56 protein-coding genes are annotated in these 49,857 nt (G+C 36.6%); 46 read left to right on the forward strand and 10 right to left on the reverse strand.

Annotated elements, in window-relative coordinates; translation table 11 throughout:
• Positions 1 to 249: hypothetical protein (locus tag U9M49_RS13050; RefSeq protein ID WP_322909944.1), on the reverse strand; the 249-nt coding region annotated here is incomplete at its 3' end.
• A gap of 170 nt (positions 250 to 419) precedes the next feature.
• On the opposite strand from U9M49_RS13050, the gene U9M49_RS13055 reads away from it, so the two are divergent.
• Positions 420 to 740, forward strand: coding sequence for a hypothetical protein (locus U9M49_RS13055; RefSeq protein ID WP_095370371.1), 321 nt, complete (start codon positions 420 to 422; stop codon positions 738 to 740).
• Positions 727 to 1,365: an O-methyltransferase gene (locus U9M49_RS13060; RefSeq protein ID WP_322909945.1), complete on the forward strand. Its 639-nt coding sequence runs from the start codon at positions 727 to 729 to the stop codon at positions 1,363 to 1,365. The genes U9M49_RS13055 and U9M49_RS13060 overlap by 14 nt, the downstream gene beginning before the upstream one ends.
• Positions 1,366 to 1,426: 61 nt before the next feature.
• Here the strand turns inward: U9M49_RS13060 and U9M49_RS13065 are convergent, their stop codons facing one another.
• Positions 1,427 to 1,807 (reverse strand): hypothetical protein, encoded by a 381-nt coding sequence (locus tag U9M49_RS13065; protein ID WP_095370369.1) that lies wholly within the window; start codon positions 1,805 to 1,807, stop codon positions 1,427 to 1,429.
• A gap of 251 nt (positions 1,808 to 2,058) precedes the next feature.
• Between U9M49_RS13065 and U9M49_RS13070 the strand changes: the two genes are divergently transcribed.
• The 11 genes from U9M49_RS13070 to U9M49_RS13120 all read left to right on the forward strand — a co-directional run bounded on the left by U9M49_RS13070 (position 2,059) and on the right by U9M49_RS13120 (position 9,728).
• Positions 2,059 to 2,622 carry a DNA-3-methyladenine glycosylase I gene (locus U9M49_RS13070; RefSeq protein WP_322909946.1) on the forward strand — a complete coding sequence of 188 codons (564 nt, stop codon included), beginning with the start codon at positions 2,059 to 2,061 and terminating at the stop codon, positions 2,620 to 2,622.
• Between the two features lie 689 nt (positions 2,623 to 3,311).
• Positions 3,312 to 4,196, forward strand: coding sequence for an AraC family transcriptional regulator (locus U9M49_RS13075; protein WP_095370367.1), 885 nt, complete (start codon positions 3,312 to 3,314; stop codon positions 4,194 to 4,196).
• Between the two features lie 425 nt (positions 4,197 to 4,621).
• The gene (locus U9M49_RS13080) at positions 4,622 to 5,245 is read left to right on the forward strand and encodes a M15 family metallopeptidase (RefSeq protein WP_322909947.1); all 624 of its coding nucleotides are present in this window, start codon (positions 4,622 to 4,624) and stop codon (positions 5,243 to 5,245) included.
• 74 nt (positions 5,246 to 5,319) lie between these two features.
• A complete protein-coding gene (locus U9M49_RS13085) occupies positions 5,320 to 5,577 on the forward strand; it encodes a metal-sensitive transcriptional regulator (protein WP_095370364.1) in 258 nt (85 codons plus the stop codon).
• Between the two features lie 78 nt (positions 5,578 to 5,655).
• Positions 5,656 to 5,883 carry a sulfurtransferase TusA family protein gene (locus U9M49_RS13090; protein WP_095370363.1) on the forward strand — a complete coding sequence of 76 codons (228 nt, stop codon included), beginning with the start codon at positions 5,656 to 5,658 and terminating at the stop codon, positions 5,881 to 5,883.
• Between the two features lie 13 nt (positions 5,884 to 5,896).
• Positions 5,897 to 6,376, forward strand: a complete 480-nt coding sequence (locus U9M49_RS13095) for a DsrE/DsrF/DrsH-like family protein (RefSeq protein ID WP_095370362.1) — start codon at positions 5,897 to 5,899, stop codon at positions 6,374 to 6,376.
• Between the two features lie 18 nt (positions 6,377 to 6,394).
• Positions 6,395 to 6,751, forward strand: a complete 357-nt coding sequence (locus U9M49_RS13100; RefSeq protein WP_095370361.1) for a rhodanese-like domain-containing protein — start codon at positions 6,395 to 6,397, stop codon at positions 6,749 to 6,751.
• 15 nt (positions 6,752 to 6,766) lie between these two features.
• Positions 6,767 to 7,063: a rhodanese-like domain-containing protein gene (locus tag U9M49_RS13105; RefSeq protein ID WP_095370360.1), complete on the forward strand. Its 297-nt coding sequence runs from the start codon at positions 6,767 to 6,769 to the stop codon at positions 7,061 to 7,063.
• A gap of 52 nt (positions 7,064 to 7,115) precedes the next feature.
• Positions 7,116 to 7,685 (forward strand): sulfurtransferase TusA family protein, encoded by a 570-nt coding sequence (locus U9M49_RS13110; protein WP_095370359.1) that lies wholly within the window; start codon positions 7,116 to 7,118, stop codon positions 7,683 to 7,685.
• A gap of 70 nt (positions 7,686 to 7,755) precedes the next feature.
• On the forward strand, positions 7,756 to 8,883 hold the full coding sequence (locus U9M49_RS13115) for an MBL fold metallo-hydrolase (RefSeq protein ID WP_095370358.1): 1,128 nt from the start codon (positions 7,756 to 7,758) through the stop codon (positions 8,881 to 8,883).
• A 68-nt stretch (positions 8,884 to 8,951) separates the two neighbouring features.
• Positions 8,952 to 9,728, forward strand: a complete 777-nt coding sequence (locus U9M49_RS13120) for a sulfite exporter TauE/SafE family protein (protein WP_095370357.1) — start codon at positions 8,952 to 8,954, stop codon at positions 9,726 to 9,728.
• 429 nt (positions 9,729 to 10,157) lie between these two features.
• On the opposite strand, the gene U9M49_RS13125 is transcribed toward U9M49_RS13120, so the two are convergent.
• Complete coding sequence (locus tag U9M49_RS13125; protein ID WP_157733776.1) at positions 10,158 to 11,045, reverse strand: carbohydrate kinase family protein; 888 nt, start codon at positions 11,043 to 11,045, stop codon at positions 10,158 to 10,160.
• Positions 11,046 to 11,354: 309 nt separating this feature from the next.
• On the opposite strand from U9M49_RS13125, the gene U9M49_RS13130 reads away from it, so the two are divergent.
• The 5 genes from U9M49_RS13130 to U9M49_RS13150 all read left to right on the forward strand — a co-directional run bounded on the left by U9M49_RS13130 (position 11,355) and on the right by U9M49_RS13150 (position 16,387).
• Positions 11,355 to 12,449, forward strand: coding sequence for an iron-containing alcohol dehydrogenase family protein (locus U9M49_RS13130; protein ID WP_095370355.1), 1,095 nt, complete (start codon positions 11,355 to 11,357; stop codon positions 12,447 to 12,449).
• Positions 12,450 to 12,478: 29 nt separating this feature from the next.
• A complete protein-coding gene (locus tag U9M49_RS13135; RefSeq protein WP_095370354.1) occupies positions 12,479 to 13,468 on the forward strand; it encodes an ABC transporter substrate-binding protein in 990 nt (329 codons plus the stop codon).
• 111 nt (positions 13,469 to 13,579) lie between these two features.
• Positions 13,580 to 14,377, forward strand: a complete 798-nt coding sequence (locus U9M49_RS13140) for an ABC transporter permease (RefSeq protein WP_095370353.1) — start codon at positions 13,580 to 13,582, stop codon at positions 14,375 to 14,377.
• 1 nt (position 14,378) lies between these two features.
• On the forward strand, positions 14,379 to 15,155 hold the full coding sequence (locus U9M49_RS13145; RefSeq protein ID WP_095370352.1) for an ABC transporter ATP-binding protein: 777 nt from the start codon (positions 14,379 to 14,381) through the stop codon (positions 15,153 to 15,155).
• 35 nt (positions 15,156 to 15,190) lie between these two features.
• Positions 15,191 to 16,387, forward strand: a complete 1,197-nt coding sequence (locus tag U9M49_RS13150) for a PLP-dependent aminotransferase family protein (RefSeq protein ID WP_095370351.1) — start codon at positions 15,191 to 15,193, stop codon at positions 16,385 to 16,387.
• A gap of 62 nt (positions 16,388 to 16,449) precedes the next feature.
• Here the strand turns inward: U9M49_RS13150 and U9M49_RS13155 are convergent, their stop codons facing one another.
• Complete coding sequence (locus U9M49_RS13155; RefSeq protein WP_322909948.1) at positions 16,450 to 17,469, reverse strand: beta-carotene 15,15'-monooxygenase; 1,020 nt, start codon at positions 17,467 to 17,469, stop codon at positions 16,450 to 16,452.
• 403 nt (positions 17,470 to 17,872) lie between these two features.
• Between U9M49_RS13155 and U9M49_RS13160 the strand changes: the two genes are divergently transcribed.
• From U9M49_RS13160 to U9M49_RS13225, 15 genes are all read left to right on the forward strand, one after another.
• Complete coding sequence (locus tag U9M49_RS13160) at positions 17,873 to 18,751, forward strand: helix-turn-helix domain-containing protein (RefSeq protein ID WP_307317190.1); 879 nt, start codon at positions 17,873 to 17,875, stop codon at positions 18,749 to 18,751.
• 103 nt (positions 18,752 to 18,854) lie between these two features.
• Positions 18,855 to 19,040, forward strand: coding sequence for a cysteine-rich CWC family protein (locus U9M49_RS22695; protein WP_218971972.1), 186 nt, complete (start codon positions 18,855 to 18,857; stop codon positions 19,038 to 19,040).
• An 81-nt stretch (positions 19,041 to 19,121) separates the two neighbouring features.
• A complete protein-coding gene (gene lepB / locus U9M49_RS13165) occupies positions 19,122 to 19,664 on the forward strand; it encodes a signal peptidase I (RefSeq protein WP_095370347.1) in 543 nt (180 codons plus the stop codon).
• Between the two features lie 145 nt (positions 19,665 to 19,809).
• Positions 19,810 to 20,793 carry a LacI family DNA-binding transcriptional regulator gene (locus U9M49_RS13170; RefSeq protein WP_095370346.1) on the forward strand — a complete coding sequence of 328 codons (984 nt, stop codon included), beginning with the start codon at positions 19,810 to 19,812 and terminating at the stop codon, positions 20,791 to 20,793.
• A gap of 209 nt (positions 20,794 to 21,002) precedes the next feature.
• Positions 21,003 to 22,286 (forward strand): histidinol dehydrogenase, encoded by a 1,284-nt coding sequence (gene hisD / locus U9M49_RS13175; protein ID WP_322910071.1) that lies wholly within the window; start codon positions 21,003 to 21,005, stop codon positions 22,284 to 22,286.
• Positions 22,287 to 22,323: 37 nt separating this feature from the next.
• Positions 22,324 to 23,643 carry a GntP family permease gene (locus U9M49_RS13180; RefSeq protein WP_307317187.1) on the forward strand — a complete coding sequence of 440 codons (1,320 nt, stop codon included), beginning with the start codon at positions 22,324 to 22,326 and terminating at the stop codon, positions 23,641 to 23,643.
• Between the two features lie 39 nt (positions 23,644 to 23,682).
• Positions 23,683 to 23,943: a YciI family protein gene (locus U9M49_RS13185; RefSeq protein ID WP_095370344.1), complete on the forward strand. Its 261-nt coding sequence runs from the start codon at positions 23,683 to 23,685 to the stop codon at positions 23,941 to 23,943.
• Positions 23,944 to 24,283: 340 nt separating this feature from the next.
• Entirely contained in the window at positions 24,284 to 25,369 is a 1,086-nt protein-coding gene (locus tag U9M49_RS13190; RefSeq protein ID WP_095370343.1) for an ABC transporter ATP-binding protein, read from the forward strand.
• Between the two features lie 19 nt (positions 25,370 to 25,388).
• Positions 25,389 to 26,300, forward strand: coding sequence for a sugar ABC transporter permease (locus U9M49_RS13195; RefSeq protein ID WP_328199651.1), 912 nt, complete (start codon positions 25,389 to 25,391; stop codon positions 26,298 to 26,300).
• The gene (locus U9M49_RS13200; protein WP_095370341.1) at positions 26,297 to 27,109 is read left to right on the forward strand and encodes a carbohydrate ABC transporter permease; all 813 of its coding nucleotides are present in this window, start codon (positions 26,297 to 26,299) and stop codon (positions 27,107 to 27,109) included. Before U9M49_RS13195 ends, U9M49_RS13200 begins: the two co-directional genes overlap by 4 nt.
• A gap of 22 nt (positions 27,110 to 27,131) precedes the next feature.
• Positions 27,132 to 28,457 carry an ABC transporter substrate-binding protein gene (locus U9M49_RS13205; protein ID WP_095373522.1) on the forward strand — a complete coding sequence of 442 codons (1,326 nt, stop codon included), beginning with the start codon at positions 27,132 to 27,134 and terminating at the stop codon, positions 28,455 to 28,457.
• A 4-nt stretch (positions 28,458 to 28,461) separates the two neighbouring features.
• Entirely contained in the window at positions 28,462 to 29,181 is a 720-nt protein-coding gene (locus tag U9M49_RS13210; RefSeq protein WP_233435305.1) for a glycerophosphodiester phosphodiesterase, read from the forward strand.
• Between the two features lie 219 nt (positions 29,182 to 29,400).
• On the forward strand, positions 29,401 to 30,318 hold the full coding sequence (locus tag U9M49_RS13215) for a phosphotransferase (protein ID WP_322909949.1): 918 nt from the start codon (positions 29,401 to 29,403) through the stop codon (positions 30,316 to 30,318).
• 142 nt (positions 30,319 to 30,460) lie between these two features.
• Positions 30,461 to 31,726, forward strand: a complete 1,266-nt coding sequence (locus tag U9M49_RS13220) for a dicarboxylate/amino acid:cation symporter (protein ID WP_095370338.1) — start codon at positions 30,461 to 30,463, stop codon at positions 31,724 to 31,726.
• Positions 31,727 to 31,842: 116 nt separating this feature from the next.
• Positions 31,843 to 32,670: an STAS domain-containing protein gene (locus U9M49_RS13225; RefSeq protein WP_095370337.1), complete on the forward strand. Its 828-nt coding sequence runs from the start codon at positions 31,843 to 31,845 to the stop codon at positions 32,668 to 32,670.
• A 185-nt stretch (positions 32,671 to 32,855) separates the two neighbouring features.
• Here U9M49_RS13225 and U9M49_RS22700 read toward each other — a convergent pair whose 3' ends face one another.
• Entirely contained in the window at positions 32,856 to 33,023 is a 168-nt protein-coding gene (locus U9M49_RS22700; RefSeq protein WP_095370336.1) for a ZinT/AdcA family metal-binding protein, read from the reverse strand.
• A 240-nt stretch (positions 33,024 to 33,263) separates the two neighbouring features.
• On the opposite strand from U9M49_RS22700, the gene U9M49_RS13230 reads away from it, so the two are divergent.
• The 5 genes from U9M49_RS13230 to U9M49_RS13250 all read left to right on the forward strand — a co-directional run bounded on the left by U9M49_RS13230 (position 33,264) and on the right by U9M49_RS13250 (position 38,501).
• Positions 33,264 to 33,800 carry a class D sortase gene (locus U9M49_RS13230; protein ID WP_370873367.1) on the forward strand — a complete coding sequence of 179 codons (537 nt, stop codon included), beginning with the start codon at positions 33,264 to 33,266 and terminating at the stop codon, positions 33,798 to 33,800.
• A gap of 140 nt (positions 33,801 to 33,940) precedes the next feature.
• Positions 33,941 to 34,864: a ketopantoate reductase family protein gene (locus U9M49_RS13235; RefSeq protein ID WP_095370334.1), complete on the forward strand. Its 924-nt coding sequence runs from the start codon at positions 33,941 to 33,943 to the stop codon at positions 34,862 to 34,864.
• Between the two features lie 61 nt (positions 34,865 to 34,925).
• A complete protein-coding gene (locus U9M49_RS13240; protein ID WP_095370333.1) occupies positions 34,926 to 36,368 on the forward strand; it encodes a PAS domain S-box protein in 1,443 nt (480 codons plus the stop codon).
• A 298-nt stretch (positions 36,369 to 36,666) separates the two neighbouring features.
• Entirely contained in the window at positions 36,667 to 37,323 is a 657-nt protein-coding gene (locus tag U9M49_RS13245) for a 5-bromo-4-chloroindolyl phosphate hydrolysis family protein (protein WP_095370332.1), read from the forward strand.
• Complete coding sequence (locus U9M49_RS13250) at positions 37,320 to 38,501, forward strand: toxic anion resistance protein (RefSeq protein WP_095370331.1); 1,182 nt, start codon at positions 37,320 to 37,322, stop codon at positions 38,499 to 38,501. Before U9M49_RS13245 ends, U9M49_RS13250 begins: the two co-directional genes overlap by 4 nt.
• A gap of 174 nt (positions 38,502 to 38,675) precedes the next feature.
• Here the strand turns inward: U9M49_RS13250 and U9M49_RS13255 are convergent, their stop codons facing one another.
• On the reverse strand, positions 38,676 to 40,328 hold the full coding sequence (locus tag U9M49_RS13255) for a PAS domain S-box protein (RefSeq protein WP_322909950.1): 1,653 nt from the start codon (positions 40,326 to 40,328) through the stop codon (positions 38,676 to 38,678).
• A gap of 174 nt (positions 40,329 to 40,502) precedes the next feature.
• Between U9M49_RS13255 and U9M49_RS13260 the strand changes: the two genes are divergently transcribed.
• From U9M49_RS13260 to U9M49_RS13280, 5 genes are all read left to right on the forward strand, one after another.
• Positions 40,503 to 40,736, forward strand: a complete 234-nt coding sequence (locus U9M49_RS13260) for an excisionase family DNA-binding protein (RefSeq protein ID WP_095370329.1) — start codon at positions 40,503 to 40,505, stop codon at positions 40,734 to 40,736.
• Positions 40,737 to 40,755: 19 nt separating this feature from the next.
• Positions 40,756 to 41,202 carry a GNAT family N-acetyltransferase gene (locus U9M49_RS13265; protein ID WP_322909951.1) on the forward strand — a complete coding sequence of 149 codons (447 nt, stop codon included), beginning with the start codon at positions 40,756 to 40,758 and terminating at the stop codon, positions 41,200 to 41,202.
• 85 nt (positions 41,203 to 41,287) lie between these two features.
• A complete protein-coding gene (locus U9M49_RS13270) occupies positions 41,288 to 41,848 on the forward strand; it encodes an NAD(P)/FAD-dependent oxidoreductase (RefSeq protein ID WP_095370327.1) in 561 nt (186 codons plus the stop codon).
• A gap of 404 nt (positions 41,849 to 42,252) precedes the next feature.
• On the forward strand, positions 42,253 to 43,650 hold the full coding sequence (locus U9M49_RS13275) for a M20/M25/M40 family metallo-hydrolase (RefSeq protein ID WP_322909952.1): 1,398 nt from the start codon (positions 42,253 to 42,255) through the stop codon (positions 43,648 to 43,650).
• A gap of 134 nt (positions 43,651 to 43,784) precedes the next feature.
• Complete coding sequence (locus U9M49_RS13280) at positions 43,785 to 44,729, forward strand: DMT family transporter (protein WP_322909953.1); 945 nt, start codon at positions 43,785 to 43,787, stop codon at positions 44,727 to 44,729.
• Between the two features lie 94 nt (positions 44,730 to 44,823).
• On the opposite strand, the gene U9M49_RS13285 is transcribed toward U9M49_RS13280, so the two are convergent.
• Positions 44,824 to 45,783: a D-2-hydroxyacid dehydrogenase gene (locus U9M49_RS13285; protein ID WP_322909954.1), complete on the reverse strand. Its 960-nt coding sequence runs from the start codon at positions 45,781 to 45,783 to the stop codon at positions 44,824 to 44,826.
• A 93-nt stretch (positions 45,784 to 45,876) separates the two neighbouring features.
• A complete protein-coding gene (locus U9M49_RS13290; RefSeq protein WP_322909955.1) occupies positions 45,877 to 46,719 on the reverse strand; it encodes an MBL fold metallo-hydrolase in 843 nt (280 codons plus the stop codon).
• 157 nt (positions 46,720 to 46,876) lie between these two features.
• Between U9M49_RS13290 and U9M49_RS13295 the strand changes: the two genes are divergently transcribed.
• The gene (locus U9M49_RS13295; protein ID WP_095370323.1) at positions 46,877 to 47,596 is read left to right on the forward strand and encodes a glycerophosphodiester phosphodiesterase; all 720 of its coding nucleotides are present in this window, start codon (positions 46,877 to 46,879) and stop codon (positions 47,594 to 47,596) included.
• 42 nt (positions 47,597 to 47,638) lie between these two features.
• On the opposite strand, the gene U9M49_RS13300 is transcribed toward U9M49_RS13295, so the two are convergent.
• On the reverse strand, positions 47,639 to 47,884 hold the full coding sequence (locus tag U9M49_RS13300) for a DUF2164 family protein (RefSeq protein WP_095370322.1): 246 nt from the start codon (positions 47,882 to 47,884) through the stop codon (positions 47,639 to 47,641).
• A 56-nt stretch (positions 47,885 to 47,940) separates the two neighbouring features.
• The gene (locus U9M49_RS13305) at positions 47,941 to 48,594 is read right to left on the reverse strand and encodes an SIMPL domain-containing protein (RefSeq protein WP_322910072.1); all 654 of its coding nucleotides are present in this window, start codon (positions 48,592 to 48,594) and stop codon (positions 47,941 to 47,943) included.
• Positions 48,595 to 48,757: 163 nt separating this feature from the next.
• On the opposite strand from U9M49_RS13305, the gene U9M49_RS13310 reads away from it, so the two are divergent.
• Together U9M49_RS13310 and U9M49_RS13315 are read left to right on the forward strand one after the other, a co-directional pair.
• Positions 48,758 to 49,192 (forward strand): MerR family transcriptional regulator, encoded by a 435-nt coding sequence (locus tag U9M49_RS13310; RefSeq protein WP_307317150.1) that lies wholly within the window; start codon positions 48,758 to 48,760, stop codon positions 49,190 to 49,192.
• Positions 49,185 to 49,535: a DUF4260 domain-containing protein gene (locus U9M49_RS13315; protein ID WP_095370319.1), complete on the forward strand. Its 351-nt coding sequence runs from the start codon at positions 49,185 to 49,187 to the stop codon at positions 49,533 to 49,535. The genes U9M49_RS13310 and U9M49_RS13315 overlap by 8 nt, the downstream gene beginning before the upstream one ends.
• Positions 49,536 to 49,857: the final 322 nt, after the last annotated feature.

Genomic DNA, 49,857 nt, shown 5'->3' on the forward strand with positions numbered 1-49,857 from the left:
AACAAAATCACAAAAAAAAAAACAAAAAAAACAAAAATATATTAACGTTAAAAACGTGTGCTCTTCGGATGTTGAGATAGATTGAGCATAAATATTTATTAACTTTTCTCGCCAAAGTTTGATATCCACTTGTGTTTTCTTTGTATAGGATTGATTAGCTGCTATATGTCGCTTTTCTGCTAATAAAGGTTTTTGAGTAATGATTCTTTCAGTTATTTGCTGTAAATGTTCTTCTATTTGTATTGTCAATAGTCACAGCCTCCAATTTATGTCACTTTTAATGGTAGCATGTGTGAGAGGGATGACTCAAGAAAAAGGCAAGTGAACATTCACTAGCTACTAACAGTCACCCATATAATCTAGATTGACTTAATTGTATACGTTTGTATACAATTGTAATGTACGAAGGAGGTGAGATAATGAAAGATAAACAAAGTGAATTCGAGGATCATCCTAGAGGTGAGCGAAGGGGCAAAAGAAACCGCCCGCATAAAGAGGGGGCTAAAACATTTCGTAGAGGACGAGCGCTCACTTTTTTAGAGAGCTTAAGGCTCAAGGAATCGATTTTGAAGAAACAATTAACATCACCAGAATTGCAGACCATTAACCCTATATTAGTGGGAGAGTTGAGAGCAATAGATATGATTATTGAAGAATACATCCATCATTTTCATTTGAACGAATTAGCGAGAGAGTCAGAACTGAATACGGATAAGGGGGATGAGCATGAAACAAATTAATCGATATATTGATAAGGTGTTTTATCAATACGATGAGCTCCTAGAGGAGGTACTTCAATCAATTAATGAAAATGGAATGAGAGCCATTTCTGTCTCTCCTTCTACCGGGAAGCTTTTAACATTGCTCGTATCAACATCAGGAGCAAAGAATGTTCTAGAAATTGGTGCGCTCGGTGGATACAGTGGCATTTGTTTAGCACGAGGATTTGGGAAGTCGGGAGAACTAACATCTTTAGAAATAAAAGAAAGCTATGCCGAACTAGCTTCAGGCAATTTAGCTAAAGCGGGGTTTAATGAGCAAGTATCTTATATCGTAGGTCCAGCTCTTACAAGTTTAGCAGTACTTGAAGAGGAACGGAGACAATTTGATTTCTTCTTTATTGATGCCGATAAAGAAAACTATGAAAATTATTTAATTGCTTGTATTAAGCTTGCAAAGGATGGTGCATTAATCGTCTGTGATAATGTACTTGCAAATGGAAGTGTAGCGGATGAAAGTAGTGAACCTAAACGTTATACAGAAAATATGAAGAGATTTAATCAAATAGTCGCTAGTCATCCTCAACTAGAGTCTACTTTAATTCCAATAGGAGATGGTTTAACCATTTCAAGGGTGAAAAGATAACCCATAGATAAAAGTGCTCACCAGCTTCTTACCTCGTAAGCCGGCGCGCACTTTTTGCTTATTAATCGTAAAAAATTAAATGAATATTACTACTGGTACGAGATTTAGCGAAAAATTCTGCTTCATTTCCTCCGTCAACAAATTTACCGATACTACGGAAAATCCCGCATTCTCCCCTTGCAATATTGCGATAGCCGACATAATCATTATAGCTTTCGGGATCGTACTCCCATAACTCTACTTTCACTTTTCCTTTTGGACCAACATAGTTATCACGGCAAATCATATAGTCGCCACCAGTAGAAGCATAAATTTCACTTTCTGCTCCGTTACTTGATAAACTCTGTTCACCTAAATAATCCCATCCACTACTAGCCGTAGCAGTAATAGGGATAAGACAAATAACTAATAATGCACATAGAGAAGCTTTTACTTTACTCATCGCCATTCCTCTTTTCTGTTCGAATTGTAAAATAATTTCCTGTTTATCCTATCAGTATTTTATGGTAAATATGCCGAATCGTATGTTATCATGCTTGCTTTATCGATTAGGATGAGCTCCCTAACCTTACGCCTCTTTTGATTGAGGGTATAAAGTAGGAATTATATTTTAGTAAAATAATCTTGTCTTTCTTATACATGCAATGACCATTAAACAATGTTATAGTCAAAGAAAAAAAGTGAGGCATATATATGTATAGATGTTCTTGGTCAAATAGCAATCAATTAATGCAGACTTATCATGATAAGGAATGGGGTATTCCTAGTAAAGATGATCGCTATTTGTTTGAAATGCTTTCATTGGAAGGTGCTCAGGCAGGTCTATCTTGGCAGATTGTTCTATCTAAAAGAGCTAACTACCATGAGGCGTTCCATAATTTTGATATTGAATATTGTGCAAGTTTAACAGACGCCGACCTATTAGCCATTAAAGAGAACCACGGTGTGATTAAGCATTTAGCCAAACTACAATCAGTTAGAAATAATGCTCGCGTTTTATTGGAAGTTCAAAAAACATACGGCAGCTTTGCAGCGTACATTTGGAGCTATGTAGATCATATACCTTATCAGAATGAGTGGAAATCCGAAGATCAAGTCCCTGCTCAAACGGAATTATCTAGCCAGATAAGTAAAGATTTAAAAAAGAAGGGATTTAAATTTGTAGGTCCTGTAACCATATATAGTTTTATGCAGGCTGTGGGAATGGTTAATGATCATGTGACTAATTGTATATGCTACGAATCAGTAGGAAAATAAAGGGATGGCGACTGTCATTCCTTTTCTCATTTATAACAATAAAAGTAAAGCTATTTAAGTGGTAACCTTAACGAAAATTTAAACCAACCAGCTCATTCTATATTTATTATTGCTACTGAATTAATCAGGAATAGGAGTTCAAAATTAGGCATGCAATTAGAAAATCCATCTTCTTGATAGTAGCAAAGAATAATCGTAAACAAGTTTGCTTGAACGAATAACAACAGATATATAAGAATATAAATTCCGTATTCATTCAAGCAACGAGGAAACTAAGATGTAATAAAACGTCTTTCATATGAAAAAAAGGTAGAGAAAGGACAAAACTACTTAAGAGTGAGTGTAAGATATTCTATTTTAATAGCTCTTCCAAGCACGTTCATATTTCTCGATTAAGGTTGGATGGATTAAGGTATTCACTTCCGGCTCAATAGGCATGCCTTTACTATCTATCATTTTCTCATCGATATCTTTTCCGAATGCAGTGAGTCCTTCTAATACCTCATTCGTAAAAACTTTGTCTCAACAGAAATATCGACATCTTCAAGTGAGATGGGCTTCCGCTTAGCTAGGACAAATCCCCAATCCCAAAACTTGGAGGATAACTTCTTCCCGATAATATTAGTGCAAGAATTGTCGGACTCTTACTTAGTATCTGTTGCTATTCTATATTTATGGGAGGTCAGATAATGAATCAAATGAAAGGGTTAAATGATGCTCTAGCTTACATCGAAAAAAATTTAACTGAACAAATGAATGAAAAAGAGATGGCTAGGGTAGCTGGGTGTTCACTTTATCATTTTAAAAGAACTTTTTCTTTCTTAGCGGGTATGCCCTTATCTGAGTATATAAGAAAAAGACGTTTAACATTAGCAGCAATAGATATACAAGATCATGTGAATCTGAAAGTAATAGATATCGCTGTAAAATATGGATATCGTTCCGCTGATGCCTTTTCTAGAGCATTTTATTCATTTCATGGAGTTACTCCAAGAATGGTAAGACATAATCAACATGTTTTAAAAGTTTTTCCTAAGATGACCTTCCAATTAATCATACAGGGAGGAGTAGAAATGGATTATCATATCGTAAAAAAAGAGGCTTTTTGGATTATCGGATTACAAAAAAGAGTACCAATTGTATTTAAGGGTGTAAATCCAGCAATTAAAGAAATGTGGCATCAACTAGATGAGAAAAAGATTCAACAGCTATTAACATTATCAAATGTTGAACCAAATGGCATCATCCAAGCCTCAACCAATTTTTCTGAAGGAAGAATGGAAGAAAAAGGAGAGCTCGATCATTATATTGGTGTTGCTTCTATCTCAAATAAAGTGGAAGGATATTCAGCACTTGAAGTGCCAGCTATGGAATGGGCAATTTTTGAAACAATCGGCCCATTTCCAAAGACATTGCAAGAAGCTTGGGGAAGAATATACGCAGAATGGTTTCCTTCAACTAACTACCAACAACTTGAAGGACCTGAAATTGTCTCTATCCAAACTAAAGACTTATCTGCTGATCAAGTGAAAACAGCTATTTGGATACCAGTGACACAGAACAGTTCTGTGTAATATATTCAAGAAAAACGATCACATAGTATCAGAAAGATGAAGCTGGCACATGTGAAAAATCTCTGGTTAATGTTTCAGTAAATGTTGGAGCCAATGAGGAAAGAAAATGAAATGACTAGAAAGGGTAATGGCGATAAGTAACGAATAAATAAATGATAAAACATCCAGACTGAAAATCAGCAGGATGAGATGGAAAATTTTGAAAAAGGAAACAGGAAAAACAAATACAACTGGGTGGAAAGTCAACCAGATCACACCCCAAAAATAAGTAGGGAATTGTCAAGCAAAGTGTGTATGTCCTAATTTACTTTTGGTAAATTAGGACATGAATCTTTGAGATGCTTAAAGATGACTTTTAAGAATAACAGAGACGAGAAGCTACTAAATTAAATATAGAAAATGACGTGAAAAGAGGTGAACAAAGAATGACCGAACGAATGGTGCCGCTCTCTCGTTTATCGGAAAGAATTAAAATTGAACCGTACTACTACAAAATGGGACTAAACGGTACTCATAACGAATGCTATGTGAGAAGTGAGGTTGCTACTCAACTTTTGAAAGTAGTTACTTTTCTACCGGAAGGAATCGGGGTTCACGTATGGGATGGATGGCGCTCTTTTGAAACACAGCTTGCCATTTATGAAGCAACAAAGAAGGAGTTAATGCTAAAGGGGTTTCAAGGTGTTTCTTTAGAAAGGGAACTAGCAAAATATGTGGCTAAGCCTACAAAAGATGTTGATCACCCTTCTCCGCATTTAAGTGGTGGAGCAGTTGACCTTACCTTATTTGATGGCAATGGGCTGTTACCAATGGGAAGTGAATTTGATGAATTTCATGAAAGGTCGCAGTTAGATTATTTTGAGGAAAAAAAACCATTGACCTCGCTCGAAAATATTTACCTAGCCAATAGAAAACTATTAAAAAGAACGATGTTGAATGCTGGTTTCATCTCGAATATAGATGAGTGGTGGCATTATGAATATGGAACAAAAAGCTGGGCAAATAAGGTTGGAGTAAAACAATATTTTAGAGGGATATTAGAAATTTAATATTTTCTTTTTACTTCCATTTGACATTATACCTATAGGGGTATATGATGGTTGTTGTAAGGAGGGAGGCATTAATGAAATATAATCGACAAATGATCAACCGTGTAAAACGAATGGAAGGACAATTACGCGGTATCGTAAAAATGATGGAAGATAATAAAGATTGTCGGGAAATTGTAACACAACTCTCAGCTGTTCGTTCTGCAGCAGATCGGACGATTGGTTTAATCGTCAGCAATAATTTAGTTGAATGCGTACTAAATGGGACTGAAGGATCAAGTAATGAAGAAATGGTAAAAGAGGCTGTATCGATGTTAGTAAAAAGTAGATAGAGTTCTCTTGACAATATATTTTTTTATCTTTTATTATACCTATAGGGGTATGTGTATATCAAAAAGGAGGAAATAATAATGAATGCAAACAAAGTATTAGATGCCAAAGGGCTCGCGTGTCCAATGCCGATTGTGAAAACGAAAAAGGCAATGAATGACATGCAAAGTGGTGAGGTTTTAGAAATTCACGCAACAGATAAAGGAGCAAAAAGTGATCTAACAGCATGGGCTAAATCTGGTGGCCATGAATTAGTCGATCATACTGAAGAAAATAATGTTTTTAAATTCTGGATTAAAAAAGGGTAAGAAGGAGGCTATTATGGTAGAAAAGAAAAAAACAACTATTATCTTATTTAGTGGGGACTATGATAAAGCTATGGCGGCTTACATTATTGCTAATGGTGCAGCAGCTTACGATCATGAAGTAACAATTTTTCACACTTTTTGGGGACTAAATGCTTTAAGAAAAGAAGAGTTAGTACCAGTAAAAAAAGGTTTTATGGAAAAGATGTTTGCAAAAATGATGCCTAGAGGTGCCGATAACATGGGGCTATCTAATATGCACTTTGCAGGTATGGGCCCAAAATTAATTAAAAATGTGATGAAAAAACATAATGCAGTCCCTCTCCCTAATTTAATTGAAATGGCACAAGAACAAGATATCAAACTGGTTGCTTGTACAATGACAATGGATTTGTTGGGGTTACAACAGGAGGAATTATTAGACGGTATTGAGTATGCAGGTGTAGCTGCTTATTTAGCAGATGCTGAAGATGGGAATGTGAATTTATTTATCTAATCAATAGGGGGATATGAAATGGAAATGATCAATTATGTCCTTTTATTCTTTATTACTGCCTTTTTTCTTACACGTTTTATATCAGTGAAAGGAATAAAGCAGATTTCAACTGCCGATTTACGAATGGTGCTAAAAGATAAGGAAAAACAGTTTGTTGATGTTCGAACTCATTCAGAGTTTAAAGGTAGGTCTATTCCTTCTTTCCAAAACATTCCGTTGCAGCAATTGAAGGATCAAGCAGAGAATTTAAACAAAGACAAAGAAGTAGTAGTCATTTGTCAAAGTGGTTTGAGGAGTATGCAAGCAGCGAAACAATTGAAGAAACTAGGGTATACAAAAATCACAAATATAAAAGGCGGGATGAATGCCTGGTAAGAGAGGAGTTTTATTATGATTCAAGTATCATCAGAAAGTGTCAAAGACCTCTTGCAAAACAACTATGATGTGAGCATTGTGGATGTAAGAGAAGTGGAAGAAGTAGAACAAGGAAAAATTCCATCAGCCATTCATATACCATTACGATTATTAGAGTTCAGAATGCATGAATTAGATAAATCAAAAGATTATATAATGGTTTGTCGTTCAGGGGCAAGAAGTGGGCAAGCAACAGCTTTATTAGAACAACATGGTTATCGTGTGAAGAACATGTCAGGTGGAATGCTCGCATGGGATGGCAAGGTAGTATAATTTTTTTTACATTTAAATATACCCATATAGGTATATAAGGAGGGCCAAAGAGATGAATGAAGTGAAAGCAAATCAAACAGTCGACGCAAAAGGGTTAGCTTGTCCGATGCCAATTGTCCGGACAAAAAAGGCCATGAAGGAATTAGAGGCAGGGCAAGTAATGGAAATTCTAGCAACTGACAAAGGGTCTAAAGCTGACCTCAAAGCTTGGTCTGAAAGTACAGGACATCAATATCTAGGTACTGTAGAGGAAGGGGAAGTACTAAAGCATTATGTTCGTAAGGCTTCTGATTATGAGGAGCAACCAGAACGGCACCATCCACATGTCATTAAGAATGATGAGCTGAAAGAGAAAATCGCTAACGGGGAGTCTATACAGATTCTAGATGTTCGAGAAGAAGCGGAGTATGCTTTTGGTCACATACCTGGTGCGTTATCTGTACCTTTTGGACGTTTGCAGCAAGAACTAAATAAACTTAATCAAGATGAGCCTATTTATGTTATTTGTCGTACCGGTAACCGAAGTGATATGGCAGCACAACTTTTAGAAAGTAAGGAATTTAAAGCAGTCAATGTTGTGCCAGGTATGAATAGTTGGAATGGGAAAGTGGAAGGAATTTAAAAATAATAAATGAAAATATGGTTGTAGCACAAAAAATTTTGAAATAATAAATACCATTGGGGGTATAATGATGTCTTTTAATAAAATGAAAGCAAGTGAATTAACAACGATGGTAGTAAATAAAGAGCCATTATTTATTCTAGATGTTCGTAATGAAGCTGATTTTCAAGATTGGAAGGTAGAAGGTCATGATTTTAACTATTTGAATATACCTTACTTTGACCTATTAGACGGTGTAGAAGGAATCATTGAGCAGCTGCCTAAAGATCAAGCTATCTTAGTTGTATGTGCGAAAGAAGGCTCTTCTATCATGGTGGCGGAGATGCTATCAGATGAAGGGTTGGAGGTCAGTTATTTAGAAGGTGGAATGAAAGCGTGGAGTGAGCATTTAGAGCCTGTTAAAGTAGGGGAATTGAGTACAGGAGGAGAAATGTATCAATTCGTCCGTATGGGTAAAGGCTGTCTATCTTATATGGTCATTTCAGATGGTGAAGCAGCAATTATCGATGCTACGAGAATGATAGATGTATATCTTGATTTTGCCAAAGAAAAAAAGGTGAAAATTACGCATGTTTTTGATACGCATTTACATGCAGACCATATTTCTGGCGGACGTGACATCGCAGCAAAGATGGACGCTGTTTATTGGTTACCACCTAAAGATGCAGGGGAAGTAACATTCAATTATGCCAAACTAGAAGATGGTAGTGAAGTGAAAATTGGGGAAACATCTATCAATATTCATGCTCTTTATTCACCGGGACATACCATTGGCTCGACTTCATTTGTCGTAGATGAACGGTATTTATTAACAGGCGATATATTGTTTATTGATTCTATCGGTAGACCCGATTTAGCTGGGCTTGCAGATGACTGGGTTGGAGATTTACGTGAGAGTTTATATAAGCGATATAAACAACTATCAAGTGAACTCATCGTTTTACCTGCCCATTTTATGATGATTGATGAATTGAATGATGATGGCAGTGTTGCCAAAAAATTAGGTGTTCTTTTTAAACAGAACCATGGGTTAAATATTGAGGACGAAAGTGAATTTAGAAAGATTGTCACTGAAAATCTCCCACCGCAACCCAATGCGTATCAAGAAATACGTCAAACAAATATGGGGAAAATCACTCCAGATAATGATAAACAAAGAGAGATGGAGATTGGACCCAATCGCTGTGCGGTGAGATAAAGAAATATTCATATAGAGGGACCGGAGATTGGTCCCTTTTTTAGGTCAGCTTTAAGGAGATGAGCATAATGGATTTAGCATTTATTGTGACGATATTTTTAATTGGTTTTATTGGCTCTTACTTATCAGGATTACTTGGTATCGGTGGTTCTATCATTAAATATCCGATGCTATTATATATTCCACCATTACTAGGTGTCGCGACTTTTACTGCGCATGAAGTGTCAGGTATTAGTGCTGTCCAGGTTTTCTTCGCTACGATTGGCGGGGTTTGGGCATATCGTAAAGGTGGATATTTGAATAAAACATTAATCATTTATATGGGGGCTAGTATTTTAATAGGTAGTTTTATAGGCGGTTATGGATCGAAGCTCATGTCAGAAGGTGGCATTAATCTCGTATACGGTATACTAGCTTTAATTGCTGCAGTCATGATGTTTATACCTAAAAAGGGATTAGATGATATCCCATTTGATCAAGTGACTTTTAATAAATGGTTAGCGGCAGCTCTTGCGCTTGTCGTCGGTGTGGCAGCAGGGATTGTTGGGGCTGCAGGTGCCTTTTTATTAGTCCCGATTATGTTAACCGTATTAAGAATCCCAACAAAAATGACGATTGCTTCTTCTCTTGCTATTACCTTAATATCATCCATTGGTGCAACTGTTGGAAAAGTCACTACTGGGCAAGTTGACTATTATCCGGCAATCATCATGGTTATTGCTAGTTTAATTGCTTCACCTTTAGGTGCAATGGCAGGTAAAAAAATGAATACGAAAGTGCTGCAAATGATTCTCGCATTATTAATACTAGCTACAGCTGTGAAAATATGGGTAGATATATTTTGAAAGGTAGTAATAAGCCGATGAATCACTGCTTTCAGAATGATACGAAATTGAGTAGGGAATCGCCGCATTTGAAGCAAAAGTAGAAGCTGAGCGCGGCGCAATTTGAGTAGATAACGAACTAATGCTTCATCCATTATTAAACATGTCATTTCATACCATGGAAGTCTCCCATATATAATCATCCCGAAAGTTTCTAAAGGTAAAGGTTCATGAACCGTTTGAAAGGATACTTTTTCCGAGCTAGAACCTTCAACGTGAGCTAAAAGATTTTGGATTTATATAAAGGGAAGGTTGTTGCAATTGTAAATGTTGGGATGAAGTGAAAATAGTCGCTATCCTAAACCATCATCCCAAGTTCAATATAAATGAAGAGGCATTACCCACTCTGCCTCAGCTTATGATTGTCTTTGCTTTAAAAGAGTAGACTATTTAATAAGCACCGAAAATAGAAACAGCATGTGCTCCTTCTGTATTTGCTCGAAGGAGTACATGTTTCCATTCCAGCTCGTTTGATGGAATCCCGTGATAATAAATATCGTGCAAAATACTTGATAAGAAGGCATCTCCTGCTCCAGTTGTGTCAACAACATCTACGGTAGGTGCTTCAACGGTTATACTCTTCTCTTTATGAAGTAATGTTGCACCTAAACGACCCCTAGTAATCAGTATCCACTGATTAGACCATGAAGAAAGCTGTTGTAATGCTGTTCTATAATCTTTGGCTTTACAAAGAAATAGCAGCTCTTCCTCCGTCATTTTAATTAGATCTGCCTCTTTTAAAAAGGAATTGATTGTCTTTCTACAATCTGATTCATTCTTCCATCTCTTTAAACGGATATTTGCATCCATGACGATGAAATGCTGATATTTCTTTGCTAATTCAAGTGCTTTCAAGCTTGTCTTCTTTGCGATGTCATGAAAAAGCGTCCCGGAACCGAAATAGGAGATATGCGTTTTTTGATAGATGCTTTCATTCAACTCGTCTGCTTCTAACCATATATGAGGGGTGTCATTTTCGTAAGATTGAAATTCACGCTCTCCATCCTCTTGCACAATTGATACTATACATAACTTTTTATTAACTGAAGTAATGGTACCAGACATATTGATACCTTCATCTTCTAATTGCTGTTTGGCATATTGACTATGCTCATCAGTACCTATTTTTGTCATATAAAAGGTAGGAACACTTTTCCTAGCTAGACGGATGGCTACATTAGCGGTTGCTCCTCCTACTTTCATGAATGATTGGCTATTAGGTGAAATAATGCGATCCATGATTACTTCACCGAAAGAAATCACACCTTTACTTTTCACAAACAGGTCTCCCATCGTTTTTGATAAGGCTGATTATACTATAACTTTGTATTTATCTCTGCCTTCCAAGCTGCTAAATGTCCTCCACTTTTTCCACAAACCATTCGTTTTTATTTTCAAAAAGTTATCTTTATAAGAACTTAGAAAAATCACTTTATTTATATTAATTAAAAACTGACTGGTACAACAAATTTTATCAGGGTAAAATCACAATTTTTCATTGACAGCTTAGGTGGAAAGTCGTATATTGATTAAATAAAATTAATAAATATTCATATCTATGCAATTGGATAGAAAGGGTTCTTTCTAATGAAAATAACAGTAGGTACACCGGAGTATATAAGAGAGCCAAACGCACTTATGAAAATTGGCAGTAATGTAAAGAAATTTGGAGAAAAAGTCGTCCTTATTGGTGGGATAAAGAGTCGTGAAATAGTGGAAAGTCATATAAGAGACAGTTTCAATAATGAGGGAATGACACTGGATGCTTCCATTTGGTACGGTGGAGAATCTTCTAGAGAAAATGTTGAGAGATTAATAGAAGAACTCAGTACAATCGATTATGATGTCATCCTTGTATGTGGTGGAGGGAAAGCGATTGATACTGTTAAGGCAGTAGCCGCACACGTAAATAAACCTCTTGTTGCAATCCCGACGATTGCAGCAACATGCGCAGCAACGACTCCTATTTGGATTACATATAGTGAACAAGGTGAATTTCTTGCCATCAGTCGAGATGCGAAGGTGCCAGAAATGGTTGTTGTTGACTCAACAGTTATTTTGCACTCGCCTGTTAGATATCTGATTGCTGGAATTGGTGATACGTTAGCTAAGTGGTTCGAAACGAAGACTTCAGTTAAAAAAGCAACACCAAATGCAAGGAATCAAACAGCGATTGCTATTGCTAATCAGTTATACAAAACGATGTTAGCAATCGGTGAGCAATCAGTTACATCTATGAAAAATAAGGAATTGTCAACTGAGCTTGAAGATATGATTGATGCGATTCTGTTAATTAGTGGAAGTGTAAGTGGGTACGGCGGTGATGATTGTCGAACTGCAGGTGCGCATGCCATTTACTCTGGGTTGACGATATTTCCAGAAATACATGAAACGTATCATGGTGAAATTGTTGCTTTTGGTATTTTATCGATGCTAGCAATGGAAAATGAAGAAGAAAGCGAAATCAAAGAGTTAATTGCTTACTATCAAAAAGTGAATCTACCATATACACTACAGCAAATGAATGTGCCTGAATTGTCTGAATCACAGTGGCAGGAACTTGGAGACGTTTCAGTGACTATTGAAGATATGGAGAATATGCCATTTGCGGTGACACCAGATATGGTTATCACAGCTGTCAAGCAAGCAGATGAATACGGAAAAGACATGTTAAAAAAATAAATAGAATGGTTAATGGAGGAAAATAAGTCATGAAAAAATGGTTTTTAGCAATCACAATGATGGTCCTTGCTGTAACATTAGCTGCTTGCGGCGGATCTGGTGAATCTGAAGAGGGTTCTGGCGAAAACAAAGAACCATTAAAAGTTACTTTACCAACATGGACAGGTTATGGACCGCTATTTTTAGCAAAAGAAAAAGGCTATTTTGAAGAGAATGGAATAGATGTTGAACTTTCAATTGTTGAAGGTCTTGGAGAAAGAAAACAAGCCCTAGCAAGCGGACAAATCGATGGAATGGCAACTGCACTTGATGTGCAAGTATCATTAGCTGCATCAGATATTCCTTTAAATGTGGTATGGTTATTGGATGATTCTTACGGTGGAGACGGTATTTTAGTCAAAGATGATATTAAAGAAATCAGTGACTTAAAAGGCAAGCAAGTTGCTTTTGAAGTCGGGTCTACAAGTCATATGTTAGCTTTAACCGCACTAAAAGATGGAGGCTTAACTGAAAAAGATGTTGAAGTTGTACCAATGTCTGCTGGGGATGCAGGAGCAGCATTTGCAGCTGGTAAAGTAGACGCAGCAGTTACATGGGAGCCTTGGTTATCTAACGGTTCTGAAGCGAACGGTAAAGTATTACTAACAACGAAAGATCTTCCTGGTATTATTGTTGATACAGTTAGTTTCACGGAAAAAGTCATTGAAGAGCGTCCTGAAGATGTACAAGCATTTGTAACAGCCATGGGTCAAGCAATGGACTACTGGAAAGAAAACGAAGATGAAGCGAATGAAATCATGGCAAAAGGCTTAAAAATTGATGTAGAAGAATTTGTTGCAACGGCAGAAGGATTAAAGTTCTTGGATAATGAGGCGAATAAGGAATTATTTGGTACAGAAGACGCTAAAGGCGGCATTTACCAATCGACTGAAAACGCGGCAAAGTTCTATAAAGAACAAGAGATTATTACAGCTGAACCAGCAGCAGAAGATATTATTAACCCCACTTTTATCAAGTAATGATATGAATCATTTGGAGCCTAACCGCAAGCAGTCAGCGGTTAGGCTCAGGTTATTTTTATCTCTGGTAATTGGTTGAAGAAGGAAAAATTAGAAAATGGGTGAGAAAAAATGTTAGGAAAATTATTAACCCCGAATAAAGATATTCCAAAGTCCCTTTATTCATCAGTGGGCATTATCACTTTTCTTATTGTATTAGGAATATGGGCAGGGATTACTTATACTGGGCTCGTTAACCCGTTGTTTTTACCAACACCTACGGCGGTATTAACTACAGGCATAGATTTATTTACCAATGGAAATCTTCTTTCAGATATAGGCATTAGTTTTTCAAGAGTATTAGTCGGTTTCTTAGTGGCAGCCTTAATTGGTGTACCACTTGGGATATTAATGGGTTCTCTAAAAATTATGCAAGGCGCATTTGAGCCACTCATTGGTTTTATTCGTTATATGCCAGCTTCAGCGTTTATTCCATTATTAATTTTATGGATTGGTCTTGGAGAAACGCAAAAAATGAGTGTTATCTTTCTCGGAACTTTCTTTCAATTAACGCTAATGATCATGGATGTAACAAAGAATGTGCATAATGATTTAATTGATGTTTCTTATACATTAGGTGCTTCTAAGTTACAAGTATTTACGAGAGTAATACTCCCGGCAACCATGCCTGGGATTGTTGATACATTAAGAATTACATTTGGATGGGCGTGGACTTATTTAGTTGTGGCAGAGATTGTTGGTGCTTCCAGTGGAATCGGCTATATGATTATGCAGGCATCAAGATTCCTACAACCTGATAAAATTATTGTTGGTATTTTGATTATTGGTTTATTAGGATTATTGACTGACCTCATCTTTAAATGGATTTACCGTAAATCTTTTTCATGGATGAGAAAGGAAGGATTGTAATATGACTACACCGAAGCTTGAAATTAAAGATGTGGATAAAATATTTAGAACAAAAAGCGGCGACACAACCGCACTACAAAAAACATCTTTTACCATTGATGATGGTGAATTTGTCACGATTCTTGGTCCCTCCGGTTGTGGTAAATCAACGGTATTAAGAATTGTTGCTGGTTTAGAAGAAGCGACAACTGGTGAGGTATTATTAGATGGCCAACCTATCGATGGGCCTGGCCCAGATAGGGGCATGGTATTCCAATCGTATACTCTATATCCTTGGTTGACGGTGAAAGAAAATATTTCTTTTGGCTTAAAATTAAAGGGAGCAAAACAAAAGGAAAGAGATGATCTCGCTCGCCATTATCTTCAATTAATTGGATTAGAGGGATTTGAGAATCATTATCCTGTTCAACTTTCTGGAGGGATGAAACAGCGTGTGGCCATCGCTCGTGCGTTAGCAAATGACCCGAAGGTATTATTGATGGATGAACCGTTTGGTGCACTTGATGCGCAAACAAGAAATATTATGCAAGAGGTTTTATTAAAGGCATGGGAAAAGTCGAAGAAAACGATTCTCTTTATTACGCATGATGTCGATGAATCAATTTTTCTAGCTGATTCGGTTTATGTAATGACAGCTAGACCAGGAAGGCTGAAGAAAAAGGTGCCGATTGATATTGCTAGACCAAGAGACTTTAGTGTGAAAGCGACAAATCAATTCGCACAATACAAAGAAGAACTGTTATCATTAATACGAGAAGAAAGCTTAAAATCTATTTAATTTTATAAATGAAAACAGAAAGGTGCTTGGTACAATTGAAGAGAGAAGCCTATTTCCCTGAGGTCGTTAAGCAGGCCCTCAGCAATATACCTCCAGGGTCATGGATGTCGGCAGTACCGGAAGGATGTATTCGCCTGAACTCAGGTTATCCGGCTGCTAACCTTGTTCCGTCAACTGAATTAAAGGAAGCTACAGACCGATTATTGACAGAAGAACAAGATTTGCCGCTTCACTATATTGGTAGTCCAAGAATTGATCAATTAAAAACACAATTGATTGAGCGTATGAACGAACGAAAGATGGAAGTGCAAGAGGATGAAGTACTTGTGACTTCAGGTGCTTGTCAGGCCATCGATCTTATTGCTCGTATTTTATTAGATGAAAATGCCTTCATTATCGTCGAGTCACCGACTTATATGGAGGCATTGGAAATCTTCCAAAATTACACGAAAAACATCATCACAATCCCTATTGATGCAGATGGTTTGGACACGAAACAATTGGAAGGTATATTAATCGAACGGACGAAGAAGGAAGAACCTCTTCCAAAGCTTCTCTATACAATTCCAACCTTCCAGAATCCAACAGGCACGACGTTATCTTTCGCTAGGCGGGAGAAATTAATCAAACTAGCAAAAGAGTATGATTTTCTCATTCTTGAAGATGATGCTTACGGGGAGCTTGCGTTTGGAGAGAGTCCAACAACATTAAAATCATTAGATGAAGAGGATCGTGTGTTTTATGTCGGCTCGCTATCGAAAATAGTCGCTCCAGGCATGCGTATTGGCTGGATCGCTGCACATAGTGAGTGGATAGAAGCGCTTTTCTGGTTCAAGAAGGATTTAGAGCATCCCTTTGCCCAGTCGGTAATGTCTGCTTATCTAGAAAAAGTGAATTTAGCCCATCGTTCTGTTTTACTAACAGAAAAATATGAAGAAAAAGCAGTCATTTTATACGAAGCATTGATTCATTTTATGCCTGAGGGTGTGAAATGGTACCGCCCAGAAGGTGGCTACTTTATGTGGATTGAAGTGCCTGGGGTCGATACAACGGCTATGCTTGCGAAAGCGAAAAAAGCAGGCGTAGCATACGTACCTGGCCAATACTTCTTCTTACACCAAGATGAAGGCAAAAGCTTCTTACGTTTATCATTTAGCTATGCGAGTAAAGAGGAAATTAAAAAGGGAATCGAAATTCTAAGTCATGTAGTGGCAGAAGAGATCAATAAATAAGCTAGGAGCGTGCACAATCCTGAGGTGCACGCTCTTTTTAGGTTTGAAGGTGGGAAGGTGATTTATAAAGTGAGCCACTCTTTCAACTGTAAAGGAGAATCAGAGCGAATCGCTACTTTTTTATAGGCTTTCTTAAATCCCATAAAATAAGTTACATGAACAGGTTCCTTTAGTTCTAGAATGATATCTGGGTACACTTTTTCTAAATCTCTAGTCATAAATTCAACGGTATCCTTTGAGAATTTCCCTTGAAGTACTGATTTTTCCTCCATCAGTGTTTTAATATTTTCAATTGGAATAACCACTCGTTTCACTATTCCGAGTGATAGGTATAGAGTACCGTTTTGATAATAAATAGGGTTTAATTTCATTGCTTGTATGTCACCAATGAAAAAAATAACAGCATACACATTGCTGATAAATAGGATCATTGATAAAACGATAGAATATTGATGGATTAACCAATGAATCGCGATAGTTTCAATGAGGATGGCATGGATAAGCATTATCTGAAAAGCAATATAACTGGAGTTTTTATAAAGTGTTATTCCCTCTCGCGGTGTTTTTTTCCAACTAGCAAAAGCATAATAGAACATCAAACATTCCGAACAAACAATACGAATAATCTGATACTTCTTTGTGTAGTGATCAACAGCATTTGAATATGAGAACACAGTAGGTAATGAGCTTTGTTTTACTTCCTTAATAATTTTTGGCATATACTTTATAAAGGTTACAATAAGTAAAAGTTCTAAAGAAATAAATATACCCTCGATTAAAATAACGCCCCATACAAAAGAGGAATATGGCGCCAGCAATTCCGCTGGTATAATCAATCTTGCCAAAAGGCAGCCACTCGCACAAAGTAACAATGCAGATTTTAAAGAAAACTTCCCTTTATATAACATGGAAAATAATGGAAACATGATCATGAAGTCAATCAATGAACCTAAAACAACGTCTTGCGCATTTGCCGGTAGAATCAATGCACCAACTGAGGTCTGATATAGAAGGGTATTGAAAAAGAGAACCGCCATTAATAAGAAAAGCCATAGATACTTCCCTTTGCTTATGGTTTTCATGTCTTATCACTCCCATTTAGTTAAATTATACCATATGAACAGAGAGGGCTTCCAAATAAAAAATGAAGTAAACTGATAGTAATAGCCCTCATGAGCAGGATAATTGAAGTACTGATTTGAAGGGAAAGTACAAAAGAAAACAGAGCCGTAAAATAAAGGACTAATCCTTTTGTCATTTAAAGTGTTTAATCAGAAGTCTTTGAGTTTCGCGTTTTCGGACGGGGAAGAACTTCTATAAAAGAAGTTCATATTGATTCTACTTTTTAAACATTTATTTACAATATATGAGCAACAAGTAACCATCGAATAAATTCCCCCTGTAGGATAATAATTAATTATTTTAGCAATCCCCATCAAAAAAACCTCAATCAACTATCGTAAAATAAAGGTGAGGTGAGTGAGAGTGCAGTATAGTGAAACGACGCAAAAAACAATTTGCTTTATAGAAACGCATCTACTAGATAAGATTCAACTTGATGATTTAACAAGGAATGTAGGATATTCCAAGTTTCATCTAATAAGGGTATTCAAACAAGAAACAGGTCGGACAATTGGTGAATATATTCGTTTTCGTAGGCTTGCTTTAGCAGTGTCGTTATTAATAGAAAGTGATGAATCTATTCTTTCGATTGCTTTTTTGCTTCATTTTCAATCTCAAGAGGCTTTTACGAGAGCTTTTAAAGAGATTTATTCTCTACCACCGGGCAAGTACCGTAAGTTATTTAGTCTTATCCATTTAAAGGAGGAGAACAATAAGATGACGAAAGAAACAATTATTCATGGCTGGATATTAAGTGGAAGCGCCCCAGAACATTATCAAATGACATTGGATCAACAAACTTTCCATACTGGGCATCAATCTGCTCTACTTAAAAATATTAGTGATGTGAATAGCCAGCAATTCGCTACTATTATGCAACAGTTCCAAGCTGAGAAATATAGAGGGAAAAGACTGAAACTAACATGTTATATAAAGACGGAAGATGTAGAGAAATGTGGGGCTTGGATGAGAGTAGATGACAATAATGGTGATGTACTACAGTTCGATAATATGGATAATCGCCCTATTACGGGTACAAATGAGTGGAATCATTATACCATTGTATTAGATGTGCCTGAAGAGAGTATGTCCATTCATTTCGGGGTATTACTCATTGGAAAAGGGAAGGTCTGGATGGATGGGTTTCAATTAGTAGAAGTCAGTGAACATGTGCCAACAACGAACCTTTCTTTTCAAGAGAGTCTACCAAAAGAACCGCAAAATCTTGATTTTAGTGAATAGATGCTAAAGGAAAGGCTACATGCTTTTCCTATTTTTTCTGTGAACTTCATCTCCTGTTTATGCCATAATAAAAGCTGAGTAGTATTGGGTGAGAGGTGAAATGATGAATAAACAACAATGTCCAGTTTGCGGTGAGCAAAACAACTGTGGGCTTGAAGAGAGCAAGCTCAAGAATTGTTGGTGCTTCCATATTGGTGGTATCCCACAAACGCTCTTAGAATTAATTCCTCAGGAGAATAGGGGAAAAAGTTGTGTTTGTGAGAGATGTATAAGAAAATATAACAAGTGAGATGTATATATTTTACATTCAGGAGGAGTTTGCTCGCCTGATAGCGAATAGAAAATGGAGAAATATTAGGAGGTATTGTGTGTGCAAAAAGTCCGAACTGAAATGTTTGAGTGGATCAAAGCATTGATAATTGCACTAATTATTTCTTTTCTTATCCGTATTTTCATCTTTTCTCCTGTCGTTGTAGATGGGGCTTCAATGGAACCGACATTACATGACCAAAGCCGAGTTGTTATGAGTAAATTAGGTGAACCTGATCGCTTTGATATTGTAGTGTTTGATAGTGATGGAGAGCGTAATTTTATTAAAAGAGTAATTGGCCTGCCAGGAGATGAAATTACCTATGAAAATGATCATTTATACATAAATGGTAAGGAATACGATGAACCTTATTTAGATGAGTTAAAAGAAGCACTAGAAAGAGGCATGCTTACAGATGATTTTGAGCTCAAAGATACGAAAGTAAGTCAAACCGTTGTTCCTGAGGGGCATTATTTTGTATTAGGAGATAATCGAAAACGAAGTCTTGATAGTAGGGTCATAGGTGTCATCTCTGAAGAAAGAATCCTTGGGAAAGCCAAAGCGGTTATTTGGCCGATGGATCATATGGAGGTCGTTAAATAAGGGAGAAGGAAAAACCTAGTTTATTGATCCGCTAGGTTTTTTTCGTGAATAGAACTTTATTGATAACGTCATGTTAGGGTTCTAACATTCACTCGAAAAAATGTTAAACTATAACATATCAAAAGGATTAGGGGTCGAAAAAACAGTGAAAAGGATAGTATCGGCGATAGAAGTGGCGAGGTTGGCAAATGTTTCGCAGTCAACTGTATCAAGAGTATTTACTCCAGGTGCAAGTGTGTCCGAGAAGACAAGACAGCGAGTGCTTGAGGTGGCTGAGCAGTTAAACTATCAGCCGAATGCTCTTGCACGAAGTCTTATAACGAAACGAACAAATATGATTGGATTAGCAATGAAGGATATTCAAAACCCATTTTACCATGAAGTATTAGGGATTTTTACGAACAAGCTAAAAGCGAAGGGATATTCAGTTTTATTTGTCTATACAGAAAATGAAGAGATACAGCAAGAAGAAATCAATCACTTTCTTGAATATAATGTCGAGGGGATTATAATTACAGATGCAATGCTCTCATCTAACATCGTGACTAAACTAAAAAATAATCATATTCCCGTGACATTGTTTAATCGCTATGATAAGAATCTTGAGTGTAATTCTGTCAGTTGTGATAATATCAATGCAGCAAATGAAATAGCAAAATATGTCGATCACCTGTACTGTGAAAAAATCGTCTTTATTACAGGTAAAATAAATACATCAACTAGTCAGGAAAGACAAGAAGGTTTTGTTAATTACTTCAAAAACAAAGGAATCCCCGTCGAGATTCTTGAAGGTGACTATACATACGAGAGAGCCTTTTTCTTAACAAAAGAATTGATTGAAAAAGATTATGTACCAGATGTGATATTTGGGGCTAATGATATTACGGCATTAGGTGCTCTTGATGCATTGAAAAGCAAGGAAATAAAGGTGCCAGAACAGACAATGGTGATTGGTTTTGATGATATCAAAATGTCCTCTTGGCCTAATTATAATCTTTCTACATGGGTTCAACCTATTGAAGAGATGGTAGATGAAACCATTCGCCTTCTTGAACGAAATCAGCGGGAAACCGGACATAAGACAGTAAAGGTTCAAGGTAAGTTTATCCATCGTCAAACGACAAAATAAAAGAAGGAAAGTCCTTGCAGCCCAAGGATTTTTCTTTATGTAAAAATTTCTGAATATAGGAAAATAACAAAATATATATTTGACAAATGAAAACGCTTCATTTATCATCTATTTCATAACCTTTGCATACGTATGCAAAATGGAATGATATATTTTTTTGAATGCTTTTGCATACGTATGCAAAAATCCAGAAAGTGAGGAAATTAATGATGGTCATTTACCTAAAACGAGGAAAAGTAGAAGAGGATATTCAACAAGAAGATTTAAAAGTTTCTGAGATTGTAAGAAACACAATTAATAAAATTGAAAGAGAAGGGGATCAGGCTTTAAAAGAACTATCGGAAAAATTTGATAAATGGACTCCAGAAACTTTTCGTTTAAGTAAGCAACAAATAGAGGAGATTTGCGCTTCGATTCCTGAACAAACTATTTTAGATATTGAGTTTGCTCAAAATAACATTAGAAATTTTGCCGAAGAGCAAAGAAAATCAATGAAAGACATTGAAGTTGAAACAATGCCAGGTGTTATTTTAGGTCATAAGAATATTTCAGTTAATAGTGTAGGTTGTTATATTCCAGGTGGACGTTATCCAATGGTGGCTTCAGCACATATGAGTGTTTTAACTGCAAAAGTTGCTGGCGTAAAAAGGGTCATCGCTTGCACTCCTCCCATCAATGGTGAAATCCCTGCAGCAACTGTGTACGCTATGCATAAAGCAGGAGCAGATGAAATTTATATTTTAGGTGGCATCCAGGCAATGGCTGGTATGGCAATTGGCACGGAAACAATGGAAGCGGTTGATATGATTGTTGGTCCAGGAAATGCTTTTGTTGCAGAAGCCAAACGTCAATTATATGGTCGCGTGGGTATCGATTTATTCGCTGGACCTACGGAAACACTAGTCGTGGCTGATGAAACCAGCGATCCTGAAATGATTGCTACTGACTTATTAGGTCAAGGAGAGCATGGACCGACATCTCCAGGTGCATTAATAACTACCTCTAAAAAAATTGCAGAGGAAACAGTGAAAGAAATTGAACGCCAATTAAAGATATTACCGACTGCTGATGTAGCACGTGTTTCTTGGAATGATTATGGACAAATCCTTTTAGTTGAGGACGAACAGGAAGCTTTAAAAGAAGCAGATAGACTTGCATTTGAACATGTAGAGATATTAACGAAAAACCCAGACTTCTTTTTAGAGAATATGACGAATTATGGCTGCTTGTTCTTAGGACCAGAAACGAATGTAGCGTACGGTGATAAGGTGATTGGTACCAACCATACACTACCAACAAAAGGGGCAGCGAAGTATACTGGTGGCTTGTGGGTAGGAAAGTTTCTTAAAACAGTGACCTATCAAAAGGTAACATCAAAAGAACAAAGTGCCTATATTGGTGAATATGCTGCACGTTTATGTCAATTAGAGAATTTCGCAGGTCATGCAGAACAAGCTTTACTACGTGTGAGAAGATACGGAAATCAACAGTAAATGAGCTTTTAACTTGATAAAAAGTAGGTGATATTCAATGTTAAGTATGATCGGTTTAATTGGAGGGTTAGTCTTACTTACTGTCCTTGTGATGCGTGGGATGAACCTTTTAATTGTGGCGCCACTTTCAGCACTGTTTGTTGCAGTGCTGAACGGTGTTCCGTTATTTCCACAGTTTGCAGGTAAGGATGAAGTAGATTTCATTACGGGTTATATGGATGGTTTTGCCGGTTTTATTACTTCTTGGTACTTGATGTTTTTAGCCGGGGCAATATTTGGGAAGGTAATGGAAGATAGCGGTGCTGCTGAAAGCGTTTCCCATTGGATTGTAACTAAAATCGGGATGAAGCATGCTGTGCTTGCAGTAGTCCTTTCTTGTGCAGTATTAACCTATGGTGGTGTTAGTTTATTCGTAGTTGCCTTTGCTGTTTACCCGATGGCAGTAAGTTTGTTTAAAGAAGCCGATTTACCTCGGCGATTTATTCCGGCTGCACTTGCTTTTGGGTCAACGACTTTTACGATGACATCTGCAGGTTCACCAGAAATACAAAACTGGATTCCAATTCCTTATTTAGGGACAAACCCTTATGCCGGATGGGAAGTTAGTTTAATAACAGCGATATTTATGCTTATATTTGGCTATTGGTTATTGATGAAAGTGATACGGAGGGCGGTAAGGAAGGGGGAGAAATTTGTTGGAAGAGATACGGATAACAATGAAATAAGAAGTGAATTACCTCATCCTTTATTAAGCCTTATTCCTTTATTAGTTGTTCTTATTGTTGCATTTGTTTTCCACGATTCTTTAGCGCAATCTGCATTAATTCTTGCCTTAACAGGTGGTGTTATCGCTACATGGTTACTTAATCGTAAATATTTCAGAAATTTCTGGGAAGCTGTTGGCGAAGGAACAATGGGAGCTCTTATAGCAATTGGAAATACGGCTGCTGTTGTTGGTTTTGGCGGTGTAGCAAAAATCACTCCTGCGTTTTCTTCTGCTGTAGATTTTATGACCAGTATTCCCGGTTCACCATTAATTGGAGGGGCATTGTCTGTTATGGTTATCGCTGGATTAACCGGTTCCTCATCTGGCGGGCAAACAATTGCTTTACCAATCTTAGCACCTCATTATTTAGATATGGGTGTGAATGCAGAAGCGCTTCATAGAACGGTATCCTTATCTTCAGGTACGCTTGATTCATTACCACATGGAGGATATGCGGTGACAACCATTCGTTCTATTGCTGGGGAAACGCATAAAGATGCTTATCCTGCATTCGGTTTAATGACTGTAGTGGTTCCAATTGTTGCTGTTGTACTAGCGGTTATTCTTTTTTCTCTTGGTGTTGGTGTATAATCTAGAAAAAAGTAAATAGATTCATAGGAGGTTATCGTCATAGCTTATTTTGCGGCAATACTGCATATGGTAGATATTGAAAAAAGTAAGGAGATTCGTCCAGATCACCTAGCGTATTTAAACAAACTGGAGAAAGAACAGAAAATCTTCGCTAAAGGTCCCTTTGCTGATGGAACTGGCGGGCTAGTCGTATACAATGCTGATAGTTATGATGAGGCTATGACATTAGCAGAAAATGACCCATATATTGTCCATCATGCTCGTCGATTAGAGCTAAAGGAATGGTCTATCATCGAGTAATCATATATTGGAATAAGAACATGCATATCTCTATGTATGTTCTTTTTTTTATTTGATGAGTAAATAGGAAGTAGGTAGCTGGATGGGGTAACGGCGATGTGAACAACCGATTATATTATCTGTTCTCACCACTTTTTTACCGTACATCCATAAAGTTAAAGCGTATTTAACATTATTATACGAGAATCTAATATTTCCTTCATATTCCAAAAGTATCATGAATATATAACAAGTGGAAAGACTTGCCTTCTTTCAAAAAGCCGTATATTCGACGAGTAAAGGGTTTTTACTTCATCGGTATATGGCTTTCTTTAGGGGGCGGTAAAAGGGGTGAGAGAATATGCGTGCTTTGGAATTAAAACAGATGAGAAAGTCTTACCAAGCGGATATAGAAGTGTTAAAAGGGATTGATATTGTGATTGAGCCTGGGGAATTTTTTGTGTTAGTCGGGCCATCTGGTTGTGGAAAAAGTACGTTGTTAAGGATGATTGCTGGATTAGAGGAAATAAGTAGTGGTGAGCTTTATATTGGCGGGGCTTATGCAAATAAGTTAAAGCCAAGTAAGAGAGAATTATCTATGGTGTTCCAAAATTATGCTCTGTTTCCTCATATGACAGTTGAACAAAACATTGCCTTTGGTCTACATGTGAAAAAACTGACGAAAGTTGAACAATCACAGAGGTGTCAGGAAGCGGCAGAAACGCTTGGACTCACACCATATTTGAAAAGGAAACCAAGAGAATTATCGGGTGGTCAAAGACAGCGTGTAGCACTCGCTAGAGCAATCGTTACACAAGATCCTATATGTCTAATGGATGAACCACTCTCAAATCTTGATGCAAAATTGAGAACAAAAATGCGTTCAGAGATAAGGCAGTTACAAAGAAAATTGGGTATTACGATGATTTATGTCACACATGATCAAACAGAGGCGATGACGATGGCCGATCGCATGATGATTTTAAATCAAGGTGAAGTGCAACAAGTTGGGAAGCCGCTTGATATTTATAATCACCCGGCGAATACTTTTGTGGCATCGTTTATTGGCGCACCGCCAATGAATATGGTTAATGGATATATTCAAAATGGAAATGTCCATCTCCCATGCGAGACAAGGCTCCCACAAATTCATCAGAATTTAGCTGGTGAATTCACGATTGGAATTAGACCTGAGCATCTAGTAAGAGCAACGAATACGGATGAAGCCACATTGCAAGCTACCGTTACGAATGTAGAAATGCTTGGTACAGAAACACTAATTAATTTTCAGTTAACGGATAAATTGCAGTGGACAGCAAGGTGGCAAGGTCAGCATGCGATTCCTTTAGGAGAGAAGGTTTCTTTTGCTATCAAAATAGAGGACTTAGTTTTTTTTGATGATCAAACGAAACAGAATACTTTTCTTGAAGGTGTGGAGGTGATTTAGTTTTATGCCATCACTTAATATGAACGTTGACCCAAAGCGGCCATCTCTAAGAAAAAATCGATTTTCCCTTGCATCTTTAGAGGGCTGGTTATATGTACTACCATCTTTTATTTTATTTATTATTTTTCTATTTTATCCGATGGTTAGGACGGTATATTTGAGCTTTTTCTATACTGATACACAAGGAAAACCGTTGTCTTTTGCGGGTTGGGAAAACTTTACCACATTGCTTTCTTCAACTAGTTTTTTAACAAGTGCTAAGGCCACTTTCTTATTTGTTTTATACACGGTACCAGTTGGCGTGATTCTCGCTCTTGCTTTGGCGTTACTAGCTAATCAGAAATTGAAAGGCATTGGTTTCTTTAGAACCATCTTTTCCTCAACGATGGGCATGAGTGTAGCTGCCTCATCAGTCATATGGATGTTTATTTATAACCCATCGATTGGTATAGCAAACAAAATACTAAACTTTTTTGGTTTTGCTGATATGCATTTCTTATTAGATCCGAATACTGCTTTGCTCTCAGTCGCAATCGCGACGATTTGGATGAATACAGGGTTTACGTTCCTCATTTTGCTAGGGGGGTTACAAAATATCGATTCCCAATTATATGAAAGCGCAAGAATTGCTGGGGTAAGTTCTTCTTATTCCTTTAGAAAAATCACACTCCCAATGCTATCACCAACACTTTTCTTTGTTCTTACAGTGACGATGATTAATTCATTTCAGTCATTTGGGCAAATCGATATTTTGACAAAGGGAGGACCAATCGATTCGACCAATGTGATTGTGTATTCCATTTATAAAGATGCCTTCATTAACTATAATATTGGCTCTGCCAGCGCACAGGCGGTTCTTCTCTTTCTATGTGTCTTCATCTTGACAGTGATCCAGTTCAAGCTCGGTGAGAGGAAGGTGCATTATCAATGACAATCGGGAAGAAGATCTTATTATATTTAGTCCTTATTCTCTCAGGTTTTATCATGTTTTTCCCCATTGTTTACGCTTTTATGATTAGTTTTATGCAAGGGGGAGAAGTTCTGCAAGGAAAGCTCATACCAGAAAACTTCACACTAACCAATTACCTTCATGCTTTCGAAAAGGTTCCATTACTGCGGTATTTGATTAACAGCTTGGTCGTATCCACAGTCATTATGTTGGGACAATTACTACTCTGCAGTTTAGCGGCCTTCGCTTTTGTTTTTACAAAATTTAAAGGGAAAAACCTTTTGTTTATGCTTTTTATTTCTACGATGATGATTCCTTGGGAAGCGACGATGGTACCAAACTTTCAAACGATACAGTCATTAGGATGGTTAAATAGTTTTCCAGGATTAACGATTCCTTTCTTCGCTATGGCCTTTGGGACTTTTCTGCTTAGACAACAGTTTAAGACGATTCCTATTGAATTATATGAAGCTTCCCAGGTTTCGGGGGTGAGTCGCTTTAAGTTCTTCTTAACGGTTGTCTTGCCGATTTCGAAAACAAGTTTAATTACGCTTGGAATCTATTGCTTCTTGACGGCTTGGAATATGTACTTATGGCCATTGCTTGTCACGAATGATGAAAAGGTAAGGACCGTCCAAATTGGCTTAAAGCAGATGCAGACACAAGAAATTGCGTCTGAATGGGGGGTGGTAATGGCAGGGGTGATGCTCGTCATTTTGCCAACTTTACTATTAATCTTTGTTGGTCAAAAACGTTTACAGGAAGGGTTAACTAGAGGAGCAATAAAGTAGAAGTGGGGAGAGGATGAAAAGAATGAAGAAGCTTTGGGTGGTCAGTATCTTATGTATGCTCATATTCATGACGGCATGTTCAAATGATTCAGCAACTACAGAGGAAGCTAGTGGAGATGGAAAAACAGAAGTGATATTTTGGCATTCGATGAGTGGCGAGCTTGAGCGTGTTGTGCAAGAAGTAGCTGATGGTTTCAATGCGGAACAAGATGAGATTACAGTGACACCAGTTTTTCAAGGGACATATGAAGAAGCGATTACGAAGTTTAATACGGTAGCTGGAACAGAAGATGCACCAGCAATCATGCAAACTTTTGAAGTCGGGACGAAATATATGATTGATTCAGGGAAAATACAACCAGTGCAGAAATTTATTGATGATGAAGGATACGATATGAATCAATGGGAGAAGAATATCACTAATTATTATGCTGTAGATGACACGCAATATTCCATGCCATTTAACTCATCCACTCCGGTACTTATTTATAATAAAGATGCTTTTAAAGAAGCTGGATTAGATCCAGAGAAAGCGCCTGAGACGTATAGTGAATTAAAAGAGGCGGCTAAGAAATTAACGAACGATGACCAGGTGGGCTTTTCAATTTTAAATTACGGCTGGTTTATTGAGGAATTAATCGCGGTCCAAGGTGGATTATTTGTTGATAATGATAACGGACGCACTGGTAATGCGGAAAAGGCAGTATTTAACGGTGAAGAAGGACTAAAAGTCTTTGAATTAATTAGTGAGATGCATAAAGAAGGTACCTTCTATAATACTGGACAAAATTGGGATGATATCCGGGCTGCTTTCCAATCTGGCAAAATTGCTATGTATCTAGATTCATCAGCAGGTATTAGAGCTACAGTTGATAATGCACCGTTTGAGGTTGGCGCAGGATATTTACCTGTACCGGATGGAGTAGACAGACAAGGGGTAATTATTGGCGGCGCTTCTTTATGGATGGCGAAAGATATTGATGAGGAAAAACAGCGTGCTGCATGGGAGTTCATGAAGTATGTGACTACCCCTGAAGTACAGGCACAATGGCATTTAAAGTCAGGTTATTTTTCTATTAACCCAGCAGCCTACGACTTACCGCTTGTACAAGAAGAGTGGGAGAAGTATCCACAGCTAAAAGTAACAGTTGATCAGTTGAAAAATACAATTCCATCTGAGGCGACTCAAGGGGCATTAATTTCTGTCTTCCCAGAAGCGCGTCAAAAAGTTGTGAGCGCAATGGAAAGCCTATATCAAGGTGTTGAACCGAAAGAAGCATTGGAGCGTGCGGCAGCAGAAATAGATCAGTCATTAGAGGCAGCGAACAGAAAAAATGGGAGTCAGTGAGAGGGTGGAGGAAGTTTCTATTTATGCTCATCGTGGAATGAGTGGTACCTTTCCTGAAAATACAATGACTGCATTCCAAGCAGCCTTAGATGCTGGAGTTGAGGGAATCGAATTAGATGTGCAAATGAGTAAGGACGGCCACCTGGTCATTATTCACGATGAACAAATTAATCGTACTACGAATGGCAAGGGTTATGTTAAAGATTTAACTTTAGACGAACTCCTTGGCTTAGATGCAGGAGGATGGTTTTCTTCTAATTTTATCGGCGAGGGTTTACCATCACTTCAACTAGTATTAGAGTGGCTTTTAGAGGAGGGCAATGACCTTACATTAAATATAGAATTAAAGAACGATATCATTGCTTATGAGGGGATGGAAAGAAAAGTTTTAGATTTGATTGATCGGTACCAATTACAAGACCGAGTAATTATTTCTTCATTTAATGCACCTAGTTTAAAGAAAGTAAAAGCGATAAATCCGAATATCTCGGTTGGTTATTTAATTGCTGGTGTGAAACAGGATGCTATTAAAGTAGCAAGGGATATAGGTGCCGATGCCATTCATTGTCAACCAAGTTTCGCTCTTTCTACTTATGGAAGAGATGCGATAGAAAAAGGATTTCCTCTTCGTGTCTATACGGTAAACGAAAGAGCAGTAAAGGAACAATTAGTTGAAACAGGTGTCGAGGTCATTATGACAGACGTACCGGAACAACTTAAATAAAAAGTAAAGCAGGTGTAGTGTGATTGTATGCTCCCCTTTAGTAGTCAAATTTTTCAAGAAATCTGACTGTTAAAGGGGAATTTTTCGTGTCTAAAAGAACTATTACTCAGGAGTTTAAAATTGAAGTTTTACAAGCATAAATAAGGAAGCTTTAGTTAGTGTGATAATATAGGATTTAGGTGTAAATAGCAAACTGTTATTAAAGAGGAGGGCTGAAATTTGTCTGCGATATGGGATAGCGATGTTGAAGTTACTATAGACGAAGCACAACAAATAATTAGGGAACAGTTTCCGATACTTGAACCTGTCTCTATTAAAGAGAGCGGTGAAGGATGGGATAATAAAGTCTTCGTTGTAAATGAATCGGTCATTTTTAGATTACCACGAAGAAAAATTGCTGTACCCTTAATAGAAAGAGAAAATAGATGGTTACCACAATTAAAGCAACACTTACACAGTAATATTCAAATTTCTACACCTATATATATTGGTCAACCAAGTAGTAAGTTTCCATACCCATTCACAGGTTATCCGTTGATTAAGGGTGTTTCTACCAATAAACGAGAGATAAGCGTGAAAGATCGTGGCGCTATCGTTGAGGACATTGCCTTATTTTTAAAAGCCCTTCATCAAATACCAAGTAGTCATTTTCTTGGAATCATAGGGGATGAAATTGGCAGGCTAGACGTTCATGCAAAAAAACTAGAAGTTATTCAACGATTAGAATGGATGGAGGCAAATGAAGTTATTGACTCCCGAAAACCTTTTTTAGCCATTATTCAACTAGCAATAAATACGAGTGTAACGGCAAGGAATACATTGGTTCATGGGGATTTTTATTTCCGCAACTTTCTGATTTGTAATAATTTAAGACTTGCAGGTGTAATTGATTTTGGGGATATGCATCTTGGCCATCGAGCGGTTGATTTAGCTGTTGCTTATACGTTCGTTCCATCATATATGAGGGAAAGCTTTTTTTCTATTTATGGTGAAATTGATAAAGAAACGGAATCGTTAGCTATGTTCAGAGGGCTGCATGTGATGTGCTATTTACTTTTTTATGGGATGGATAAACAGGATGAAGGCATTATAAGAGAAGCGAAAGTAGGGTTAGCGAATCTCATTTCCAATCATTAATAGCTAGCTTAAAGGTTGAAAATACGCTAAAATACAAGGGTTATCAATTTAGTTAGAACATTTGAATGCTACCATTAGTAACTCGCCAATGGGTGAGTTTTCTTTTTGTGTCATGAAATAAGAGAGGAAGGAGTTTTTTATAATGAAGAAGTTATTTTCGACCTATCGTACGACTATTTTGTTATTAGCTGCTATTCTTATTGGCGGTATAGCAGGGGTAGTGTTTGGGCCTGCGACATCAGTTGTGAAACCTTTTGGAGATTTATTTTTAAATTTAATGTTTATGATTATTGTTCCACTCGTCTTTTTTAGTATAGCATCGGCTATTGCGAATATTAGTGGGATGAAACGTTTAGGTAAAATTATGGGAAGTACATTCCTCGTTTTCTTTTTAACAGCAGTCGTTTCTGCTGTATTAGGATTCGCAGGTACCTCTCTATTCGATCCATTAAAAGATACGGATACTTCAAGTATTATTGCTATGATGGATGAGGCGGAAGTGGCAGAAGAGGAACCTGAGAATATTTCGTTACTTGCAAAACTAGTTGAGACGGTGACTGTTAATGATTTTCATCTTTTATTCTCTAAGAGCAATATGTTACAGCTTATTGTTTTCGCAATCTTATTTGGCTTGGCTACCGCACTAGTAGGTGAGAAAGGCAGACCAATGGCTACCTTCTTACAATCAGGCACAGATATTATGATGAAAATTGTAAAGATTGTTATGTATTATGCGCCGATTGGTCTAGGGTGTTATTTTGCAACGATCATTGGTGAATTAGGACCGCAGATTTTAGGTGGGTATGTTCGTGCTTTTGTTTTATATCTAGGTATAACACTTGTCTATTATTTTGGCTTTTTCACATTGTATGCCTTTATTGCTGGTGGGAAAGAGGGAATCAGTGTATTTTGGAAAAATGCGATTTCACCCTCAGTGACTGCAATTGCAACATGTTCAAGCGCGGCAAGTATTCCAGTTAATCTTGACGCGACGAAGAAAATGGGCGTACCTAAAGATATAGCTGAAACAGTTATCCCATTAGGAGCAAACACCCATAAAGATGGCTCAGTTTTTGGTGGCGTGATTAAGATTGTTTTTATATTTAGCTTGTTTGGGCAAAGTATGACAGATCTGCCAACAATATTAAGTATCATTGCAGTCGCCTTTTTAGTAGGTGCGGTTATGGGAGCGATACCTAGTGGGGGATTAATTGGTGAAATGCTCATCTTGAGTGTATTTGGATTTCCGCCTGAAGTACTGCCGATTATAGCTGTGATCAGTACAATTATTGATGCGCCAGCCACACTTCTGAACTCAACAGGTAATACGGTGTGCGCGATGATGGTTAGTAGATTAGTAGAAGGAAAAGATTGGTTGAAAAAGGCGTTCCATGTAAAAACAGTTTAATTTAAAAAAATTTATAAAAATAGGTTTATAGTTTTAGGTGATTGGGTATAAGAATTCTGGTATCATATTTTGGGGAAAGTGATACTGACAATGTTGATGATTAGGAGAAAATGCGGATGAAATCATTTTACGAGTACTTTAAGGAGAAAACTTGGGATTTAACAGAGAATTGGTATGCGGAATTAGATAAGAGTAAAGATGGTGTCTATAGCACAACAGACGATTCTCAAATTACTATATTAAAGAAACAAAATCATGCATTCCATGAAATCTTTGCAGAGTTATTTAACACAGAATCTGAGGCACCAACAGAAGCATTCGATGAATGGGTTACTTCTATTGCAAAGGACCCTGCCCATTTAAGCACGCCCTTAGATGAAATCATTAGTGAATTTCTTAGTGTGCAAGAACAATATTTCGATGTAGTTCAAAATTATATTGAAGAATCAACGACGGTGTTATCACATAAAGAGGTTAACACGCTTAATCGATTGATTTCGCAATCATTTAGAAAAATTATGAGTGAATTTAGTAGAAGAAATATCGAAGAATCTAATCGTATGTTAAAAGCACAGCAAGAGATGATTATTGAACTTAGTACACCAGTAATAAAAATTAAACAGGATGTAGCTATTCTCCCTCTAGTTGGAGATATTGATACTCATCGTGCTCAAGTCATTTTTGATAAGACACTCGAACAATGTAACGATATGCAAATTGAAGAGCTTGTAATTGATTTATCTGGCGTAGCAATCATAGATACAATGGTGGCTGCTCAAATTTTTCAGGTTATAGATGGCTTGAAATTAATTGGTACCGTCGCCAGTCTTTCAGGTATTCGACCAGAAATTGCGCAAACAGCTGTTCAATTAGGTATTAATTTCCGTAATATTAAAATCTATTCTTCATTGGCACAAGCCATTCATCATACAAAGACATTATAAATAGTTAAACTAAAATAGAACACGAAAAATTTTTCGTGTTCTATTTTAGTTTCATAGTGAGTAAACCTGTTTTCTTTTCTCTTACAAACCTAGCTTTTATATATCATTTAGGTCTTAATGTACGATCGTGAACAATTTCTTCTCCACCCAAATCTGATGGATCATAAGTTGGCCCATTTGTTCTTCTAGGAGAGTTTTCTGATGTCATTACCTAGATACATATGAAAATGAGCGCTTGGTGTTGGATAAATACGATGGTCACTAAATTGCACAAACTTTGGTGCGGCTTGATCTCCATCCACTCGTTTGAACGAATACCGAACTACCTGATTACCAGCTTCATAAGTAAGGATATTTAATCCATCCTATTCAATGTTCCAGAAAGTGTAGTGTCTTTTTGTGCACTTGTTGACTATATTTTGGTATGCAGTTTTTTAAATATAAATCGTAATTATTATTATTTACAGCGGGTGGAAAAAATAAAATATTGCTACCAGATTACTAGCGATTTACTATATACTGGAATTAAGATTTAGTAGATTAATTCGTTTTTGAATGGAGTGTAGACGAGCTTGAAAAAAGTCGGTCTTAGTATGATGTTTATTGGTTTATTATTTATCGGATTTAGTGTTTGGACAATTGTTGCTGGTAATGTGAAGGAATCCCAGTCATTACAAGTGGCCAAGGCAAAGGTAGCTGAAGGGGCGAAAAAGGCAGAAGCTTATTTGCCGAAAAAAGGAGAAGCAGCAGGGATACTTTTGATACCGAAGCTTGATGCAGAATTACCCATTATTGAGGGAGTTGATGCAGATGATCTGGCTAAAGGAGTTGGCCATTATTTAGGGAGTTTATATCCCGATGAAGGAGGTCAAATTGTACTTTCAGGTCATAGGGACACTGTCTTTAGAGGGATGGGCAAGTTAAAATTAAATGATATTTTCACTATAAAAGTACCATATGGCGAATTTGATTATAAAATTACTAAAACAAAAATTGTCGATAAAGAAGATACAAGTGTCATTACATTGCAACAAACAGAAGAAGAATTAATTGTTACTACTTGTTACCCTTTTAGTTTTGTGGGAGATGCACCTGAGAGATATATTATTTATGCCGAGCGAGTTAAATAGTCTTAAGACGAAAATATAGAGCAATAAATAGGTAAGAAATCCTTATTCATATAAAATTATTAAACTAACTTTCTCTAGCCCCTTATTTTTTTAGAATTTTGTGATAAAATTTTCAATAAAAGTATGAAAGGGTTAGATGAATGGGGATTCAATCAGTTTCTTTTATTGGATTGGGTGCGTTGGGCGTTCTTTTCGGTAGCCAAATGAACCTTTCATTACCAAAAGGTGCACTTACATTTGTTGCTGATGAGGCAAGAGTGAAAAAATATAAAGAGAAAGGAGTTTATGCAAACCAACAGTTTTGCGATTTTGATTATAGAACACCAGAAAGTATAAAAAAACCAGTTGATTTACTCATCTTTTCAGTTAAAGCAGATGGGTTGGATGCTGCCATTGAATTAGCTAAGCCAATTGTCAATGAGCATACAATCATTCTTTCTTTATTAAACGGGATTTCAAGTGAACGCATATTAGGTAGTGTATTTGGAGAAGACAAAGTTTTATATAGCGTAGCCCAAGGGATGGATGCTGTTAAAGTAAACAATATACTAAGCTATCATCATATGGGGATGATTTGTTTTGGCGATCAGGAGGCTGGTGAGACATCAAAAATGACAAAGGAAGTAGCTGAATTTTTCGATCGCACAGGTATTCCGTATGAAGTAGATACTAATATGATAAAGAGGCAGTGGGGCAAATTCATGTTGAATGTGGGTGTGAATCAGACAGTTGCAGTCTATCGGGGGAATTATGGAACAATTCAAGTAGAGGGAGAGCCGAGAGAAACGATGATTGCAGCAATGCGAGAAGTGATCCGTATAGCACAGTATGAAGGGGTCACTTTAACAGAAGATGACTTATCGTATTGGCTAAATGTTCTCAATCAATTAAATGCAGAGGGTAAGCCGTCTATGGCACAAGATGTCGAGGCTGGAAGGAAAAGTGAAGTGGAGCTTTTTGCGGGAACGGTAATAGCATTGTATAAAAAGCACAAGCTAGCACAACCAACCACAAATCAAATGTTATATGAAAACATTCAACATATTGATAGTCATTCAGTTTAAGACCACTGAAAAGAAATAAAATTGTAGAATAAACTGGGTTAGAGGAAGTTTGGAGGTTTCTATGTCAAAGAATGATGCGCTTTTTCAAAATCATAGTAGCCTAAAGGTGGTTTACCCAATTGAGGTTACTCACTTATTAATGAACCATACATCTGCAGCTATCGTTTTGACAAGCATAAATCATCGGATAAATAAAATTAATCCATCGTATACGGACTTATTGGGCTACCGTGAACAAGATGCACTTGGTACGAATTTATATACTCATTTGCGGTTGAAGAAGGACAATATATTAAAGCCCTTTCAAGATAAAGCGGAAGCAAAGGGTATTCATAAAGATGGCCATCTTATTAATTTGGAATTATCGCATTATCCCATTTATGATTCGTTAGAGCAAATTGCTGGTGGGATTACATTTATTAAAGAATTGGCGGATTCTGAATGTATAGAGGATATTGTCTCAAATAATTTAGGGATCAGTCGATTAATTACAGAGCACACGTCAGATTTAATTTTACTGTACGGACTAGATAAGAAGGTAATTTATGTATCCCCGTCCTTTGAGGAATTATTAGGGTTGGAAAAAGGCACCTATCTGGGGAAAGGTGTAATGGATCATATGAATAAAGAAGAAAGAGAGTACAGTGAGTTATTGTATAAAAAAATTAATGATACCGGAGAATCCCAAATTCTTCAATCACGCATGAAAACGAGTAGTGGGAATATCATATATATTGAGTCTAATATTTCTCCGATTTTTAATGAATTTAATGAAATTCAATTGTATGTTTGTGTCGGTAGGGACGTCACTGATCGTGTGAAAAATGATGATGCTCTAAGAAATTTAGATCGCCTATCCATTATTGGTCAACTAGCAGCCAGTGTGGCACATGAGATCAGAAATCCACTGACATCGTTAAAGGGTTTCTCAAAACTATTACATTATATGGAGGAGAAAGATAAACAGAAAGAGTATTTATCAATTATTTCTCATGAACTAGAGCGTATTGACGGAATTGTCAACGAATTTATGTCTTTAGCTAAGCCGCAAGTAGTTGATTATGATTATTTTGACCTTTATGAGATTTTAGAAGCTACATTCAAATTTCTTCACCCACAAGCCATGATGTGTAATGTTCAAATTCGATTCTTAAAGCCAGATCAACAAATTGAATTACTTTGTAATCAAAATCAATTAAAGCAAGTATTTATTAATTTCTTAAAAAACTCTATAGAGTCAATGCCAAATGGTGGAGAAGTAATTATAGCTATAGAAGTATTAAGAAATAAAAGAGTAAGAATAAATTTTAAAGACGAGGGTATAGGTATAAGCTCAGATCGTTTGCATTATTTAGGTACCCCTTTTTATACTACTAAGGATAAAGGAATCGGTTTAGGACTAACTGTTAGCAATAAAATTATCCAAGAGCATAATGGAACGATGAAGATTGATAGTAAACCAGGTGGCGGTACAATAGTAACCGTTGAACTAGGCTATTCATAAAAGGATTCATCGTTTTAAGAATGATACATAAATGAATGCATTAATATTATGAAAATGCATTTTTTTATATTTGATCATTATTTCAGCCTTTCTCGCTATTTAAGCGAGTTTTTTTGTAAATATTTGCTTTAAGACTTAAGGCTTAGTTGGAATTACAATCTTAGTCCATGGAAAAAACTCCTTCAAATGTTGTATTCTTATACTGTAAGGGTAAGTAAAAATAAGTTCACTTATTTTGAAACTTAAATAAGACGAATTACGTAAATAGTATAAGCGGTAAAGTCAGGAGTCGATAATTTTGAACCCGTTCTATGTGTTTTTTCTACGGATACTTATCACTGTACCTGTGTCTGTGTTGACATGGTTAATTAGCTACTTTTTTATGAATTACGGTTTTTGGATGAGTGGACTAATTGGTGCTGGTGTGGGTGTATTTACGTATTGGTTGAGTGGAATAATTATTGTCCATCGTTGGATGAAAAGTAAGGGACTCAAGCGGAAAGAGTTTCGTTTTATCCAAGATAATTTAGATGATGCCCGAATCAAGATGAGTCGTTTACATCGTGCTTTAATGGCAATTCGCCATTGGCCATCTGGTCGTCAACGTAAAGATTTTATTAAAGTGACAAAAAGGATTTACCAGCTTGTGCAAAAGGAGCCGAGACGCTTTTATCAAGCTGAATCATTCTTCTATTCGCATTTGGATTCAGCGGTAGAACTCGCTGAAAAATATGTTTTTCTTTCCTCACAACCAAAGAAAGATTGGGAACTTGAGCAATCATTAACAGAGACCAGAAAAACTTTGCAAGAGCTAATGGTTCATGTAGATAAGGATTTACGTTCAGTGCTAGCGAATGATATTGATGATCTTCATTATGAAATAGATGTAGCCAAACATAACATTAAGAAATTAAAAGATGAGAAAACGAATGATGAAAGTAGGCGATTAAAATGACAAAAGAAAAAAATACGTCAAATCAACCTACCCTTGGTGCAGATATATTGGATGATCTTTTAGCGGACCCTTTTGGTAATGACGACGAGACAGTCACAAAGGTTAAAAGTGAGGACTCATCTAGTCGTGTAAAATTGATTGATGTCATTCCAGAGGAAAACAGGCAAAAAGCTTACCAATTAGCTGAACAAATCGACCCAAGTAATCATCAAGCTATGATTTCATATGGTACGCCTGCTCAATCAAAGTTACTCAATTTTTCACATGCGATGCTTGACCATGTGCAAAGAAAAGATGTCGGCGAAGTAGGCTCAATTTTGGGCGAACTTATGCAAAAATTTAATGAAGTGAACCCGGATGATTTAAAGCATGAAAAACAAGGCTTTTTCTCAAAAATATTTGGCAAGCTTTCAGGTTCTGTCCATGAAGTATTGTCGCAATATCAAAAGGTAGGCGCACAAATTGATCGCATCAGTGTGAAGTTAGAGCGAAGTAAAAACCTGCTTCTCTCAGACATTGTTATGCTAGATAAGCTGTATGAAAGCAATAAAGAATATTTCCATGCCTTAAATATTTATATCGCTGCAGGGGAACTAAAGCTTGAGGAAATGAGAGAACAATCGATTCCGGATCTAAAAAAGAAAGCTGAATCATCACAGGATCAAATGAAAGTACAGGAAGTGAATGACTTAGTCCAATTTGCTGAAAGATTGGATAAACGTTTATACGATTTAAAGTTAAGTCGAGAAATCACCATCCAAAGTGCGCCACAAATTAGACTGATCCAAAATACAAATCAAGCGCTAGTAGAAAAGATACAATCATCCATTATGACTGCTATTCCATTATGGAAGAATCAAGTCTCTATTGCTTTAACTTTGATTCGCCAACGCCATGCAGTAGAAGCGCAAAAGCATGTCTCAAAGGCAACGAATGACTTACTATTGAAGAATGCAGAAATGCTAAAAATGAACACTATAGAAACAGCGAGAGAGAACGAACGCGGTTTAGTAGATATAGAAACATTAAAGAAAACCCAGCAAAACCTAGTCGAAACGATTGAAGAAACATTGCGCATCCAAGAAGAAGGTCGACATAAAAGAAAACAAGCGGAAAGTGATCTAGCCCATATGGAAAACGACTTGAGGCTAAAACTATTAGAAGTAAAAGATAAATAATTCATTAGGCACGGATAAATGCTAATTTAGTATTTATCCGTGCCTTTTTAGATGGAAGAATAATTGAACTGAAAGAGCATGTCTAGAAAGTATCAATACTTATGTTAAAAGACTAAAGAATAGCCAAGCCAAAATACCGATGTTCTTCTTTAAACCGGCATTTTGGCTGTTTCATTATCCAACTGGTACACGCGAAGCGATTTGTATCGGCAGCTTGACAGTTACTGTTGTTCCCTCATGTAAAATACTTGAGAAATGAATGGAACCATTGTGGCTTTGAACTATTTTATTGCTGACTGTTAAACCAAGACCAGTACCTTTTTCTTTGGATGAATAAAAAGGTTCGCCGAGTTTTGTTAATAATTCTGGAGACATGCCATCGCCATTATCAGATATTTTTATGATAGCAGTATCCTCTTCCTTTTCTAATGAAATCATGATTTCACCGTCTCCGTCAGTTGAGGCTTCAATAGCATTTTTTATTAAATTGATAAATAATTGTTTAAGTTGATTAGGTTCACACAGTATAGAAATTTGCGTACGTAAATATGACTTTAATTGAATTTGGATATTATGGAGTGATGCTTCCGTTTTTAATAGTGAAATGACATTATGGAGTAATTCATAGATATCTGCTTGAATGAATTTAATCTCTTGTGGTTTGGCTAGTAGTAATAGTTCGCTAACAATATGATTGATGCGATCCAATTCTTCTTCCATAATGCGATAATAGAATTCATGTTTACTGTCTTCTGTCGTTAATACTTGTACAAATCCTTTTAACGAAGTGAGTGGGTTTCTTATTTCATGAGCCACACTCGCTGATAGTTCACCAACTACAGATAATTTTTCCGTTTTTCTTAATTGTTCTTCAGCTAATCGTAGCTTTGTGACGTCTTTCCCATAACAAATAATACCAGCTTGTTTATTGTTGATAATCATAGGCACAGCTGTACATTCTAAGATGATTTGCGGCCCATTTTTATGGTTCATCGCCATCTCACATTGTATATGTTGATTCGTTTGTCGTATGTGTTCAAGACTTTTAAATACTTCATCATGTAAGTCTTTAGGAAATAGGTGGGTGATAGGTTGTTGGAGTACTTCTTCTGGCTGATAACCGGTTATCTCCTTAAATTGGGGGTTTGCTTGAGTAATCCGTCCGGATAAATCCATCATGACGATCATATCTTGGCTGTACAAAAACAGCGATTTATATTGCTGTTGACTTTCTTGTAATAATTCATCCAATCTCTTTTTTTCGGAAATATCTCTACCGATAATTACAAGCCCTTTTCTACTTCGGTCTTCATGAAAAAGAGGAACTTTAATTGTGTCGAATATCTTCTTTGTTCCATCGGGTTGTAATATATTTTCCTCGATTCTCGCAATTTTTCCACTATCCCATGTTTCCTCATCTGAAATCATACAATGAGCGAAGGAGTTTTTGTAAAAACTTCTTGCTTGATCGCCGAGTTCAATATCTGTTTTTCCTCGATATTGGTCTTCTTCAAGATTAAATAGTTCAAGGGCGACTTTATTTGCTTCGATCCATCTCCCTTTTTCGTCTTTAAAATTTACGAAATCGACCATTGCATTAATAAGTGTGGATAATCTCTCTTTATCTTCTTTGGATGTATTTAGTTCTTCAATTCTTTTTATAAAATAGTAGAAGAGACAAGTTGTAAAGGAGATATATAAAATTTCTTTTATATGTATCATGGAGATTAAGTTGGATGATGTATGAAATTCCCTAATGAGTAGGTTTGTTGAAATGACCCAAATGATACTTCCTAAAAAAAAGAAGATTAAGAATTTTGTTTTCATATCTATGCTCCTGTTCTGTAAAACAAATAATCACTATACTTTATAGTAATCGATTATGAAAAATTTTGCCATTAAAGATTGAGTATTTTAATAATTAAGTATGATAGTAGGAGAAATAAGCGTTAAAGAAATAAGTTATAATAGTAGAAACTAGTTGGAGGAGATGAAGTAATCATGTATTTAACAATAGAAGAGACAGCTCAATATTTATCGGTATCAGTCAGTTATGTAGAAGAGTTGATCCTCCAAGGTAAAATTCGTGTCATTCATGATAGCGAGGGAGCAGTACTCATTTATAAAGATCAATTTAAAACCCATTTTCAACAATTAGAAAAATATAAGAAATTGGTGGAAGAGTTATCGAAGGAACCAATTCCAGAAGATCGGGATATAAAGGATGAAGATTAATACGTAAGGATGTGACATGATGAAGTTAAAGCTCGTTAATGAAGATAAGAAAAGATATATAGATCTGCTACTGCTTGCAGATGAACAAGAGAATATGATTGATCAGTATTTAGAGCGGGGAGACCTTTATATTTTCGAGGAAAAACAAAAGTTAATCGGCGTTTGTGTTGTAACAAAGGAGAATGAAGATATATATGAAATAAAGAATCTGGCTGTTGCCCCACATTTAAAACGAAAAGGATATGGCAAAAAGATGATTCAGCTTGTGGAAGATTTCTATAAAGGGAGAGCCCGCAAGCTTCAAGTAGGAACGGGAGATAGTCCCCTTACGATCCCTTTTTACCAGGCGTGTGGATTTCATATTTCTCATCAGATTGATGATTTCTTTGTGAAACATTATGACTGCCCTATTTATGAGGGTGGTAAACAACTCATTCATATGGTGATTTTACAAAAGCAGCTTTGACCTCTAAAAGGATAGAATGTTTTACATTTCTAATTATTTTGTCTATTCTAGAAAAGAGAGAGTATTTCTTGAGGAGGAATGGAACATGTATGATATTCTAATCGTTGGAGCAGGGCCTTCTGGTGCGAGTGCAGCTTTATTTGCTGCTAAAGCGGGGAAGAAAGTGATTGTTATTGATAATGACAAAGGTGTAACAAAAAGGGCTTGGGTTGAAAACCATTATGGTGTATTAGAGGTATCAGGTCCGGATTTGGTTAGCACAGGGAAAAAACAGGCAGAGAAATTTGGGGCAGAATTAGTAGATGCAACAGTAGAATCTATTGAGAAAAAAGAAGAAGGTTTCGTTGTTACTACTTCTGAAGGTAGCTATGAAGCGAAACATGTCATTTTAGCAACAGGGTTCTTGGCTGATTTAGCCGAAAAAGCAGGTGTACAAACGAAACCGGGAACAGAGCCAAGAGTAAAAACCATTATTGATGTAGATGCATCAGGTCAAACCAATATTCCTGGCATCTGGGCTGCAGGTACGACAGCAGGTGTAAGTGTACATACAATTATTACTGCTGGTGATGGCGCGAAGGTAGCTATTAATGTAATTAGTGAGATAAATGGTGAGCGTTATGTTGACCATGATGTATTGAAATAAATAGTAGTTGTTTAAGTAGGCTGACTGTAATAGTCAGCTTTTTTGATTTGAAATTGATTGTTGGAGAACATGCCTATTTACTTAGAATTGAAGGCTGATTTTGCATTCTTAATGTATTAGAAAACTATTTGTTTTGGAATTTTATGGAATGGAAGTATCTATGAAATTGTTTAAATATAAGCTCTCTATTAAATTACCTTCTCATTATCACTCCTTTTTATTTATATTTACCTGAGAGTAACCCTCCTCTTCTATCCATCATTTGTCATCTATCATTTGTAGTTAAAAGGTTCGTATATGAGAAACTAGCATTTTTTCCCTATTGAAAGATAGTGAATACTACACTTATTAACTCGGAATTAATAGTCTAAACTTTTAGAAAATCGATTAATAGGAGGAAAAAAATGAAGAAATCTATCTTAAAATTTAGTTTGGCTACTACTCTCGTATTTGGTGCATTAGGGGTTCATGGCTATGTTGTTAAACCTGTTGAAGCTGCTGATTCACAGAGTCATTCACATCACTTCTATGACTATTTAATTACAAAGTTAGTAAATGAGCACAAAATCTATCGCAATATTGCTCATCTTGCAAAAGAGACGAGAGTTGCGGGAACAGTTGAGGAAGATGAGGCTGTCGAATTTATCAAAAGAGAGTTTAGGAATTACGGTTATCGTGCAGATATTCAACCGTTTACCTATGTTGGGTATACACCCCCACATACGATTGAACTACAAGTCGATGGATATAATGAACAACTAAACCCTGAATACTTTACGTATTCTATTAGTGGGAATGTGAATGGGGACATCGTCTATGGCGGTCTAGGTAAACCAGAGGAATTAGGTGATGTTACAGGAAAAATTGTTTTAATCAAACGCGGAGAGTTAAGCTTCAGTGAGAAAGTGTTGAATGCAGGAGAGGCAGGGGCAGCGGGTGTAATTATTTATAATAATAGTGAGGGCTCTTTAAATGGAACTTTGGGAGCACATAATGATCAATTTGTTCCTGCGATTTCTTTGTCAAAAGCAGAGGGAGATGCGTTGCTTGCTAGTATAGAAGCCGGAGAGGTTACAGAAGCGACTATCAATATAGAAGGGGCAAGTACAGGAGAAAAAACATCTCATAATGTCATAGCGACGAAAAAACCAACCTCAAAATTAAGAGATACGAATGATATTATTGTGATCGGTGCTCACCATGATTCTGTAGCTGGTGCACCAGGTGCCAATGATGATGCTTCAGGAACAGCGATGACTCTTGAATTGGCAAGGGTACTTAAGTTATTCCCAACTGATACAGAAATTCGTTTTATTACATTTGGTGCTGAAGAAGTAGGATTACTTGGTTCTACACATTATGTAAATAGTTTACCTGAAGATGAGCGAAATAGAATTGTGGCGAATTTTAACTTAGACATGGTCGGGAGTAGAGATGCAGGTAATTTAGTTTTGGCCACAATTGATGGGGAGCCAAACCTTGTTACCGAGTTAGCTCAAGAGACTAGCTCGAGGTTAAATGGAGAAGCGACACCGATTAGAAGTGGCGGCAGCAGTGATCATGTGCCATTTGCCGAAGTAGGTATTCCAGCAGCTTTATTTATTCACAGCCCTTCAGAACCTTGGTACCATACACCAGATGATACGATTGATAAAATTAGTAAGGAAAAACTAAAGGATGTAGCTAGTATTGTTGGAACGGCGGTATATCAACAAGCGCAAATTGATCGGATGATCAAACCTAGAAAGCAACAAGAGAAAAAGGTAGAGCCACAAATGTTTCTTGAAGAGGATTTAAAATAGGTAAGGTTCAGTTCTGTAAAGGTGGGGGCGGATGCTTCCACCTTTTCTTGCTCATCAATTGCTTACTTTCTATCCATATGAAGAAAATATATGTTAAAATTTACTTCATTACAGAGACGGAAAGAAGGATGGGAATGAACAAGCTCGGTCTATTTTTATTTATGACAATATTAATGATGATATGGGGATTTAATGTTTCCGCTATTAAAATCCTTGTCTCATCTTTCCCACCGATTACGATTACTGCTATCAGGATTCTAGTTGCGGGATTTTTTGTTTTTCTTATGCTCGGAGTTATAGGGAAAGTTAGAAGACCAAATAGGAAGGAATTTCAATATATTATATATGGTGGTCTCTTTAATATTACGGCTCATCATTTTTTCCTAGCACATGGGTTAATGGAAACAACTGGTGCTAACGGAGGATTAATTTTAGGTTCCGGGCCAGTCTTGACGGCTATTCTCTCCGCCATTATCATTAAAACCATGCCTTCACGTATGCAGATTATAGGTTTTATCTTTGGCATTATTGGTGTTTCTTTTATCGTTGTAATCGGTAATGGAGGGTTATCTGGTTTTTCTTTTGGTGATATTTATATTTTCTTATCGATTTTATCCCAAGCGTTCAGCTTTATTCTTATCAGTAAGGCAGCGAAAACTATTGATAGTAGACTACTCACTGGATATATGCTGGTTTTTGGGGGCATAATTCTCGCCATCATAAGTTTGATTTCAGAGCCTTTGGCATTTACAAATTTATTAGATGCTCCAAGTTCTTTATGGATTTTATTCTTAGCATCTGCCATTTTAGCAACGGCTATTGGACAAATGGGCTACAATTATGCGATTAGTAAAATTGGTCCTGCTGAAGCTGCCATCTTTTTAAACTTAAATACATTCTTTGCTCTTGTCGGGTCGGCATTATTTTTAGGGGAGCAAATCACGGTTTATCATTGGGTTGGTCTTGTCTTTATCATTCCTGGTGTACTCCTTGGATCAGGTGCGATTGAATCATTATTAAGAAAAAGAAGAACAGAGAAGATGAAGCCAATAAAAGAAAAAAACGTGGCAAACAAATAGGGTTGTAAATGAATTTCCTCTTAAAAGGGGTGAAAAATCCGAACGATTATTCGAAGCTTTAGCAGCGTTTAAATAATCGTTCGGACTTTGTTTTTTAATATCCTTTTTTGTAATCCACTACATTCGTATCGAGAGCATCGCCATTCAAATATTTTTTTAGGTTAGGAATGAAGATGTTTTTAATGACTCTTTCGTTGTAATGTTCGGTTGAGCCAGATGTATGTGGGGTGATGATTAAGTTTTTTAATCCCCATAATGGACTATCTTCAGGGAGCGGCTCTTTTTCAAAAACATCAATACCAGCACCTTTAATTTCTCCTTCTGAAAGAGCATGATAAAGTGCGTTTTCATCAACAATTTCACCGCGTCCAATATTAATAAAAAAAGCTGTTTGTTTCATGCGTTTGAACTGTTCTTTACTGAACATATGGTATGTATCCTTCGTTAAAGGCAGGGTGACGACAATATAATCACATTTAGGTAGGATGTCGTCAAGTTCCAGTGAAGTATACATTTCATCTACGTAATCGACAGGTTTGCCTGAATGTCTAACACCAATGACATGCATATTAAACGCTTTGGCAATTCGAGCAGTTTCTTGTCCAATCATTCCAACACCAATTATACCGATGGTCTTTCCATGCATTTCGAGTTTGTTACCAGTTCCATCCCATACTTTTTCTTGTTGTTGTTTAACATAACGGTCGATACTTCTTGTTAAACCTAACATCAATGCAAAAATCGTCTCCGAAATTGGATAAGCATGTACCCCGTTTGCACTTGTTAGAAGGATGTTTTTCTTGTCAAAGTCTTCGAGTGGCAAATAATTCACACCAGCACTCCATGTTTGAATCCAACGAAGGTTAGCATTATTCGCATAGGTATCATGCATACGATGTTTCCAAGCAACAATCACTTCTGCATCCTTCATATGACTCTCCCAAACCTCGTTATCCTTCCCTATGATGTGTTCCCAATCAGGAGTGATTTCTGTAATGGCTGTTTTAAGTTCCTCGCTTAAGTTTTGTGTGATAATCATTTTTCTTTTTGACATAAGGTATCCTCCATCGGTAGAAATTTTTCAAGTCTACCCTTAATAATAGCAAAATCTTCAGGATACCGAAATAAAAGATATTGAATATTACTATTATTCGTCGTCTTTTATATATCTACCAGTTTCAGGCATTGCGATGTCATCAAACTCCCTTACAAGAGTAATAAGGCTTTGTTGGAGAGTTTGTTCAGCCATAGGAATACCATGTCCTGTGATGGCGATATGAGGATTAAGGTCAGAGAGTTTTCTGACAGATTCTCTTGCTATTTGCCAATCAGTGGTTAAATACCTTGGGGGACCACTAATTTCTTGCTCCTGTGTCATCACTTTAAAAAGGGACTCTTGTTTAACGGTACAAAAGGCATCTCCAGCAATTAAGACACCATCGCTTTTGCGGTAAAGCGAGATATGACCTTCTGTATGTCCAGGAGTATGAATCCACTGCCAACCGGGCATTTCGTCAATATGACCGTCTCTTGGTAACGGTTTTATATGTTGTGAAATATTAATACCTTCATTAGGGAATAAATTCGAAAACTTAGCTAATAATCCACCATCAACTGTATTATCAGGTTCTGGATAATCTTTCCGACCAGTTAAATAAGGTAATTCCATCGAATGAGCATAAACAGGGACATTCCATACTTCTAATAGCTCATGAATCGCACCTACGTGATCAAAATGTCCATGTGTTAATATAATCGCAACAGGTTTCGCACCCCTTCCATATAATTCTTCTGCAGCTTCAATAATTTTTTTGGCTGATTTTGGCATACCAGCATCAACAAGGACCCATGCATCCTCTGCTGTTTTAACAAAACAAACATTAACGATTTGAATGTTTATATAATCAACACCTTCTGCAGAATTAACAATCATACCGCTCGTTGTTGAGGTGATAGGCATATAATGTTGCTCAGAATCATACTCTCTCATAAGATTTTATCTCCTTTACATGTCTTTATATGAGAGTATACCCTGCTTACATTCGATTAATCTTTAACATCAATAAAAAGGAATTTTTTACAAACGATTCATACTGTGTTTAAATAATTTTTATACAATTGTAGAAAAGGGAGAGGATGGTTGAGCAATGATATTTGCCCACCGTGGATTAAGTGGTCGCTTTCCGGAGAATACAATGCTTGCTTTTGAAGCTGCAAGAAAAGCTGGTGTTCACGGAATCGAATTAGATGTCCAATTATCTAAAGATGGTGAACTTGTCATCATTCATGATGAGAAAATCAATCGGACAACAGATGGTACAGGGTTTATCAGGGATTTTAAATATAAAGATATTGTGCAATTTGATGCAGGGAGCTGGTTTAACACCGAATTTAACCATGCGAGAATCCCACGATTAGAAGAGGTTTTTCAATGGGCGAAAGAGGAGAATAATGAATTGGTTATAAATGTAGAATTGAAAAATGATGTCTTTCGTTACGATGGTATGGAAGAGAAGGTGTTAACTTTAATTGAGCAATATGGTTTAAGAGATCGAATCATTCTTTCATCTTTTAACCCTGAGAGTGTGAAGAGAATACGAACATTAGATAATGAAATAAATACAGGGTATTTAATTCTAGGTATACATGCTAATGCAATTAAGGTAGCTCAGAATATTGGAGCCGATGCTATTCATTGTCAAAAAGAATTTGTGCAATCCATACATGGTATACAGGCAATAGAAAACAAAATCCCATTACGTACTTATACAATTAATCGATGGTCCGATGCTCAATCACTACTCAACCAAGGCGTTGAGGTGGTTATGACCGATTTCTGTGATGAATTTGTATCCAACTATCAATAAATGGAATAGACAAAAAAGTGGCTGAATTGGCCACTTTTTTTATTAACGTCGAATGGGGCGTTCTAAGGTTAATACCTCATCTTCAATACTAGCAAACTGTTCTTTTAGCATGGATTGAGTCTCTTGGATAGCTGCATTGTAAAAGTGAGGGGCGAGTGATTCTTTAAAAAAATCTAACACACGTTCAGCAGCGAATTCGGAAAGATCCTCGTCTTTTTCCTGAAGAAAAAACTGTTGGATTTCTTCAATCATTTGTTGTTGCTGTTCTTTTGTCAGTCGATAAAACATGTTATGGCCTCCATTTCTATACGACCATCATACACCATGAATGATTAAGATGCATGTTATGAATAACGAAAAACGGCAGTTATTATGGCTTCCACGATGATTTCACCAGGTTCAATGGGCGGAGAAGCAATAGATTGAAGAGCAAATTTCTGTGTGAAGGGCTGTATTTGTCTGCTGTCTTCGGTAATCTTTATCGGGGTAAGATCTACTGTTACATTTAAAACATTAGCTATAGATTGGGCTTTACTTATCGCATCCACTAATGCCTCATTTAATGCCTTATAATACCACTTCTGTTTCTCCGTTAATCCAAATTCAAGACTATTTATTTGATTGGCTCCGTGTTCCATTGCTAAAGCAATAATTGTACCTATTTGATTAAGTTGACTGACGGTAACGCGGACTTCATTTGTCACTTGATAGCCTGAAATCTGCGAAGAATCATCTTGTTGATGGTAGATGGGCTGTACATTAAAGTGAGTCGTTTGTATTTGCTTTTCATTGATACCGGCTTGTTTTAAAGCAGAAAGGAAAGATTCTGTGGCTTGTGTATTTTCCTTTTCAGCTATCTGTATTTCTTCATTTTCCGATATGACACCGATATGAATAGTGGCTATATCAGGTTGGACGGAAAGTCTTCCTAAACCATTCACATGTAATCTTCGTTCTTTGTTTCGCACTTCATTATATGAATAAGGGTACATGGTCATCACCTTTCAACTCTTTATCTTATTAAATGTATGTCGTATCACATTTTTTAGAAATGATTGTATCGCTGTGATGCAAGATAAAGATTGGAAAAATTCAAAAATATATTGACCTTGTAGTAAGCTCCAATGTTATCTTCAAAATAAGAAGAAAAGGAGGAAGGAAATGTATATTAAACAAATCGCTTCTCAATATGATATTTCTAGTGAGACAATCCGTTACTATGAAAAAATCGGTTTAATTACTCCAGAAAGATCTGAAAATGGCTATCGATTATATACAGACAAAAATGAAAGAGAACTCAAATATATCATAGTGTTAAAACAATTAGGATTCTCTTTACAAGAAATCAGTGAACTGTTTATATTAGATCGGACTCAGCCGTCAGAGGATTGTAAAATAAAATCGGAGCAGTTAATAGGTGTAAAGGTTGATAGTGTTGAAGAGAAACTTCACTTTTTGACAGTTGCTTTGGAAGCTTTAAAAGAGATTCGTTTCATGATAAAGGAAGGAAACTTTAAAGAGAACCAAAGAAACTTAGATCAAGTCATTCACCATGTATATGAACAGATGAAAATAGGTGGTGTGGAAAATGAGTAATCGCATTATTGTTAAATGGGAATATATTCTTTTACTATTATTAACAGTAGTAGCTTATATTACTTGGGAATTCTCAATACTTGCCTTTGTTATTTTCTTGTTTTTACCAGACGTCTTTATGTTTGGCTATCTCCTCAACAAAAAAGTAGGGGCGATTCTCTATAATATAGGCCATACATTTATTTTCCCCCTATTGATTTTAGGAATTTATTTTGTAATAAAGGAACCTATATTATTGATGGTATCTTTGATCTGGTCTGCTCACATTAGTATGGATAGAGCCTTAGGATACGGTCTTAAATATGAAGAAGGGTTTAAAGTAACACATATACAAAAAATATAGAAAACAAAGTACCGTAATTTAGGTAAGGTAGCGAACCATTTTTTTTATAAGGAAAAAGTGTTGGCAAGCAAAATGCTTCATAAATATCATTGGAATTATCAGAAATGTTGGCCAATCTGAAAGACGAAAAAAACCGGCTTGCCAGGTAAGTTAATAGGGCGATGAAGTAGAATGATGATTAAGGGTCTCCGCGATTAATAAGTGAAGGAATAGAGAAATCGAAGTAGGGTAAAAGGGAGAAATCGCGACTAATAGGTGAAGGAATAAAAAATGAGTAGGGCAAATGGTGAAATCCGACTAATAGTTGGGAGAATAAAGAGAT

The sequence above is a fragment of the Cytobacillus sp. OWB-43 genome (assembly GCF_034651445.1).
Classification (GTDB): Bacteria; Bacillota; Bacilli; order Bacillales; family Cytobacillaceae; genus Cytobacillus; species Cytobacillus kochii.

Bases quoted from the DNA above. Each gene is read 5' to 3' on its own strand.
- U9M49_RS13305 (WP_322910072.1), bottom strand. From the start codon at position 48,594: ATGACCATGTACCCTTATTCATATAATGAAGTGCGAAACAAAGAACGA.
- U9M49_RS13195 (WP_328199651.1), top strand. From the start codon at position 25,389: ATGAACGTTGACCCAAAGCGGCCATCTCTAAGAAAAAATCGATTTTCC.
- U9M49_RS13130 (WP_095370355.1), top strand. From the start codon at position 11,355: ATGAAAATAACAGTAGGTACACCGGAGTATATAAGAGAGCCAAACGCA.
- U9M49_RS13155 (WP_322909948.1), bottom strand. From the start codon at position 17,469: ATGAAAACCATAAGCAAAGGGAAGTATCTATGGCTTTTCTTATTAATG.
- U9M49_RS13225 (WP_095370337.1), top strand. From the start codon at position 31,843: ATGAAATCATTTTACGAGTACTTTAAGGAGAAAACTTGGGATTTAACA.
- U9M49_RS13300 (WP_095370322.1), bottom strand. From the start codon at position 47,884: ATGTTTTATCGACTGACAAAAGAACAGCAACAACAAATGATTGAAGAA.
- U9M49_RS13220 (WP_095370338.1), top strand. From the start codon at position 30,461: ATGAAGAAGTTATTTTCGACCTATCGTACGACTATTTTGTTATTAGCT.
- U9M49_RS13230 (WP_370873367.1), top strand. From the start codon at position 33,264: ATGATGTTTATTGGTTTATTATTTATCGGATTTAGTGTTTGGACAATT.
- U9M49_RS13255 (WP_322909950.1), bottom strand. From the start codon at position 40,328: ATGAAAACAAAATTCTTAATCTTCTTTTTTTTAGGAAGTATCATTTGG.
- U9M49_RS13205 (WP_095373522.1), top strand. From the start codon at position 27,132: ATGAAGAAGCTTTGGGTGGTCAGTATCTTATGTATGCTCATATTCATG.
- U9M49_RS13285 (WP_322909954.1), bottom strand. From the start codon at position 45,783: ATGTCAAAAAGAAAAATGATTATCACACAAAACTTAAGCGAGGAACTT.
- U9M49_RS13095 (WP_095370362.1), top strand. From the start codon at position 5,897: ATGGTAGAAAAGAAAAAAACAACTATTATCTTATTTAGTGGGGACTAT.
- U9M49_RS13235 (WP_095370334.1), top strand. From the start codon at position 33,941: ATGGGGATTCAATCAGTTTCTTTTATTGGATTGGGTGCGTTGGGCGTT.
- U9M49_RS13105 (WP_095370360.1), top strand. From the start codon at position 6,767: ATGATTCAAGTATCATCAGAAAGTGTCAAAGACCTCTTGCAAAACAAC.
- U9M49_RS13110 (WP_095370359.1), top strand. From the start codon at position 7,116: ATGAATGAAGTGAAAGCAAATCAAACAGTCGACGCAAAAGGGTTAGCT.
- hisD (WP_322910071.1), top strand. From the start codon at position 21,003: ATGGTCATTTACCTAAAACGAGGAAAAGTAGAAGAGGATATTCAACAA.
- U9M49_RS13295 (WP_095370323.1), top strand. From the start codon at position 46,877: ATGATATTTGCCCACCGTGGATTAAGTGGTCGCTTTCCGGAGAATACA.
- U9M49_RS13290 (WP_322909955.1), bottom strand. From the start codon at position 46,719: ATGAGAGAGTATGATTCTGAGCAACATTATATGCCTATCACCTCAACA.
- U9M49_RS13180 (WP_307317187.1), top strand. From the start codon at position 22,324: ATGTTAAGTATGATCGGTTTAATTGGAGGGTTAGTCTTACTTACTGTC.
- U9M49_RS13260 (WP_095370329.1), top strand. From the start codon at position 40,503: ATGTATTTAACAATAGAAGAGACAGCTCAATATTTATCGGTATCAGTC.
- U9M49_RS13250 (WP_095370331.1), top strand. From the start codon at position 37,320: ATGACAAAAGAAAAAAATACGTCAAATCAACCTACCCTTGGTGCAGAT.
- U9M49_RS22695 (WP_218971972.1), top strand. From the start codon at position 18,855: ATGAATAAACAACAATGTCCAGTTTGCGGTGAGCAAAACAACTGTGGG.
- U9M49_RS13070 (WP_322909946.1), top strand. From the start codon at position 2,059: ATGTATAGATGTTCTTGGTCAAATAGCAATCAATTAATGCAGACTTAT.
- U9M49_RS13055 (WP_095370371.1), top strand. From the start codon at position 420: ATGAAAGATAAACAAAGTGAATTCGAGGATCATCCTAGAGGTGAGCGA.
- U9M49_RS13200 (WP_095370341.1), top strand. From the start codon at position 26,297: ATGACAATCGGGAAGAAGATCTTATTATATTTAGTCCTTATTCTCTCA.
- U9M49_RS13310 (WP_307317150.1), top strand. From the start codon at position 48,758: ATGTATATTAAACAAATCGCTTCTCAATATGATATTTCTAGTGAGACA.
- U9M49_RS13115 (WP_095370358.1), top strand. From the start codon at position 7,756: ATGTCTTTTAATAAAATGAAAGCAAGTGAATTAACAACGATGGTAGTA.
- U9M49_RS13270 (WP_095370327.1), top strand. From the start codon at position 41,288: ATGTATGATATTCTAATCGTTGGAGCAGGGCCTTCTGGTGCGAGTGCA.
- U9M49_RS13100 (WP_095370361.1), top strand. From the start codon at position 6,395: ATGGAAATGATCAATTATGTCCTTTTATTCTTTATTACTGCCTTTTTT.
- U9M49_RS13090 (WP_095370363.1), top strand. From the start codon at position 5,656: ATGAATGCAAACAAAGTATTAGATGCCAAAGGGCTCGCGTGTCCAATG.
- U9M49_RS13085 (WP_095370364.1), top strand. From the start codon at position 5,320: ATGAAATATAATCGACAAATGATCAACCGTGTAAAACGAATGGAAGGA.
- U9M49_RS13315 (WP_095370319.1), top strand. From the start codon at position 49,185: ATGAGTAATCGCATTATTGTTAAATGGGAATATATTCTTTTACTATTA.
- U9M49_RS13080 (WP_322909947.1), top strand. From the start codon at position 4,622: ATGACCGAACGAATGGTGCCGCTCTCTCGTTTATCGGAAAGAATTAAA.
- U9M49_RS13275 (WP_322909952.1), top strand. From the start codon at position 42,253: ATGAAGAAATCTATCTTAAAATTTAGTTTGGCTACTACTCTCGTATTT.
- U9M49_RS13060 (WP_322909945.1), top strand. From the start codon at position 727: ATGAAACAAATTAATCGATATATTGATAAGGTGTTTTATCAATACGAT.
- U9M49_RS13265 (WP_322909951.1), top strand. From the start codon at position 40,756: ATGAAGTTAAAGCTCGTTAATGAAGATAAGAAAAGATATATAGATCTG.
- U9M49_RS13280 (WP_322909953.1), top strand. From the start codon at position 43,785: ATGAACAAGCTCGGTCTATTTTTATTTATGACAATATTAATGATGATA.
- U9M49_RS13145 (WP_095370352.1), top strand. From the start codon at position 14,379: ATGACTACACCGAAGCTTGAAATTAAAGATGTGGATAAAATATTTAGA.
- U9M49_RS13140 (WP_095370353.1), top strand. From the start codon at position 13,580: ATGTTAGGAAAATTATTAACCCCGAATAAAGATATTCCAAAGTCCCTT.
- U9M49_RS13240 (WP_095370333.1), top strand. From the start codon at position 34,926: ATGTCAAAGAATGATGCGCTTTTTCAAAATCATAGTAGCCTAAAGGTG.
- U9M49_RS13120 (WP_095370357.1), top strand. From the start codon at position 8,952: ATGGATTTAGCATTTATTGTGACGATATTTTTAATTGGTTTTATTGGC.
- U9M49_RS13075 (WP_095370367.1), top strand. From the start codon at position 3,312: ATGAATCAAATGAAAGGGTTAAATGATGCTCTAGCTTACATCGAAAAA.
- U9M49_RS13135 (WP_095370354.1), top strand. From the start codon at position 12,479: ATGAAAAAATGGTTTTTAGCAATCACAATGATGGTCCTTGCTGTAACA.
- U9M49_RS13065 (WP_095370369.1), bottom strand. From the start codon at position 1,807: ATGAGTAAAGTAAAAGCTTCTCTATGTGCATTATTAGTTATTTGTCTT.
- U9M49_RS13190 (WP_095370343.1), top strand. From the start codon at position 24,284: ATGCGTGCTTTGGAATTAAAACAGATGAGAAAGTCTTACCAAGCGGAT.